The sequence below is a fragment of the Marilutibacter spongiae genome (assembly GCF_014145325.1).
Lineage (GTDB): Bacteria > Pseudomonadota > Gammaproteobacteria > Xanthomonadales > Xanthomonadaceae > Marilutibacter > Marilutibacter spongiae.
Map to the genome: position 1 here is coordinate 1 of NZ_JACHTF010000005.1, position 57,078 is coordinate 57,078.

The following is a 57,078-nucleotide window of genomic DNA, read 5'->3' on the forward strand; positions in this document are numbered from 1 at the left end:
CTCCAGCTCCTTCAAGCGCTTTGCGTCGGGCACGCTCATGCCCCCGAACTTGCTCCGCCACAGGTAGTACGACGCCTCGCTGAAGCCGTGCTTGCGGCACAGCTCCTTGACCGGCAGCCCGGCCTCGGCCTCACGCAGGAAGCCGATGATCTGCTCTTCAGAAAAGCGCTTCTTCACGTCCAATCTCCTTACTCTGGGGAATTGGACTCCAGATCGCCGCGCTACTCAAAACCGGGGGGACGTCGCCTGCATGGTGCGCGATGGCCGACCAGACGGACACTCCCCGGCCGTGCCTCGCTTGCCCGTTCTACCTTGTCGAGCGAACACAAAAAATCCCGGGGCTCCACGAGCACCCGGGATTCCTGTCGGCACGCGACGGCTGGCACGAGGCAAACACCCCACGCCCGCCGGCCGGCTTACTCGTGCACGCCGCCCGCGCCGTGGACGTGGCCGTGCTGTTGCTCGTCGTCGGTCGCCTCGCGCACTTCGGTGACTTCGACGTCGAAATGCAGGGTCTGCCCGGCGAGCGGATGATTGCCGTCGACGGTGACCTCGCTGTCGCCGACCTCGGTCACGGTCACCAGGACGGGGCCGCCGCCGGTCTGGGCCTGGAACTGCATGCCGGGCTGCACGTTCTCCACGCCCTTGAACGCCTCGAGCGGCACCTTCTGCACCAGGCCGTCATGGCGCGCGCCATAGCCTTCCTCGGGCGCGACCGCGACCTTCAGCTTGTCGCCGGCCTTCTTGCCGGCCAGCGCCTTCTCCAGGCCCGGCACGATGTTGCCGGCACCGTGCAGGTAGCTCAGCGCCTGCTCGGACGACTTGTCGATGACATGGCCCTCGTCATTGGTCAGGGTGTAGTGGAACGAAGCAACGCGGCGATCGGCGATCTCCATGGGGGAGCCTCCATATTCGGGGAGAGAGTGGGAATACGCCGACGGCCATCGGACGCGATGTCCGGGCCGGTATCAGGGGCACGTGAAGCGCTTGATAGTGACGACGCAAGGCAAAAACTGCGCAAAGCAGCCCGAGCAGGCTAGAGAAACCGCGCCCGGATCGCAACCCGGCGCCTCTCAACGGCCGACGCCACCGCCCGCCCCGGGATCACCTTCACGCTACGGGCCACCTGCCCAACCCCAATCGTCGGCGGCCTCTGCAGCGAGTGACCCGCCCGACAGGATCTGTCTGTAGGGTGTAATAAGCAAAGCGCATTGCACCAAGCGACGTCGACCTGAAAGCATCGACTCAGGAAGGCGCCCTGTGACACCCGGGATGTCGCGCCGAGGGTCGTAGAAGTCCTCAACATACCCGCTGCCTGCAGGCCCTTCGGACTATCTAGACCCAAAGACGAAAAGGCTTAATTACCTCCGCCCCCTTTGATCGTCGACCCTATTTTAGGGCTTCTAAACGGCTCTGCTCAGAGCGGACAGCTATTACAGGGCTTCACCCATAGACCTAAAAGCATGAAGCCTCGCCAAGATGTAATACCCAAAATCTGCCAGTTCTTTCTCATCGAACTCCATTCGTTCAAATTTCTGCTCGTCGATCTCTTTGACCGTAAACGGCTCACGCTGCTGCCATGTTTTAGACTGCGATTGCAATTCCTCAAGATCGTCCAAATTTAGGAACAGCCCCTTTTCTTGAGCGGTTAAACGCACAAGAACCCCGCGTTTTGATTTCTTTGAGTTCATAACTTCCCCCACGGTGGTAATGGTGCATCTATTCCCTCATCTCGACCGCTGAGGCAATTTCCATATCTCAGCATTGCTTGTTGTTCGCAAACAGCAAAGGCCTTTTTACCAAACCTATTGCCAAGCACCACGCATGTCGCCAAATCGCGCTGCAAATTTTCGCTGCATCGCTTTTCGCGCTCCTCTTCATCATCCGGACACATCGCTTGCCCGGCAAGGTTTCCCAAAATCCCGCCAACAACCGAACCGGCAGCACCACCTAGGGTGCTGCCGCCAGCCGCACCACCAACAGCACAAGCGGCTGCTCCCGGACCCGTTGGACTGCAGAGTGTCGCGCCGCCTACGCCGCCCAATACACCACCGCCGTAAAAGCCGGCAGCGCCGCCGCAAACAGCACCTCCGGCGGTATAGGCGGCGACACACGCTTGATCCTTTGCCAGACCCAAAGGGTCCGTAAAGATCAGCGGATTGGAATCCACATAAGCGTAGGAATTGATGCCGCCACTCAGCCCAATAGGATCGGATTGCGGATAGCGTCCCGTCGCCGCTTCATAGTCACGATGACCGTTCTGATTCGAGCCACTCGTCGCATCATACCGCTGCCCCGGAAAGCGCATATCGAGGGCGAATAGAGCACTATCCCCATCCGGATCTTGGTTCGGATCACTATTACCAAAAGCCTCACTCGCAAGATCCCAGTTCCAGACCGCGACGTCACGCTGCGGCTCAATCACAGCCCGCGGAGTCCCCAGGTGGTCGGGCTCGATGTAATGCAGTCGGTTGCTCGCCGCAGCGGTGCCGGCGAGGACGCCCACGGGCAGGTCGTCCAGCCAGATCGCCTGCTGTAGGGGCGTGCCACTGCTGTCGTAGTCGCCCACCCAGTGGCCGGCTTCGTCGTACAAGGTGTAGGTAGACACGAAGCCCAGATGGCGTCGCACCTGCTCGCCACGGCCGCTGTAGGCGTACCGCATTGCGACGGCGTTGTCGCGCTGGACTTCGCTCATCCGCCCGGCCGCGTTGTAGGCGAACTCACGGGCAGTACCGCCGATGGCGGTGGTGTTACCCGTGGCGTCATAGGTGCGCGGCGTCACGCCGACGGCCGTCAAATGGTGGCTGTCGGCAGGATAGGCATAGACCTGGGTGCCGCTGGCGTTGGTGAAACTGGTGCGGTTCCCGGTGGCGTCGTAGGTATAGCCTTCGATGGCGACGCCCGTCGGGCCATCGCGGAAGTGGGTCAGGCGGTTGAGTGCGTCGTAGTCCAGGGTGATCCTCGGCGGCTGCGCCAGGTCGGCCCCATGCAGACCGACCAGATTGCCTACGGGGTCCCACTCGAACCCGAGGTCGAGGCCGCCCGCGCCGCTCCCCGCGCTCAGGATCGATCGCGGTCGGTAATCCTGGTCCAGCGTTCGCGACAACGTGCGGCCATTGCCATAGGTCCAACCGCTCGCGGGGCCGAAGGGATAGTAGGCCGCGCTGTGCAGGAGCACCTCTCGCGTACCGCCCTGCCCGGTCACCCCGATTTCGGTGGTCCGGCCGAGCCCGTCGCGCACGTAGTCGACCACCGTCCCGTCCGGATAGGTCATGGCGCTCAGCTGGCCGGCCCGGGTGTAGGCGTAGCGCAGGGTGAAGCTCTGGCCGTTGGTGACCTGGAGCTTGCGCGTCATGTGGCCGAACCGGTTGAAGCAGTACTCGGTGTGACCACTGCCATCGTCCATGCGGACGAGCCGGCCCACGGCAAAACTCTCCCCTGCGCCGCAGGAGGCCTGGACAGTGTCATACGTGTAAGCCACGTCCAGCGCGCTGTCGCTGTAAGAGATCCCGGTCAGGCGATTGAGGGCGTCGTAGCTGTAGTCCACCGCTTCGCCGCGCGCGTCGATCTGCCTGGTGCGGTTGCCGGCGGCGTCGTATTCATAGGTCGTCACCCCGGTATCCGGGCTCTCCAACCGGGTGAGATCGCCAAATGCGTTGTGGGTGTAGTCGGTGTCGAGGCCCTTGGGGTCGGTCACCTTCGTCAGGTTGTCCAGCGCGTCGTACTCAAAGCGGGTCTCGGCCTCGATACCGCCTACGTCCTGCAAGGTACGGACGAGACGGCCGAGCGGGTCATGGTCGTTGTCCGTCACCCGTCCAAGGGCATCCGTCACAGTGTCTGTGTTGCCGCCCAGGTCGTATGTGAAGGCCGTGGGATGGCTGCCCGCGTCCTTGGCGACCTGCAGCTGACCCAACTGGTTGTAGACGCGCGACATCGTGCGCAGCAGCGTGTCGGATTCGTCGAACACCTCCTCCGCGGTGCGGTTGCCGGCATTGTCGAGGGTGTAGTGGATGCGATTGCCGTCCGCATCGACGATGTCGGTCAGTCGATGCGCGGCGTCGTAGACATAGGACGTGAAGCTTCCGTCGGGCAGCATGACGCTGCTGACGAGCCCGGTCGGGTAGTAGTCGATTCGGGTGATGGCATCGTCCGACTCCACCGAGTCGTCCGCACCCCGTACCTTGCGCGCCGTCAACCAGCCGCGCGGGTGGTACTCGAGGTCCGTGACCACGCCGTTCGGATCTTTGATGGACAGTGGCCGACCGGCGCCGTCATAGCGCAAGGTCTCCGTTACCTGGCCAAGCGCGTTGGTGACTTTCCAGAGGTCGCCCTTGCGCCACGCACAATCTGAAGGCGACACGGCGCAAGAAGCCTCGTCGTTCGCATAATAGAAATACTGCGATCTAGCGGCCGGAGAAGCCGATGGCCCTTCCGATTCGACCAACAAGCCGGAGATTGGACAGAGGCCCTCTCCAACTTCATCCTCATTGCAGTATCTAAACTCGACTTCCCGTGACACGCCCGCGGATGGATCCACTACAACTCGAGAAACCATTAAGCCGTTCTCATCGAAAGTCTTCGACTCGGACCTGACTAGCGAGCCACTAGCATCAAGGATCTGACTTGAGAGAAGGCCGAAGTGATCCGGAGACCACTCACTAACGAAACTTCTAATGACGGTCTGATTCGAATCACTTTCTACCCTCAGGATCTCGAGACCATCAGGGTTGAAGCCATATCGGGTCACCTTGCCGCTCTTGTCAGTCTCAGACAAAAGCCTTCCAGCAGCATCGTAGCTCCTGGAACTCAACGACCCGCAGTAAAGACAGTCACCCACGACACGGTCAAGCTTGCCAACACCGCCCCGCACAGAAGAATAAATAGTGCTGGACTTGCCATAAGGGTCGGTCACCGTTGTCCTCGTAGACCAACCAGTTCTGACCCTGTAGTTGAAATAGAATCTGTTAACACCGCCCGCAAATGCTTCGGGCGCCAGTCGCGAAGCAATTACCTTACCGTATGAATAGTCATAACTCGCATACAGGCTACCGTTCTCATCGTATAAGGCCGACAAGCCACCATTGTTGTCATAGCCATATCGGCGGCCATGGCCATCTGCGAGTTCTACGCTAACAAGATTGCCTTTCTCATTGAACGCATAAGCCACGGAGCGTCCATCCGGCAGACTCACGGAACCGAGCCTGCCTTCAGCATGGTGAAAGATCAGTCGCCGCCCATGATCGTCTTCAACTGAACTCAGGAGACCTTCGTCGTCATACGCCAGATAAACAGACCTCCCTTCCCTGTCGACGAGCCGCTCCAAGTTACCAAGCGAATCGTAAAACTCCTTTCCTTGAGAAGGGTCTACCAAGGTCCAACCTTCAAGCTGTCCGGACGGACCTTGAGTGCTCTCAAGATGCAGCCTCGGACCATCAAGAGCCTGAAGTTGGCGGCCGTCTTCGCCAAAGAAGATTGTTTGGCCACTCGGGCGGGCAGAAGCGGCTTTGACGTGAACAGTGTCTGCAGGAAAGAAGAGCCGCCTCTCGTAACCATGAGTCCAAAAGGAGCCAAGCGCGCCTACATCCCCTTGACCACCTCGCGGGATATAACGACCGTGAGATACGTATGTTCTCGAAAGCTTGAGGGGGCTGTTGGGGGAGGAAAAATCGACCTCTGTTATCTTCTTGCCACCCGAACCAGGATCCGTAGGATTCCCGACGGGACAAAGCTGACTTTCTACGCGATGACAACCCACCCACTCTTCGTTGACCAGCAACCTTTCCGTGCCCGGCGGGCAAGAGACCGCCCTATCTTTCCTTGCTACGATGGTCTGCGCCCACTGAGCGCTGCAGCCCGGCCCTCCACTATCAAGTGTTTCAGAGCCTGAGAATTCTAAACGCTTGAAAGTTGACGAAAGCAAGGGGCCCTTGAACTGATCTGTGCCTGACCAGCAGAAGTTGCTTTGAACATTCGCTCCCCAACCCGAATCGAAATCCTGGTTAAGACTGCAGAGTTCGCGCCCGGACCGACTGTGTTTTACAACGTTAAACTGCGTCGCCACTGAGATGTGATTCGCTTCAGTCAGAGGCGCCGCATCCTCGCAGTGACTTGCAGCACCATCGACCACCCATACGCCGCCTGAGGCCCCACACCAGTAGACATGGCTCGGTGTCGAAGAGGAACTTTCATCACAAAGCTTATGAACCCAGGCCGTCGCCACGGGCGACGTACATACAGAGGAACCTCCCTCCTCTAAACATTCCTGAGCTTGCAGACTCGTGGGCAGTATGGCTGCAATGAACAGCACAGCAAGTAAGTTACTCATCCTCATCCCTGACTCCAGATTGCGCCTTCCTAACGCGGCAAATAAGAGTTTCGCTCATTCAAGCAGGCTCTCAAGAACGAATTAACGTTAATTTTCTGCTTCATTCCAGACTCGAAAGACTCGATGACGGTCCCATCCTACTGGATTCAACGAACAGCCTGTTCGTCGGCTGACACTGGCCTAATCTTCACTGACCTACAGCGCTGGCTCCGCTGTTCTCAGAAATTTGGTAGGGCGTTAAGAGAAAATCGTCGTCGCTCCAGAACCAAGAAAAAGCCCCCGCAGGCAAGATGCCGGGCGGGGGCTCGTGTGTTTACTGGCCATTCCATGGCGACGGGATGGGGGAGACGCCTACCGCGTTTCCGCCACCTCGACGCCGTCCAGGCCCTGGGCGAGGGTGTGGGCGTCGCCGCCCTGGGCGAGCTTGATGCGCAGGCGGACTTCGTTCTGGGAGTCGGCGTAACGCAGGGCGTCTTCGTAGCTGATCTCGCCGGCCTGGTAGAGCTCGAACAGGGCCTGGTCGAAGGTCCTCATGCCCAGCTGGACCGACTCCTTCATCACTTCCTTGAGCTTGTGGATCTCGCCGTCGCGGATGTAGTCCTGCACCAGCGGGGTGCCGAGCAGGATTTCCATGGCGACGCGGCGGGCCTTGCCGTCGACGGTCGGGACGAGCTGCTGGGCAACGACGCCCTTGAGGTTCAGCGACAGGTCCATCAGCAGCTGGCCGCGGCGGTCTTCCGGGAAGAAGTTGATGATGCGGTCCATCGCCTGGTTGGCGTTGTTGGCGTGCAGCGTGCACAGCACCAGGTGGCCGGTCTCGGCGAAGGCGATGGCGTGGTCCATGCCCTCGCGGGTACGCACCTCGCCGATCATGATCACGTCCGGCGCCTGGCGCAGGGTGTTCTTCAGCGCCGCTTCCCAGCTCTCGGTGTCGATGCCGACCTCGCGCTGGGTGATGATGCAGCCCTCGTGCTTGTGCACGAATTCGATCGGGTCCTCGATGGTGATGATGTGCCCGGTCGAGTTCTGGTTGCGGTAGCCGATCATGGCCGCCAGCGAGGTGGATTTACCGGTACCCGTCGCGCCGACGAAGATGATGATGCCGCGCTTGGTCATCGCCAGCGTCTTGATGATCGGCGGCAGGCTCAGCTCCTCGACCGTCGGGATCTTGGTCTCGATGCGGCGCAGGACCATGCCGACCTGGTTGCGCTGGTAGAAGCAGCTCACGCGGAAGCGGCCGACGCCGGCGACGCCGATCGCAAAGTTGCATTCGTGCGTCTTCTCGAACTCCTCGCGCTGCTGCGGGTTCATGACGTTCAGCACGAGGTCACGGCTCTGCTGCGGCGTCAGCGCGTTCTGGGTGATCGGCGAGATCTTGCCGTGCACCTTGATCGACGGCGGCATGCCCGCCGTGATGAACAGGTCGGACGCCTTCTGGTGCGCCATCAGTTTGAGGAACGAGGTGAAGTCGATGGTGCTCATTGCTTGGCTCCTACGGAGCCGTGATTCGTGATTGGGAAGTGGTGATTTGCAAAAGCGATGGCATCCAGCCTGCGAACCAACCTACACCCCTTTCGAACCCCGGCTTTGACGAATCACGAATCACGAATTTCGAATCACGAATTACCCATCACGCGCATCAATCGAACAGACGCTTGTCCTTGGCGTACTCGCGGGCCTGCTGGCGGGCGATCTGGCCGCGCTTGACCAGGTCCTGCAGGTGCTGGTCGAGGGTCATCATGCCGTGCTGCTGGCCGGTCTGGATCGCCGAGTACATCTGCGCGACCTTGTCCTCGCGGATCAGGTTGCGGATGGCGGGGATGCCGACCATGATTTCCCAGGCGGCGGTACGCCCGCCACCGACCTTCTTGAGCAGGGCCTGCGAGATCACCGCGCGCAGCGACTCGGACAGCATCGAGCGGACCATCGGCTTCTCGCCGGCGGGGAACACGTCGATGATGCGGTCGACGGTCTTGGCCGCCGAGCTGGTGTGCAGGGTGCCGAACACCAGGTGTCCGGTCTCCGCGGCGGTCAGCGCCAGGCGGATGGTCTCCAGGTCGCGCAGCTCGCCGACCAGGATGTAGTCCGGGTCCTCGCGCAGCGCCGAACGCAGGGCCTCGTTGAAGCCGTGGGTGTCGCGGTGCACCTCGCGCTGGTTGATCAGGCACTTCTGCGAGGTATGGACGAATTCGATCGGGTCCTCGACCGAGAGGATGTGGCCGTACTCGTTCTTGTTGATGTGGTCGATCATCGCCGCCAGCGTGGTCGACTTGCCCGAGCCGGTCGGACCGGTCACCAGGATCAGGCCCTGCGGCTGGTCGATGAGCTCGCGGAAGATGCGCGGGCAGCCCAGGTCCTCCAGCGTCAGCACGTCGGAGGGAATGGTACGGAACACCGCGCCGGCGCCACGGTTCTGGTTGAACGCGTTGACGCGGAAGCGGGCCAGGCCCGGGATCTCGAACGAGAAGTCGACCTCGAGGAATTCCTCGAAGTCGCGGCGCTGCTTGTCCGACATGATGTCGTAGACGAGCGCGTGGACCTGCTTGTGCTCCAGCGCCGGGATGTTGATGCGCCGGACGTCGCCATCGACGCGGATCATCGGCGGCAGGCCGGCCGACAGGTGAAGGTCGGAAGCCTTGTTCTTGACCGAGAACGCCAGAAGCTCGGCGATATCCATGCGTGCACCCCTACACTGCTGGACGACGCCGGTTGGCGCCGTCGACTGGAACGATGTTACCCCTGCGGGCAGTATAGCCCCGTACCGGCGACGTAAATCAACGACTCGGGCGCCGGGCACGCCACAACTGTGGCCTCGATCCCAGCCTTGTGGATGCCGGGCCGGCGGAGGCCCGACAATTCCGGTTTCGACAGGATTCCCGCCGTGCCAGCACCCCCTCCAAGCGATGCGCTGCGCGAGACCCTGCACTCCATGCGTAACGCGGCAGACGCGGCGCATCGGCCAGTGCCGCGGTTGCTCGCGGTGGCCAAGACCCAGCCGGCGGAGACCGTGGCCGCACTGGTCGAGGCCTGGCGGCAGCTGGCGCCCGGCACGCGACCGGCGCTGGGGGAGAACTACGTGCAGGAGGCGTCCGCCAAGCATACGGAACTGGCCGCGACGGGGCTGGACGCTCTGGAGTGGCACCTGATCGGCCACCTGCAGTCGAACAAGGCGCGCGAGGCCGCCGCGCTGTTCGACTGGGTGCAGACGGTCGACCGCGCCAAGCTGGTCGAGGCCCTGGCCCGGCACCGGCCGGCCGGCCTGCCGCCGCTGAACGTGCTGGTCCAGGTCAATATCGACGACGAGGCCAGCAAGCACGGCTGCCGACCCGCCGACATCGACGCGCTGGCCGATGCCGTGGCCGCGCATGCGCGCCTGCGCCTGCGCGGGCTGATGGCCATCCCCGCCCCCGACCCCGATCCGGCGCGCCGCCGCGAGGCATTCAGGCGGATGAACGCCTGTTTCGAGGCTTTGCGGGCGCGTCACCCCGGGGTGGATACCCTATCGATGGGCATGAGCGGCGACTACCGCGAAGCGATCGCCGAGGGCGCGACCCTGGTGCGGATCGGTTCGGCCCTGTTCGGGGCACGGGCGCCGAAGGCCTGAGGCGCGCGTCCGCGGACCGGGCTTGACGACGCGGCCGATCGCGCCCATGTCTTGCCGTGTGCCCGAGCGCGCCGTGCCGGCGCCCCTGCACCCCACGCACTTGCATCCAACCAGGAGGATCCCACCCCCATGACGAACCCGACCATTGCCTTCATCGGCGGCGGCAACATGGCCCGCAGCCTCATCGCCGGCCTGATCGGCCAGGGCACCGCGCCCTCGCGCGTCCGCGTGGCCGAGCCGGTCGAGTCCCAGCGCGAGACCCTGCGCCGGGACTACGGCGTACAGGCCTTCGCGACCGCGGCCGAGGCCACCGAAGGCGCATCGGTCTGGATGTTCGCGGTCAAGCCGCAGGTCATGCGAAGCGTCTGCGCGGAGCTGACCGGGCGCGCCCGCGCCGAGCACCCGCTGGCGGTCTCGGTGGCGGCCGGCATCACCTCTTCCCAGCTCGATCGCTGGCTGGGCGGCGACGCCGCGGTGGTCAGGACGATGCCGAACACCCCGGCCCTGCTGGGCGCCGGGATCACCGGCCTGTACGCGAACGCGCGGGTCAGCCCGGCGCAGCGCGACACCGCCCAGGGCGTGCTGGCCACGGCCGGCGAGACGGTGTGGATCGAGGACGAGGCGCAGATGGATGCGGTGACCGCGGTATCGGGCAGCGGCCCGGCCTACATCTTCCTGCTGGCCGAGGCCATGCAAGCCGCGGGCGAAGCCCAGGGCCTGCCGGCCGCGACCGCGCGCCAGCTCGCCGCGCAGACGTTGCTGGGCGCTTCGCGGATGTTGACCGAGTCGGGCGAGCCGGCCGACGTGCTGCGCAAGCGGGTGACCTCCCCGGGCGGCACCACCCAGGCGGCGATCGAGACCTTCGAAGCGGGCGGCCTGCGCGAGCTGGTCGCCAAGGCGGTCGCCGCGGCCGCGCGTCGCGGCGGCGAACTGTCGGCCGCGAACGACTGAGGCCCGCCATGCGCTCGGACACCCGCACTGCGCGATCGATTGCCGCCTGCCTGCTGCTGGTCGCGTTCGCGACCGTCGCCGGCTGCGGGCGCGACGCGTCCACGCCCCCGGCGGCGCGCGCCCATGCCGACGCGACGGGCGAGGAAGCCGTCGCCACGCTCGGCGATGCGCGCGTGCGCGCCAGCGTCGTGCCCACCGCGCGTATCGGCACGGCCGTGGCCCGCCAGTACGGCATCGAGCCGGCGGCGGACACGGTCCTGCTGCTGGTCGGCGTGCGCACCGGGCCGGAGATGGACGAAACGGCGCTGCCGGCGCAGGTCGCCGCCTCGGTGCAGGACCTGCGTGGCGTGTCCCAGTCGCTGGAACTGCGCCGCATCGACAACGGCGAGCTGATCGACTACGTCGGCACCGCGCGCGTCGCGCCGCCCGACAGCCTGCGCTTCGACGTCGACGTGGTCCTCGAGGACGGCCGCCGCACGCGACTGCGCTTCAGCCGCGACATCTTCCCGGAGTAGCACCGCGACGATCAGCCCTGGCGGCGGCCCCAGTCCTGGATGTGGGCGGCGATCGCGCGCACCCCGTCGGTCAGCGCCGCCGGTCCGGGCTGCAGGATCAGCGGCGACTTGATTTCGTGCAGCTCGCCGTCGCGGACGGCCGGGATCGCGTCCCAGCCCGGCCGCGCGGCGACTTTCCCGGGCTGGAACTTCTTCCCGCACCAGGAACCGAACACGATGTCGGGCGCGCGGCGCACCACCTCGCCCGGATCGGCGAGGATGCGCGCCTTGGCCAGCGGGTCGGCGGCGCGCTCTGGGAAGATGTCGTCGCCGCCGGCGATGCGCACCAGCTCGGCCACCCAGCGGATGCCGGTGATCAGCGGTTCGTCCCACTCCTCGAAGTAGACCCGCGGGCGGCGCGGCAGCCGCGCGGCGTCTTCGGCGATGGCGTCGAGCCCGCGTGCGAGCTCGTCCGCCCACGCCTGGGCGCGCGGACCGGCGCCGACCATCGCGCCCAGGCGCCGGATGTAGTCGAGGATGCCGTCGACGCTGCGGTGGTTGCTGATCCACACCTCGACGCCGCGGCCGATGAGCTCGCTGGCGATCCCGGCCTGGATGTCGGAGAAGCCGACGACGAGGTCCGGCGCCAGGGCGAGGATCTCGTCGATCCGGGCACGGGTGAAGGCGCTGACCTTCGGCTTTTCCCGGCGCGCGCGGGGCGGCCTGACGGTGAAGCCGCTGATGCCGACGATGCGGTCCTGTTCGCCGAGCGCATACAGGGTCTCGGTGGGTTCCTCGGTCAGGCAGACGATGCGGCGCGGGCCGAAGCTCACGGATACAGCATCCGCTGCGACCAGTCGCCGACCGGGTCGCATTCGTAGAGCTGGCGTTCGTGCAGGCGGTAGTCCGCGCCGTACCAGAACTCGATCTTCTCCGGCCGCACGCGCAGGCCCGTCCAGCGCGCCGGGCGCGGCACCTCGCGCCCCTCGAACTCCCGCTCGGCCTGCGCCAGGCGCTCCTCGAAGGTCTCGCGCGAATCCAGCGTCTCGGACTGCTTCGAGGCCCAGGCGCCCAGCTGGCTGCCCCGCGGACGGGTGGCGAAATAGGCATCGGCCTCTTCGTCGGAAACGCGCTCCACCGGCCCCTCGATCCGCACCTGCACGCCGTGGCGCACGCGCGGCCAGTGGAACAGCAGCGCGGCGTGCGGATTGCCCTGCAGTTCCAGGCCCTTGCGCCCGTCGAGGTGGGTGTAGAACACGAAGCCGCGGGCGTCGTGCGCCTTCAGCAGCACCGTGCGCGCGGACGGACGCGCATCGCGGTCGGCGGTGGCCACGGTCATCGCGGTGGGGTCGGGCTCGCCGGCCGCGCGCGCCTCCTCGAACAGGGTCTCGAAGGTGGCCAGGGCATGTTCAAGCAGGTTCGACGCGCTCATCGGGGGCACCGGGGTCCAGGGACCCAAGAGCCTAACGCCGCCCCACGATCACGAACAGACCCGGAACCGCGGTCCGGGTTCAATCCACCACGAAGGTGATGCGCAGGTTCACCCGCCACTCGGTGATGGTGCCGTCGCCGGACGTCACGACCTTGACTTCGTTGACCCAGGCGCCCTGGATGTTCTTGACCGATTCGCTGCACTTCTTCAACCCGGTCTTGACCGCGTCCTCGACGCTGACCGGCGAGGCGGCGGTGAGTTCGATGACCTTGGCAACCGACATGGTGGACTCCCTGGGATGGCCGGGCAGGAGCACCCGGACCCCCACGCTACGACGCAGGGCGTTAAACCCGCGCGACCGGGGCGCCGCGCGCGGGCATTGCCCTACAATCGGCGGATGAACCCGGCACGCAATCTGATCCTGGTCGGCCCGACCGGCGCGGGCAAGACCCACCTGGGGCCGCCGCTGGCCGCGCACTTCGGCCTGCGCCTGCTCGACCTCGACGCGGCCGTCGAAGCCGACACCGGGATGCGCGTGGCCGCGCTGTTCGAACGCGAAGGCGAAGCCGGTTTCCGCGCGCGCGAGCACGCCATGCTGCACGCCCTGCTTGAGGACGGCGACATCGTGCTGGTGACCGGGGGCGGCGCGGTGCTGGACCCGCGCAACCGCGAGCGCATGCGCACGCGCGGCTTCGTCGTCCACCTGCAGGCCACGCCGGCGCAGCAACTGGCGCGCCTGCAGGGCGACCGCAGCCGGCCGCTGCTGGCACGCGCCGATCGCGCATCGGTGCTCGAGGCCATGGCGCGCGTGCGCACCCCCCTGTATGCCGAGGTCGCCGACCTCGCCTTCGACACCGGTCGTTTCGACGCCGGCGACGCGGCGACAGGGCTCATCAATGCCCTCGAGCCGCTCTGGAAACGCAATGGAGTCCCCGCATGACGGCGATGCACACGGTCGAGATCGGCGGCGACGCCCCCTACGCGGTGCGAATCGCGCCGGGCCTGCTGGACGACGACGCCACGCTGGTCGCGCCCCTGCGCGGGCGCCATGCGCTGCTGGTCAGCGACGCCAACGTGGCGCCGCTGTACGCCGATCGCGTCGAGGCCGCGCTGCGCCGCGCACGCCCCGGGCTGGGCATCGCGCGCTTCGTCATGCCGGCTGGCGAACATGAAAAGACCCTGGCGCGTTTCGGCGAGTGCCTGGACGCCCTTGCCGGACTGGGCGCGACGCGCGACGCGACGGTCATCGCCCTGGGCGGCGGGGTCATCGGCGACCTGGCCGGCTTCGCGGCGGCCTGCTGGATGCGCGGCATCGACGTGGTGCAACTGCCCACCACCCTGCTGGCGATGGTCGACTCATCCGTCGGCGGCAAGACCGCCGTCGACCTGCCCAGCGGCAAGAACCTGGTGGGCGCGTTCCACCCGCCGCGCGCGGTGATCGCCGATACCACCGCGCTGCGCACCCTGCCCGACCGCGAACTGCGCGCGGGCCTGGCTGAAGTGGTCAAGTACGGCGCGATCTTCGATGCCGGGTTCCTGGACTGGCTGGAGTCGCGCGTCGATGCCCTGCTGGCGCGCGACGACGCGGCCATCGCCGAGGCGGTCGCCCGCAGCTGCCGCTACAAGGCCGACGTGGTCGAACGCGACCCGTTCGAACATGGCGACCGCGCCCTGCTCAACTTCGGCCACACCTTCGGGCACGCGATCGAAACCGAGCAGGGCTATGCCGGCGCGACCGGCGATGGCCTCAACCATGGCGAAGCCGTCGCCGTGGGCATGGTCCTGGCCGCCCGGCTCTCGGCGCGCCAGGGGCTGGCGCCCGCCGCCGATGCCGACCGCCTGCAGGCCTTGTTGGAGCGCTTCGGCCTGCCCGTCGCGCTGCCGGCCGGACTGGACCCGCACGCGCTGCTGGCGCGCATGCGCCTGGACAAGAAGGCCGATGCGCGTGGGCTGCGCTTCATCCTGTGGGACCGTGCCGGCGCCGCGCGCGTGGTCCGCGACGTGCCCGACGCAGCCGTGCTGGACGCGCTGGGCGGCTGATCCGCCGCAACCGCGGTGCCGATCCGGGCGGCATCGCCCGCGGCGGCCTGTCTCGATGGCGGCTTGCGCACTACAATGGGCGGTCATGCGCCTGCTACTGCAACAACGAGCCGACGGCGACGAGGCCCCCCGCTTCGTGCAGCTGTTCCTGCAACCCGACCTGCTCGGGGGCTACACGCTCGTGCGCGAGTCCGGCCACATCGGTGGCCGCAGCAGCGTGCGACGCGAGCAGTTCCTCGACCAGGACAGCGCGATGGCGGCGCTGGAGCGCGTGCGCGACCAGCAGCTCAAGCGCGGCTTCCAGTTGATGTTCACCCAAGGCGCCCCCGCGCCTCGCTAGTTTTCGCCGCGCCCCCGCGCCCCGCTAGTCCCGCCGCCCGCCGCACGCCGGAACCGGCCCCAGCCCACGAGCCCCCCATGTCCGCGACCCCCCTGAAGAACGACCGATTCCTGCGCGCCCTGCGCCGCGAGCCCGTGGACCGGACGCCGGTCTGGCTGATGCGGCAGGCCGGCCGCTACCTGCCCGAGTATCGCGCCACGCGCGCCGAGGCCGGCAGCTTCCTGGCCCTGGCCAAGAACCCCGAGCTGGCCTGCGAAGTGACGCTGCAGCCGCTGCGCCGCTATCCGCTGGACGCGGCGATCCTGTTCTCCGACATCCTCACCGTTCCCGACGCGATGGGCCTGGGCCTGTATTTCGCCGAGGGCGAGGGTCCGAAGTTCACCCATCCCGTCCGCACGCCCGCCGACATCGCGCGTTTGGCGGTGCCCGACATGGATGGCGAGCTGCGCTACGTGATGGACGCGGTCCGCACCATCCGCGCAGCGCTCGACGGCAGCGTGCCGCTGATCGGTTTCTCCGGCAGTCCCTGGACCCTGGCCTGCTACATGGTCGAAGGCGGCGGCAGCAAGGACTTCGCACGGGTCAAGTCGCTCGCCCTCAACCACCCCGAGGCCATGCACAAGCTGCTTTCGGTCACGACCGACGCGGTGATCGCCTACCTGTCGGCGCAGCGCGCGGCCGGTGCGCAGGCGCTGCAGGTCTTCGACACCTGGGGCGGCGTGCTTTCGCCGCGCATGTACCGCGAGTTCTCGCTGCGCTACCTGCAGCGCATCGCCAGCGAGCTCGAGCGGGGCGAAGGCTGCGAACGCACGCCGCTGATCCTGTTCGGCAAGGGCAACGCCGCCTACCTGGAAGACCTGGCGGCCACGGGTGCCGAAGGCGTGGGCGCGGACTGGCTGGTCGACCTCGGCGAGGCGGCCCGTCGCACCGGCGGCAAGGTCGCCGTGCAGGGCAACCTGGACCCGGTGACCCTGTACGCCACGCCCGATGCCATCCGCAGCGAGGTCGGGCGCGCGCTCGACAGCTGGCGCGACGGCAATGGCGGTTCGCGCGAAGGCCACGTGTTCAACCTCGGCCATGGCATGTCGCCCGACATGGACCCCGACCACGTCGGTGTCCTGGTCGAGGCGGTGCACACGCTCAGCGCGCGCTAGCCACGCGATTTCGTGCCGCCGCCCCGTCGGCGGTTCGAGGACGTCCCGGTGCGCATGCGGCGCCGCGCACCCCGCGGCGCCGCACCTGCCTCAATGCCCGGCGTGGTCCATCGCGACGCCATCGCCCATGTCGCCCATGTCGGGCGCGGTCGCGCCCAGGCCCAGCACCTTGAACGCGACCTGGCGTTCGCCTGCATGCTCGAAGACCAGGGTCACGTCGATGGCATCGCCTTCGGCGAACGGCTGCACGGGCTGCATGAACATCAGGTGGTAGCCGCCTGGCTTGAGCACGACCTCGCCGCCCGCGGGGATCACCAGTCCGCCGACGACCGGGCGCATCTGCATCATCCCGTCGGCTTCGCGCATTTCGTGGACATCCACGCTGCCGGCGGCCGAACTGCGCAAGGCGACCAGGCGGTCGTCCTGGTCGCCGTCGTTGCGGATCGTCATGAAGCCGCCGCCCACGCGGGCGCCGGGCGGCATTGCGCGGCTCCAGGCCGCGCTGACGGTGATCCCCTGCTCCGTCGGAGCGGGCGCGGGGCGGGCATCGGCGGCGGCATCGGCCTCGCCGGTGGGTGCCTGGGGCGCGGCGCATGCGGCGAGCAGCATGGCCGAGAGCACGGATGCAGTCAGGATCGGGGTTTTCATCGGACCTCCAGGGTGGCGCACAAGGATAAAGGCTCCCGCACGGGGCGTGGCGCGATGTCCGGACGGCGCATGGCCGCTCAATCCACGCATGCCCTGCTACTGCAGGTCCCGGCGCTCGTTGCCGAGCACCCGCGACAGCGCGCCGGCCAGCATGCGGCCCGTCAGGGGCTTGCGCAGGAACTGGTCGAAGCCCGCCTCCATCGATTCGACCTCGGCCTCGGCATCGGCGCGCGCGGTGATCGCGACCAGGGGCATCCGCGCGCCCTGCTGGCGCAGTTGCCGGGCCAGGGCCAGGCCGTCCAGCCCCGGCAGGTCGAGGTCGAGCAGCGCGACGTCGAACGGGGCCGCCGCGGCCTCGCTCAGGCCCGCGAGGGCATGGCCGACATGCACCACGCGGTGCCCCTGCGCCCGCAACAGGCCGGCCATGACTTCGGCGACCGTCGGATCGTCCTCGACCAGCAATATCCGCAGCGGCGGCAGGGTGTCGGGCCGGGGCATGTCCGGCGCCGCCGGCGCCTCGCAGGCCGGCAGGGGCAGGATGACGTCGAAGCGCGCGCCGCGACCGGGCTCGCTGTCGACCTCGATGTGGCCGGACATCGCCACGGTCAGCTCCTGGCAGATCGCCAGGCCCAGCCCGCTGCCGCCATAGCGCGCGGACGTGCGCACGCCTTCGGCCTGTTCGAACCGGCGGAACAGGCGCGCGGTCTGCTCGCGGTTGAGGCCCGGCCCGGTGTCGTCGACGTGGAAGCAGATCGCCGATTCATCGGTCAGGTCCACCCGCAGGCCGACGCGGCCGACGTCGGTGAACTTGATCGCGTTGCCGAGCAGGTTGAGCAGGATCTGGCAGACCCGCTTGCGATCGCCATGGACCCAGGCGGGCACGTCGGCGGTCACCACCGCGGAGAACGCCAATCCCTTGCGCAAGGCCATCGGCTCGCTGAGCGCGGCCACCTCGTGCACCAGCGCGTGCAGGTCGAAGGGCGCCGGCTCGAGCTCCAGCTTGCCCGACTCGATCCGCGACAGGTCCAGCGCGTCGTTGACCAGGCGCAAGAGGTGCTCGCCGGCGCTGCGGATCGCCTCGGTGTAGGCGCGCTGGCGCTCGTCCAGGCCGGTGTCGAGCAGCAGTTCGCTCATGCCGAGCACGCCGGTCATCGGCGTGCGCACTTCGTGGCCGAGCGTCGCCAGGAAGCGTGTCTTGGCCAGCGAGGCCTGTTGCGCGACCTCGCGTTCGTGCTCGATCCGTTCGCGGCTGTGCTTCTGCCGCAGGCGGGCGCGGTAAAGATCGGTCGACCACCAGGCGAGCAGCGCCAGCAGGCCCGCGAAGCCCGCCCAGGCCGGCGGCGTGTGCCACCACGGCGGCAGGATCGTGAAGCGCAGCAACTTCTCGCCGGAGGCGTTGCCCGCCGCGTCCTCGCCGCGCACGCGCAGCACGTGCTCGCCGGCGGCCAGGCCGGCGAGGATGCGTTCGCCCTGCGCGCCCTGCGCGACCCAGTCGCGGTCGTAGCCGTCCAGGCGGGTGAAGTAGCGGTTGGCGTCGGGGTTCTCGTAGGCCAGCAGCCGGAAGCGCACCCGAAGCTCGCGGTCGCTGGACGGCAAGCCGGCGAGCCTGTCGGCTGCCACCGGCGCCCATTCGCCGTCGCGGCGCACTTCGATCCGGTCCCAGTGCAGCGGCGGCCGCGAGGGCTCGGGATCCTCCGCGCGCGTGTCGACCAGCACCACCCCGCCGTCCTCGACCGCGCCGGCGAACATGCCTTCGCCGGTCAGCACCGTGGAGTGGTCGACGAACTGCTGGCTGGTCAGGCCATCGGCCAAGCCGAAGCGCCGCACCTGGCCGCGGACGGGGTCCCAGCGATACAGGCCACGCGCCGTGGCCAGCCAGACCCGGCCGCGCGCATCGACGTGCAGGCCCATGCCCTCGACCGCCGGGATGCCCTGCGCACTGCCGACGTCAGCGCGCAGGCGCCAGCTTCCGCCCTCGCGCCGGTAGTGGCTGAGGCCGGACAGGCGCTGCAGCCAAAGTTCATCCGGACCGTTGAAATCGAAGCCGTAGACACGTTCGCCAATGCGGTCGGGCAATGCCTTGAAGCGCTCGCGGACCGGATCCCATTGCATCAGCCCATCGTCGCCGGCCACCCACAGCAGGCCGTCGCCGTCGAAGCCGATCGCCTCCAGGTCGCCACCGCCCAGGCCGTTGTCGCCGCCGGCGTGGATATCGGTCAGCACGCGGCCACTGTCGGTGTCGCGCTGCTGCACGCCGCCGCCGGAGCTCACCATCCACAGGCTGCCGTCGGCAGCGAGCGTCATCAGCGGGATCGCACCGCCCAGGGTCGGGTCGTTGCGACTGGCGGGCGACCACTCGCGCATGCGGCCCTCGCCGTCGATCCTCAACAGGCTGGCATGCACGCCGGCCGTGCCCAGCCACAGGCGCCCGCGGCGGTCCTCGACGATCGCCGTGGGCCGCCAGTCCGACAGCGCGGCGCGGATGTCCTCGTCGGTCGGATGCAGCAGGCCGTCGGCGTCGAGGTGGTCGAGTTCGCCGCGCTCGCCCATCAGCCAGAGGCCGCCGTCGGCCGACGGCACCATGCCCAGGTACAGCGAACTGGTCAGGCCGTTCTCGCGCGAGAGCTGGATGGCGGTGCGCCAATCCGGCCGCAGGTAGCCCAGGCCCCGACCGGCGACCGGCATCCACAGCCCGCCGTTGGCCTGGGCATGCAGTTCCTGGACCAGGCGCGTGGGCCCGTGCGGGGCCAATGCCGCCGGTACCGGCACGCGGCCCGGCGCCACGTGCCAGATGCTGCGCTGCGTGCCCAGCCACAGGTGCCCCTGGCGATCGTCGACCACGCTCAGCACCGCGTTGGGTTTGGCGAACATCGGCGCCCATGGCAGGTCGCGCCAGTGCCCGTCGGGCGTGCGCAGGTACACCCCGCTGGCAGCGCCGACCCAGACGCCGTCATCGCGGGCGGTGACCGAATACACCAGGCCCCGCGGCGACTCGCCGGGCAGGTCGATGCGCTCGAAGCGCGCGCCGTCCCAGGCGGCGAGACCCGCGAGCGACCCGATCCACAGCACGCCCCGCTTGTCGAAGGCGAGCGACGTGATGGTTTCCGAGGGCAGGCTGGCGGGGTCGCCTTCGCGCGGCATGAAGCGCTCGATGCTCCCGTCGGCGGACAGCCGGTGCAGGCCGCCGCCGTAGGTGCCGAACCACAGCGCGTCGCCGCGACTGGCGATGGCGAACACGTCGTCGCTGCCCATCGCCGGGGCGTCGGCCATGCGGTAATGGCGGAATCGCGTGCGGCCGGCATCGAGCATGCTCAGCCCACGGGCCTCGACCGCGGCCCAGACCCGGTCCTGCGCATCGACGTGGACCGCGGTGATCAGATTGCCGGGCAACGAGCCGGGGTCCGCCGGATCGTGCCGCCAGACCTGCATCCCGCTGCCGTCGTAGCGCGCCAGGCCGTCGGTGGTCGCCACCCAGATATAGCCCTGGCGGTCCTCGGTGATGCCATTGATGTAGGTCGAGGGCAGGCCGCGTTCGACGCCGATCAGCTGGGGACGCGGGACATCGGGCATCGCCGCGCGGGACGGGGCGGCCAGGCCCGCCCACAGGGCGAGCGCGCCGGCGACGGCGCCGCACGCCCTTCCCCGCCACGTCCACTGTCCCTGGCCCACAGGCTGCCTCCTGGCGCGGGCGACGTTTGCGCCCCGCGGCCCGGAAAATACCGCAATCGCCGCCGCGTTGCCCACGCGGCTGCAACACTGCGTCGCTCCACGATCACGAAGCAGCGCGCCGGGATTGCTATGGTGTGCGCACCCGACCCACCCGCCGGACCCGCCCATGCGCCTTTCGCCCGCCCTCGCCATTGCAGTCCTGCTGGCGCCGCTCGCGGCACATGCGGACGAGCCCGAGGCGTATGCCCTGGACCCCGTACACACGCGCGTACTGGTGGCGGTGGGCCACGCCGGCTTCTCGCAGGCGCTGGGCACGGTCTCGGGCAGCGAAGGCGCGCTGCTGTTCGATCCCGGGGACTGGCGCAGCGCGCGCCTGGAGGTGCGCGTGCCGCTTGCCGGCCTGGACTTCGGCGACGCCGACTGGAATCGCGCCGTCGCCGCCCGCAACCTGCTCGACACGGCCCGCTACCCTGAAGCCCGCTTCAGCAGCGAACGCGTCGAACCGGTCGATGCCACGCATGCGCGCGTCTGCGGCACCCTGCAGTTGCATGGCGTCGCCCGCCCGCAATGCCTGGACGTGACCCTCAATGCCGTCGATCGCCACCCGATGCCGCCGTTCCGCCGCACCGCCGGCTTCTCGGCCACCGCGGAGCTGAGCCGCGCCGACTTCGGCATCGATGCCTGGAAATCGGTCATCGGCGACACCGTGAGCCTGCGGATCGAAGCCGAAGCCGTGCGCGACGGCGACGCCCGCGCGGCGTTCGCACCGGTGCCGGCCGGGGCGGTGGATGTAACCCCCGCGCCCCCGGACGCGAACGAAGCCATGGAAGCCGCTGCCGCGGCCGCACTGGAAGCGGCCGCCACCGACGACCCATCCCGGGACGACGCCGACGACGGCGACGTCCCGCCACCCCGCCCGGAGCCCGTGCCATGAGCCTGAAGAACACCGTCGATCGCTGGGGCCCGGTCAGCCAGTTCCTGCACTGGCTGATCATGTTGCTGATCCTCGGCCTGGCCATCGTCGGCCTCTCGCTCGATTCGCTGCCGCGGTCGCCGAAGTACTTCTGGGTCTACGACCTGCACAAGTCCTTCGGCCTGACGGTACTGGTCCTGGTCGTGCTGCGCCTGGCCTGGCGCCTCTACGCCGGCAGCCCGCGCCCGGTGGCCGGCACGCCGGCCTGGCAGGCGGCGATCGCCGGCGCCACCCACTGGCTGCTGTACGGCCTGATCCTGGCCATGCCCCTCTCGGGATGGCTGTACGACTCGGCCAGCGGCCTGCGTCCACTGCGCTGGTTCGGCGTGGCCGAGGTGCCCAAGCTCAGCGCGCCCGACCCGGGCATCCGCGATTTCGCCCACGAGGCCCACGAATGGCTGTTCTGGGTGCTCGTCGCGCTGGTCGCGCTGCATGTCGGGGCGGCCTTCTATCACCACATCTTCCAGCGCGACGACACGCTCAAGCGCATGCTGCCGCGTCGCCGCGGCGCCTGACCCGACCCGCTCCCACCGAGGCCCACGCCATGTCATTCACCCAACGCTCCGCCCACGCCCTTGCCGGGGTGGCCCTCGCGCTCGCCGCCCTGCCGGCGGTCGCCGCCGACTACGTCCAGGCGCCCGGCTCGGCCCTCACCTTCGCCAGCAAGTACCAGGGCGAGATCTTCGTCGGCCGGTTCCCGGACTTCCGCACCACGCTGTCGTTCGACCCCGCCGACCCGGCCTCGGCCCGGCTCGACGTGGCGATCCCGCTGGCCACCGCCAGCACCCGGAACCCCGAGCGCGACGAGACCCTGCTCGGCGAGGATTTCTTCTTCGCCAGCAAGTTCCCCGAGGCCCGCTTCAAGGCCAGTGGCTTCCGTATGCTCGACGACGGCCGCTACGCCGCCGACGGCACGCTGAGCCTGCGCGGGATCAGCAAGCCGGTGACGCTGACCTTCGAATGGACGCCGGGCGCCGCGCCGGTCCTGGCCGGCAAGGCCACCGTGCCGCGCCTGGCCTTCGGGGTCGGTGCCGGCGACTGGGCCGACGTCGCCGAACTCCCCGACGAAGTGGCGGTCAGTACCCGCGTGGTGTTCCGGCCCGCGCCCTGACCGGGCTCAGCGCGCCTGCCACGTGCGCACGCCGGCGGCGTCGAACGGCCAGTCCAGGTCCGGACGTACGCCGCTGGCGTCGGACAGGACCGGCACGCGCAGGCCGTAGCGCGACTCGAGGGCGTCGTCGTCGTCGATGAAGACGCTCTCGAACTCCGGGAAGCCGGCCGCCGCGAGCACCTCAAGCGCGAGGTCGCACAGGTGGCAGTCGTCGCGCTGGAACAGCACGAAAGCGGGCGAGGACGGGGGCGATCCGGGCATCTTCAATCCGGTGGAGTATTCAACTCCGGAGCGGGCGGGGCCGTAGAATAGCGCCTCGCCCCGCCTGCCATCCCTCGCGGGGACAATCCGGAGTTGTACAACATGGCTGTCAGCTGTTTCGACCTGTTCAAGATCGGCATCGGGCCGAGTTCCTCGCACACCGTCGGCCCCATGCGCGCCGCCGCCCGCTTCATCGAACGTTGGCTCATCGACAACGGCGACCTCGAACGGACCACGCGCCTGCGCGCCGAGGTATTCGGCTCGCTCGCGCTGACCGGCCGCGGCCACGGCACCGACAAGGCGGTGCTGATGGGCCTGGAAGGCCACTGGCCAAACGAGATCGACCCGGACGTCATCCCCGATGCGCTCGAACGCATCCGCGGCAGCAAGCGCATCCGCCTGTTCGGCCGCCACGAGATCGACTTCGACGAGAAGCACGACCTCATCATGAACAAGCGCCAGAAGCTGCCCTTCCACACCAACGGCATGCGCTTCACCGCCTACGACGGCGCCGGCGAAGTGATCGCCACGCGCGACTACTACTCCGTCGGCGGCGGCTTCGTGGTCAACCAGGACGAAGCCGCCGAAGACCGCATCGTCGCCGACACCACGCAGGTGCCCCATCCCTTCGCGTCCGGCGACGAGCTCATCCGGCGCGCCACGGAGAGCGGACTGGGCATCGCCGGACTGATGTACGCCAACGAAGAGGTCTGGCGCAGCCGCGAGGAGATCGACGCCGGCCTGGACGAGATCTGGGACGCCATGCAGTCCTGCGTGCGCCGCGGCATCCGCGAGACCGGGACCCTGCCCGGCGGCCTGCATGTCTCGCGCCGCGCCCCCTGCCTGTACAAGGACCTGTCGTCGCGCCCGGAAGCCGGCATGCGCGACCCCCTGACCACGCTCGACTGGGTCAACCTCTACGCGCTGGCCGTCAACGAGGAAAACGCCGCCGGCGGCCGCGTGGTCACCGCGCCCACCAACGGCGCGGCGGGCATCATCCCCTCGGTGCTGCACTACTACGATCGCTTCATCCCCGGCAGCAACCCGCAGGGGGTGCGCGACTTCCTGCTGACCGCGGCCGCGGTGGGCATCCTCTACAAGGAGAACGCCAGCATTTCCGGCGCCGAGGTCGGCTGCCAGGGCGAGGTCGGCGTGGCCTGTTCGATGGCGGCGGCCGGACTGACCGCGGCGCTCGGCGGTTCGCCGAGCCGGATCGAGAACGCCGCCGAGATCGGCATGGAGCACAACCTGGGCCTGACCTGCGACCCGATCGGCGGCCTGGTGCAGATTCCCTGCATCGAGCGCAACGCGATGGGCGCGGTGAAGGCACTCAACGCCAGCCGGATGGCGATGCGCGGCGACGGCAAGCACAAGGTGAGCCTGGACAAGGTCATCAAGACCATGCGCGACACCGGGCGCGACATGCGCGACAAGTACAAGGAAACCTCGCGCGGCGGCCTCGCCGTCAACGTCATCGAGTGCTGAGGCGACGCCGCCTTCGCCTCCCCGACGCCCGGTCCAGGCCGGGCGTCCGCGCATCCATGCCACGGGACACCGTCCCTGGCGGCGCCGACGGGCGCGCTTGTCTCGCTGCATTGCACAAGAAGACATAAAAATGTCTTGTAATGACATGCATATATGTGAACCAAGGCGCAAAGCCTTGAATACCGGATTGACAACGATATCTTTCCGCGCCCAATCTCGGCGCCACAGGGGCTGAGATTGTGAATGCGTGTCACACACGCGCGGATCTCCACCGGGTGCCGTGACGCGCATGTGCGCAGGCGGTCCCGCGGGCCCCGCATCACGATCGAGGCACCCACACGAGGAGGCCCGAGCCTCCCATGCCGTACCCGAAGGCACCGCCTTCGCTTCAGATGGACCCGAGGGGAGTTGCGCCGGTCTTGCAGCACCGGCACGTCCGCACCGCACCCGTTTCTATGGAGAGAAAAGTCATGAACCCGCTTGAGAAAGCCATGCGCCCCGGGAGCCTGCTGGTCTGCATGCTCGCCGCCCTGGCGCTCGCACCGACGCAGGCCAGCGCCGCGTCCTGCGCCGCCGTCCCCACCTGGAACCCGAGCACGATCTACAACCCGGGCGACCAGTTGCAGTACCAGAACCGCCTGTACAAGGCCAACATCCAGATCTGGAACGCCCCGCCGACCCATTGCACGACCTGCGGCTGGTACGAGGACCTCGGCGAGTGCGGCAGCGGCCCCAACCCGAACCTGCCGCCGTCGGTGTCCCTGACCGCGCCCACCGCGGGTTCCAGCCATCCGGCCGGCAGCAACATCACCGTTTCGGCCAACGCCAGCGACAGCGACGGCGCGATCGCCTCGGTGCAGTTCTTCCGCGGCACGACCTCGCTGGGCACCGACAACAGCGCGCCCTACAGCGTGACCTGGAGCAACGCGGCGGCCGGCAACTACTCGCTCAAGGCCGTGGCCACCGACGACGACGGCGCGACCACCACCTCCAGCGCGATCACGGTCACCGTGACCAGCACCAACCCGCCGACCGACACCACCGCCCCGAGCGTTCCCACGGGCCTGGCGTCGGGCAGCCAGACCACCACCAGCATCAGCCTGGGCTGGAACGCGTCGAGCGACAACGCCGGCGGCAGCGGCGTGGCCGGCTACGACGTCTACCGCAACGGCAGCCTGGTCGGCTCGCCCGCCCAGCCCAGCTACACCGACACCGGCCTGAGCCCGGGGACCAGTTACAGCTATCGCGTGCGTGCCCGCGACAACGCCGGTAACGCCTCGGCCCAGGGCAGCGCGGTCAGCGTGTCGACCCGCAACGGCACCACGCCGCCGGGCGGCGACAAGAACGTGATCGGCTACTTCACCCAGTGGGGCATCTACGGCCGCAACTACCGGGTCAAGGACATCGACACCAGCGGCGCCGCCTCCCACCTGACGCACATCAACTACGCCTTCGGCAACGTGCGCAACAACCGCTGCGAAGTCGGCCGGACCATCCCGTCCAATCCGAACACCGGCGAAGGCGGCGATGCGTTCGCCGACTACACCAAGTCCTTCTCCGCGGCGGAGAGCGTCGACGGCGTCGGCGATACCTGGGACCAGCCGCTGCGCGGCAACTGGAACCAGCTCAAGGAGCTCAAGGCCAAGCATCCCGGCCTGAAGGTCCTGATCTCGCTCGGCGGCTGGACCTGGTCGCGCGGCTTCTCCGAAGCGGCCAGGCCGGCGAACCGCCAGGCCTTCGTGGCGTCCTGCATCGATGCCTACATCAAGGGCAACCTCCCGACGACGGACGGCGCCGGCGGCGCCGGGGCGGCGCTGGGCGTGTTCGACGGCATCGACATCGACTGGGAGTACCCGGTCGCCTGCGGCCTCACCTGCGGCTCGCCGGAAGACAACGCCAACTTCACCGCCCTGCTGGCCGAGTTCCGCCGCCAGCTCGACGCGGTGCGTCCGGGCCTGTTGCTCACCGTCGCCACCGGCGCCGGGATCGACAAGATCCGCGTCACCGATCCGGGCACCTACCACCAGTACCTGGATTTCATCAACGTGATGACCTACGACTTCCACGGCGCGTGGGATCCGCAGACCAACCATCACAGCGCACTGTTCGATTCGCCCAGCGACCCGTCCACCGGCGACCAGACGATGTACAACAGCAATGATGCGATCGAGGCCTACCTGAGCCGTGGCGTGCCCGCTTCCAAGCTCAACCTCGGCATCGGCTACTACGGCCGCGGCTGGACCAACGTACCCAATGCCAACAACGGCCTGTACCAGAGCGGCAGCGCCGCGCCGGGCACCTACGAGGCCGGCATCGAGGACTGGAAGGTGCTCAAGAACAAGCCGGGGACGGTCTACACCGACGCCAGCGCGCGTGCGACGTGGAAGTACGACGGCAACACGTTCTGGAGCTACGACACGCCGGCGATGATCACCGAGAAGATGAACTACGTGAAGGCGCAGTCGCTGGGCGGCGCGTTCTTCTGGGAGTTCAGCGGCGACGATGCCCAGGGCACGCTGACCAAGACCATCAGCGACGGCCTCGACTGACGACTGCTCCACCCCCGGCCGTCGCCATCGCGATGGCCGGGACCTGTTTTCACCGCGCCGGCCTCCCGGTCGGCGCGGCTCTGGAGCGCCGGTTACCCCCTCGGGGCCGGCGCTCCGTTTTGTCCGGGCATGTCGAAGCGATGGCGGTCGATCGCCGCAGCGACGGCGCCACCGGGGCGCGGCCTCAGGACGCGGCGATGCGCAGCACGTCGTCCAGCAGTCCGGCCGCGGTGACCTCCGCGCCCGCGCCAGGCCCCTGGATCACCAGCGGCTGCTCGCGGTACCGGTCGGACCAGATCGCGACGCGGTTGTCCGTGCCCGCGCCGCCGGCGAGCGCATGGTCCGCGGGCAGCGACTCCAGGCCGACCCGGGCCCGCCCCTGTTCCAGTCGCGCGACGAAGCGAAGCACCTCGCCGTTCTTGTAGGCCTCGGCATAGCGCTGCCGCAATGCCGGGTCCAGCTGCGGCAGGACCGCATCGACCTCGCCGCGCTCGAGCGCCGCCATCGTGGCCGGCACCAGCGAGGTCACCTCGACCGCTTCCTGCTCCAGCGCCACGCCGGCGGCGCGCGCGAGGATCAGCAGCTTCCGCCGCACGTCTTCGCCGGAGAGGTCCTCGCGTGGATCGGGCTCGGTGTAGCCGGCATCGCGCGCGCTGCGCACGAACCCCGAGAAGGGGCGCAGGCCATCGTAGTGGTTGAACAGCCATGCCAGCGACCCGGAGAGCACCCCGGCGATGGCATGGATACGGTCGCCGCCGGCGCGAAGTTCGCGGATCGAACGCAGCAGCGGCAGGCCCGCGCCGACCGTCGCGGCATCGCCGTACTGGCTGCTTCCGCGCGCCTTCGCCGTCTCGACCGCCTGCCAGTCGGCCAGCGAGGTACCGCGCGCGAGCTTGCAGGCGGTGACCACGTGGATGCCCTGCGCCAGCCAGGCGGCGTGCCGGGCGGCGACCTCGGCACTGGCGGTGGCGTCGACCACGATCGCCTTGCCGCTCCCCTGCAAGGCCAACGCGACGTCGTCGAGGCGGCTGGTCAGCTCGCTCGCGTCCAGTCGCGCGCGGGCCACGCGGGCGGGCAGGCGGGTGTCGCCGTCCACTGCACGCCGGGAATTCGCGACGCGTGCCAGGTGCAGGCCGGGGGCGAAGCCGCTGTCCTGCCAATCGGCCAGGCGCGCGAGCACCGCGCTGCCGACCGTACCCGTGCCCAGCAAAGCCAGGCGCGCCTGTGCCACTGGACGTGGGGTGGCCCCTCCATGGGCCGGCGAGCTGCGCAAGTCCTCGGCCAATGCACTCATTGGGCCACGCACTCGCCTTCAAGTTTGCCGATCGCGACGACGTTGCCGCCGGCCGCCAGCGCACGATCGAGCGCCGCACGGATATCGGCGACCAGGTCGTCGGCGTGTTCGATGCCCACCGACAGGCGCAGCAGGCCATCGCCGATGCCGGCCGCCGCGCGGGCTTCCGGGCTCATCGCGGCATGCGTCATGGTCGCAGGATGGGCGACCAGGCTTTCCACGCCGCCCAGCGACTCGGCCAGGGTGAAGCACTGCAGTCCGTCCACGAAGGCACGCACCGCGGCCTCGCCGCCCTTGATGTCGACGCTGAGCATGGCGCCGAAGCCGCTCTGCTGGCGCGCGGCGACCGCATGGCCGGGGTGTTCGACGCGGCCGGGGTAGTGGATCGCCTCGACGGCGGCATGCGATTCGAGCAGGTCGACGATCGCAAGCGTGTTTTCCTGGTGCACGCGCAGGCGCGCGTCGAGGGTACGCAGGCCACGCAGGGTCAGGAAGCTGTCGAACGGCGACCCCGTCAGGCCCAGGCAGTTGCCCCACCAGGCCAGCTTCTCGCCCAGTGCCTGCTCGCGCGCCACCACCGCGCCACCGACCACATCGCTGTGCCCGTTGATGTACTTCGTCGTCGAATGCACGACCACGTCTGCCCCGAACCTGATCGGCTGCTGCAGCACCGGCGACAGGAAGGTGTTGTCGACCACCGCGAGCGCGCCGCTGGCATGCGCGGCCTCGATCACGAAGCGCAGGTCGGTGACGCGCAGCAGGGGATTGGACGGGGTCTCGATCCACACCACCGCCGGCTTGGCGGCCAGCGCCTCGGCCAGCGCGCGCGGATCGGTCAGGTCGACGGTCAGCAGGTTGAAGGCGCCCTTCGCGGCCAGCGCGTTGAACAGCCGCCAGCTGCCACCGTAGGCATCGTGCGGCACGACCAGGGTGTCGCCCGGCTGCAGGCAGGCATGCAGGACCAGGGTGATCGCCCCCATGCCGGTGGCGGTGACGACCGCGCTGTCGCCGCCTTCCAGTTCGGCCAGCGCCTCGGCGAGCAGGTCGCGCGTGGGGTTGCCGCTGCGGGTGTAGTCGTAGGTGCGCTTGTCGTCGAAACCGGCGAAGCTGAAGTTCGACGACAGCACGATGGGCGGCGTCACCGCACCGTAGGCGGTGTCCCGGTCGATGCCGGCACGCACTGCGGCGGTACACAGGCTGCGATGGCTCATGCTGCGGTCTCCTTGCAGGCGTCGTGGAGGGGAGATTGGAGGGCGTTGCGGAGGATCGCGTCGATCTCGGCGACCTCCTTGAGGAATGCGTCGTGGCCGTACGGCGAGCGGATGACCTGGAGCCGGGCCGGGACCGGCAGCGCGTCGACGAGGGCATGCGCGTCGGCCAGCGGGACCAGCCGGTCCTCTTCGACCGCGACGACGGTGACCGGGACGCGAACGTCCGCCGGGTCCACCGCCTGCAGGTCGATGGACTCCGACAGGCGCAGGTAGGCGGTCGGCGAGCTGCGGCCGACGAAGCGCGCGGCGCAGTGGTCGAGGTAGTCCTCGGCGCCCACGCGAACGCGCCCGTCGACGACGCGCGCGGGAGCGAAACGGGCGTCGAACTCCCCGGGCGTGCGGTAGCTCAGGATCGCGAACTGGCGCGCCAGCCCGAGTCCGTGCGTCTCGTCGCACTGCAGTGCCCCGAGCGCGACCGCGCGGCGCTGCAGGGCGCGCCACGCACTGGCATAGGGATGGGCGCGATGGAATCCGCTGATCGCGACCAGCCGTCCCAGTCGCCCGCCGTGCAGGGCGGCGAACTGCAGGCCGACCATCGCGCCGTACGAACAGCCGACGAAGGCCTCGAGGCGGGCGATGTCCAGGCGATCGAGCAGCGCGGCGATCGCGTTGGCCTGGTCGGCGGGGTCGAGGGGCACGTCCAGGGCGCCATCGGCGCCCAGCCAGTCGAAGGACACGATGCGGTGGCGGAGCGGGTCGAGGGCCTGGCCCTCGCCGCCCTGCACCTGCCACCAGCCGGCTTCGGGATGGGCGGCGCTGGCCGCGACATGGCGGTCGGCGGAAATGCCGCCGCAGACGAAGACCGCCGGGAGGTCGGCCGCACCCACGCTTTCGTAGCGAAGGGTGACCGCGCGTCGGCCGGCGTGGCGCAGGTCCAGCTCAAGGGAAATCTCGCCACGCACCGCAAGGGGCGCTTGAAGCGCATCGTCGAGGCAGGCGTCGCTGGCCTGGCACGCGGCATCGGGGGCGGAAAGCGGGAACGCGTTCGAACTGTGGGCGAGGCTCATGGCGGACATCCGATATGACGGGGCCATCGAGCCAGACGCACATCGCGCCGGCGAACCGGGCACGCAGCACGACCATCTTCCGGGGTCCGGGCGCATGCAGCTTCGCCGTGGACCACCGCAGGAATTGGCACCTTGTGCGACTTTCGTCGCACCGGTTGCCCCGACGTCCAAGGGCCTGTCCCTCAGTCGGTCTCGATGGATGGAGCACAGTCTGCACCCCGCCCCGCCGGATTGTCAATCGCTTTATTGCGATGAAAGGATTGATTGATTCCGCCCCCCATCCGCGCCCGCGCCGACACCCACCGCGATTTCCCGAATACACTTCCCCACGATGAACAGCCGACTGACCACAGCCGCCACCCTCCTGGCCCTGCTCGCGCTCGCCGCCTGCTCCACCGGGCCGCTCACCCGCGAAAGCTCGGGCAGCAGCCGGAACGCGATGCCGATGGCCGGCACGCATCCGACCCTGAACATCCCGGAGACCTTCGTCTCCGATGCCCTCGAGGGCGAGGAGCTGGACTCACTGGCGACCTGGCCCACGCCCGACGGCGGCACCTGGCTGATCGCCACCGCGAAGGCCAGCCATCGCCTGCGCGTGTTCGACGGCGATTCCGGCGCGCCCCTGCGCGTGTTCGGCGGCAAGGGCGAGGGCGCCGGGCAGTTCAAGCGCCCCAATGGCATCGCGGTGATGGGCGACCTGCTGTTCGTCGTCGAACGCGACAACCATCGCGTGCAGGTGCTGGCCCTCCCCGACTTCACCCCCTTGGGGACCTTTGGCGCCGACGTACTGCGCAGCCCCTACGGGATCTGGCTGCACGAGACCCTGCCGGGCGAGTACGACGCCTATGTCACCGACAGCTTCATGTACGGCGAGGAATACGACCAGGTCCCGGCCTGGGACGAGCTCGACGAACGGGTCAAGCGCTTCCACGTCGCGCGATCGCCGACGGACGGTGGCGTGCTCGCCCGGTTCCAGGGCGCGTTCGGCGACACCTCGCCCGACACCGCGTTGCGCATGGTGGAGTCGCTCGCGGGCGACGCCGCCAACGACCGCCTGATGGTCGCCGACGAGGACCGTCGCCACGTGTCCACGTTGCGCGAGTACACCCTGGACGGCCGCTATACCGGCAACAGCCTGCCCGACGCGACCTTCGGCGCCGAAGCCGAGGGCGTGGCCCTGTGGAACTGCCGCGATGGCCAGGGCTACTGGGTGGCGGTGGACCAGTTGGCGCCGCTGACGGTGTTCCTGCTGTTCGACCGCAACACGCTGGACTACGTCGGCAGCTTCGAGGGCGACACCACCTCCTATACCGACGGCATCACCCTGCATGCCGCGCCCACCCGCGCCTTCACTGGCGGCGTGCTGTATGCGGTGCACGACGACAAGGCCATCACCGCCTTCGACCTTCGCGAAGTCGCCCGCGTGCTCTCGCTGGAGCACAATTGCACCGACTGACCGGCGCTGCCGGCGACACCGTTTCCCGCGTCCACTGACATGCCCTCCCGACGCCCGCCTCCGTTCGCCACGTGCGCCGCACTGCTGGCGCTGTGGCTCGCGACCGGTCCGGCCCCTGTGCAAGCGGGCACCGTCTATCGATGGACGGACCGCAACGGTGTCACCCACTACGGCGACCACCAGCCCGACGCGCCCACCACGCCCGTCAGCGAGATACCGGTCGATGCCGAGCCCGGGGCGATCGCACGTTTGCGGGTGGAAGCCGACGGCGGCCGCTACCTCGCCTGGGCCGACAACACCCTGGACGGCCCGATAGAGGTGATGCTGCATTTCAGCCAGCGCGACAACATCGTCGGCGCGCCGGCCCTGCCCGCACGTGCGACGGTGCCGGCCCACGGCAGCGCGCTGGTGTCGGTGCTCAGCGCCGCGACCCAGGGTCGCGGGGGCAGTTTCGAGTTGCGCATGGACAGCCTGCCCGGCGACCCCAATGCACGGCCGCGCGACGTGGAATACCAGATGCCGCTGGAGACGGCCGCGCTGGACATCGAGCAGGGCTACGGCGGCAGCTTCAGCCACGCCGACCCCGAGAACCGCCATGCGATCGACTTCGGCGCGCCCATCGGCACGCCGGTCCTGGCCGCCCGCGCGGGCCGCGTCATGCAGGTCGAGTCCGGGTTCGATCGCGCCGGCCTCAGCCAGGAGACCTACGGCGGCCGTGCCAACTACATCCGGATCCTGCACGACGACGGCACGATGGCGCTGTATGCCCACCTGAAGGCCAACGGCGTGCACGTGCGCGTCGGCCAGCAGGTCGAGGCCGGCCAGCGGATCGGCCTGTCGGGCAACACCGGCTTCACCACCGGGCCCCACCTCCACTTCGTGGTGCAGGTCAACCGGGGCATGCGCCTGGAGTCCCTGCCCTTCCGCATGCGTGGCCCGGCCGGCGCGCTGCGCTTCAGCGAACCCCGCTAGCGGGCCCCGGGACCGCACAGGCCCTATAATCCACGCCCCTGCTTGCCTTCCGGGCGCCCGCGCGCCCCGCCCGTATGTCCGACGTTTCGCTCCAAGCCGCCCGCCGCCGCACGTTCGCGATCATCTCGCACCCCGACGCCGGCAAGACCACGCTCACCGAAAAGCTGCTGCTGTTCGGCGGCGCCATCCAGATGGCCGGCTCGGTCAAGGGCCGCAAGGCCGCGCGCCATGCGACCTCCGACTGGATGGCGCTGGAAAAGGAACGCGGCATCTCGGTCACCAGTTCGGTGATGCAGTTCCCCTACGGCGACAGCATCGTCAACCTGCTCGACACCCCCGGCCACGCCGACTTCGGCGAGGACACCTACCGCGTGCTGACGGCGGTGGACTCGGCGCTGATGGTGATCGACGTCGCCAAGGGCGTGGAGGAGCGCACGATCAAGCTGATGGAGGTCTGCCGCCTGCGCGACACGCCGATCATGACCTTCATCAACAAGCTCGACCGAGAGGGCAAGAACCCGATCGAACTGCTCGACGAGGTCGAAAGCGTCCTCGGCATCCAGTGCGCGCCGATCACCTGGCCGATCGGCATGGGCAAGCGCCTCAAGGGCGTTGTCCACCTGGTCTCGGGCGAGGTGCACCTGTTCGAACAGGGCCGCAACTTCACCCGCCAGGACTCGACCATCTTCCCCTCGATCGACGACCCCGCGCTCGAAGCGCGCATCGGCGCGGCGGCGATGGCGGAACTGCGCGAGGAGCTCGAGCTCGTCGAGGGCGCCTCGCATCCCTTCGACCTGGGCAAGTACCTTGCCGGCGAAGTGACCCCGGTCTTCTTCGGATCGGCGGTCAACAACTTCGGCGTGCAGCTGCTGCTGGATTTCTTCGTCGAACACGCCCCGGCCCCGCGACCGCGCGAGACGACCACGCGCGAGGTGGGCCCGACCGAGGCGAAGCTCTCGGGCTTCGTGTTCAAGATCCAGGCCAACATGGACCCGCAGCACCGCGACCGCGTCGCCTTCATGCGCGTGTGTTCGGGCCGCTTCAATGCCGGCATGAAGGCCTTCCACGTGCGCAGCGGCAAGGAAATGAAGCTCGCCAATGCGCTGACCTTCATGGCCAGCGACCGCGAGATCGCCGAAACGGCGTATCCGGGCGACGTGATCGGCATCCACAACCACGGCACCATCTCCATCGGCGATACGTTCACCGAAGGCGAGAAGCTGTCCTTCACCGGCATCCCCAACTTCGCTCCCGAGCTGTTCCGCCGCGCGCGCCTGCGCGACCCGCTCAAGCTCAAGCAGTTGCAGAAGGGCCTGGCCCAGCTGTCGGAGGAAGGCGCGACGCAGTTCTTCAAGCCGCTCATGAGCAACGACCTCATCCTCGGCGCGGTGGGCGTGCTGCAGTTCGACGTGGTCGCCTACCGCCTCAAGGACGAGTACGGCGTGGAAGCGAGCTTCGAGCCGGTCAACGTGGCCACCGCCCGCTGGGTCCGCTGCGCCAACGAGAAGAAGTTCGAGGAGTTCCGCGACAAGAACGCGGTGAACCTTTCGGTCGACGCCGCCGGCCAGTACGTGTACCTGGCGCCGACCCGGGTCAACCTGCAACTGGCGCAGGAACGCGCGCCGGACGTGGAGTTCCTCGCCACCCGCGAGCACGCCCACGCGGTCTCGGTGGACTGACGCCTCCGCGCAGGCTCAGGACTCGATCAGGTGGACCCAGTCCGGGTCCGGCTGGTCCAGGTCGAAGTACTCGAAGATCAGGTGGATGCGGTCGGTCGCGCCGGCGTTCTGCACGGCGTGGACGCCCATGTTGTTGACCTCCACCGCCTCGCCCTCGGCGAAATGGTGGCCGACGCCATCCACGTAGAAGGTCACCTGCGGGTTGGTCAACAACGGGACGTGGATCTTGTGCGGCCACTTGGCCGCCGGATTGGCATCGCGATGGGGCTTGATCACCCCGCCCGGCGCCATGCGCGCGAGCATCACCCGCGGGAAGTCCGCCCGGGCGTAGCCGTACGGAGCCACGGCCTGGGCCAGGATCGGCGCCAGCAGGCCGCGCCACGCGTCCCAGAGCGGCCGGTCGTGCGAGCCGCGCCAGTCGCGGAAGTCGTCGACGAAGCGGAACACGATGTGCCGCGTGCGGTCGAGCGCGTCGAAACGGTTGGGCTTGCCGGCGTTCTCGGCGTCCCAGGTCGCCTCGGGTATCGCCATAACCGCCTCGCGCAGCGCCGCCACGTCGAGCGTGCCCAGGCGACGGACCGCCGTGGTCTTGCGCGGGTTGGGGTACACGCCGATGGGGGCCTGGTCGTTCACGTCGGGCTCGGGGGCATCGTCAGAAAGCGTAGTCGAACAGTTCCAGGTCGCGGCGGTAGAGTTCGGCCACGCCATCGACCAGGGTCGGGTCATAGTAGTCCCGGTAGCGGGCGTGGCGCGAGGCGTTGACCTGGCCCAGGGGCGCGCTCGGGATGCCGATGCGCGCGCAGATGGCGTCGTAGGACCCCTGCATGTCCTCCACCCGCCCGACCATGTCGGCCAGCAGTCGCCCATCCTCGCCGACCAGGAAAGAATGCTGCGGCTGGAACAGGACGTGCTGCATGGGCCGCAGCCTGAACAGCACGTGGTGCATGACCTCCCGGGGCTGGCGCTCGAAGCTGCCGTCGGCCCGGGTCATGAAGGCGCAATAGGACACGAAGCGGTCGAAGGGATTCCGCACGAAAGCGAACTTGAGGTAGGAGGCAAAGGCCTCCTCCCCCAGGTAAGGCCGCACCTGCGCCAGCCCCAGGTGCCCGTGCGAGATCGCCGCGAGCTCGGGCCACGGGAAGCGCTTGTTGACGAACAGGCCCACCTGCTCGAGGTCGTCCGGGCCCATGTGCTCGCGCAGGGCCTGGCGCACGGAGTGCGTCCCGGTCTTGGGGATGGCGGCGAACACATAGCGGTGCAGGTGGGAAATGATCATCGAAAGCGGCATGGGGAACCGGGCGCCATCATAGAGGATCGCCACCGCCCGGCCGCGCCCGGCGCTGCTCGCACATTCGGTGGCGCACGGTAGGATACGGGCATGGACGCCCCCGGCCTGACCCCTGGTTCCCCGCTCCCCTCCGCCGCGGAAGTCCGCGAGGAGTGGGCCAACGCCCTGACCCATGGACTGGGTGCCACCGCCGCCCTTGCCGGCGGCTCGGTGCTGATCACCCTGGCCGCGGTCCACGGCGACGGCTGGCAACTGGCCGGCGCGATCGTCTTCGGCATCTGCCTGCTGTTGCTGTACGTGGCCTCGACGCTGTACCACGCCGTCCAGCATCCGGTGGCTAAAGCGCGGCTGAAGGTGTTCGACCATTGCGCGATCTACCTGCTGATCGCCGGGACCTACACGCCCTTCACCCTGATCGGGCTGCGCGGCCCCTGGGGCTGGGGACTGTTCGCGGCGATCTGGGCGCTGGCGGTCGCCGGGGTGGTCTTCAAGCTCATGTTCACCGGCCGTTTCAAGCTGCTCTCGACGCTGATCTACATCGCGATGGGCTGGCTGGTCATCGTCGCGATCAAGCCCTTGCTGGGCGCACTGGACGCCTGGACCTTCGGCTGGCTGCTCGCCGGCGGCGTCTGCTACACGCTGGGCACGGTGTTCTACCACCGCCCCTCGCTGCGCTACTCGCATGCGATCTGGCACCTGTTCGTGGTCGCCGGCAGCGTCTGCCACTTCATCGCCGTCACCGCCCAGGTGCTGCACACCGGCGATTGACGCTTTCGCGGGGGCGCATCCGCGCTTCAACCCAAGCGTTTCATGAACGGCGCGGACGCAGTTTCACCCCTGCTTGATGCCCGCCTGCCGATGGTGGGGCCACGCTTCCATGGCGAGCCCCGATGCCACGACCGCCGCGCCCCTGGTGCATTCAATGAACACCGCGCCCGCCACGCCCCCAGCGGGGCGCGCCAGCCGGTCGGTTCGTCGGTTGCGCGGGCGCCCGCTGTGGTGGGTGTTCGGCGTGCTGGTCGCGGGCATCGTGCTGCTGCTCGTGCTGTGGGACTGGAACTGGTTCAAGGGACCGCTCGAGCGCCGGGTGCACGCCGCCACCGGTCGCGAGCTCGAGATCGCGGGCGACCTCGACGTCGACCTGGGCTGGACGTCTACCGTGCGCGCCGACCGGGTGCGCTTCTCCAACGCGGCGTGGTCCGACGCCCGGGACATGGCGAGCGCCGAACGCGTGGAAGTCGACCTGGCCCTGTGGCCCTTGCTCTCCGGGACCGTGCGCCTGCCCGACATCCGCCTGCAGGGCCCCGAACTGCGGCTGGAGACCGGACCGGAGGGGCGCGGCAACTGGGTCCTGGACACGACCCCCGGCGGGCGCTTCCAGACCGAGTTCCGCCGCGTCGAAATCGACGCGGGCCGATTGCACTTCCTCGACGCCGGGCGCGACACCGACATCGAGGTCGCGGTACGCACCGTCGAAGACGCGGCGTCGCCGTCCCCGCCGATCGTGGTCGAAGGCAAGGGCCGCTGGCAGGGCAATGCGTTCACGCTCGAGGGGCGCGCCGATTCGCCGCTCGACCTGCGCGATGCCGACAGCCCTTATCGCATCGACGCCAGGGCCAAGGCCGGCGCTACGCGGGCCCATGCGCAGGGCACCCTGCTCGACCCCCTTCGCCTGCGCGGCTTCGACCTGCAACTGGCCCTCGCCGGCCGCGACCTCGCCGACCTTTACCCCCTGATCGGGATCGCGATCCCGCCGACGCCGCCCTACACGCTCGACGGTCGCTTTACCCGGCAAGGGACCGTGTGGCGCTACGACGATTTCGAGGGCAAGGTCGGCGACAGCGACCTGTCCGGCGACGCCAACGTCGATACCGCCGGCGAACGCCCCTACCTGCGCGCGAACCTGCAATCCAGGCGGCTGGACTTCGACGACCTCGCCGGGTTCGTCGGCGGCGCCCCGCAGTCCGGTGGCGGTGAAACCGCGAATGCCGAGCAGGCCCGGGAGGCCGCGGCCCAGGCGGCACGCGCCCGGGTGCTGCCCGACACCCCGTATCGGCTGGACAAGCTGCGCACGATGGACGCCGACGTGCGGCTGGAGGCGGCCCGCATCAACGCGCCCCGCCTGCCCCTCGACGACATGGTCGCGCACCTGCTGCTCGAGGACGGCGTGCTTCGGCTGGATCCGCTGGACTTCGGCGTCGCCAACGGCCACCTGCGCACCACCCTGCGCATGGACGCCCGCGAGGACACCCTGCGCACGCGCGCCGACATCCAGGCGCGAGGCCTCGACCTCGCCCAGTTGCTGCCGACGGTCGAACTGGCACGCAACGCGATCGGCAAGGTCGGCGGCCAGTTGCGCATCGATACCACCGGCAACTCCGTCGCCGACATGCTCGGACGGGGCGACGGCAAGGTACTGGTGGGCATGGGCCGGGGATCGATCAGCAACCTGCTCATGGAGATGGCGGGTATCGACCTGGCCGAGATCATCAAGTTCGAACTGACCGAGGACAAGATGATCCCGGTGCGTTGCGCCTTCGGCGACTTCGACCTGGAAGACGGGGTGATGACGGCCAACAGCCTGGCCTTCGACACCACCGACACCCTGCTGCTGGGCGAGGGCAGGATCGACCTGGGCCGCGAGCGGCTGGACCTCACGATCCGCCCGCGACCGAAGGACCGCAGCCTGTTGAGCCTGCGCGCGCCGTTGAAGCTCGACGGCAGCTTCCGCTCGCCTTCGATCCGGCCCGACATCGGCGCCCTGGGCCTGCGCGGCGCCATCGCCCTGGCGCTGGGCAGCATCACGCCGCCGGCGGCGCTGCTCGCGACCATCGAGACCGGACCCGGCGAGGACACCGGTTGCGGGGGCCAGTACGCGAAGTGAAGACCCGGCGCCGGATGGGTGGCGCGGGCGGGCTCAGCTGGCGATGTAGCGCTGGAGCTGGTCGAGCTCCAGTTGCTGGTCCTCGATGACCGCCTTGACCAGGTCGCCGATCGAGACGACGCCTTCCACGTGGCCGTCGCGCACCACCGGCAGGTGGCGGATGCGGCGTTCGGTGACGCTGACCATGCAGCGATCGACCGTGTCGTCGGGACTGACGGTGAACACGTCGGCGGTCATGATCACGCTGACCGGCGTGGTGGACGACGCCCGCCCCTGCAGGACGACCTTGCGTGCGTAATCGCGCTCGGACACGATGCCCGCCAGCCGGGGGCCGTCCATCACCAGCACCGCGCCGATGCCCTTCTGCGCCATCAGCCGGATCGCATCGACCACCGGGGTATCGGGTGCCACCGAATGGATGTCAGGTGACTTCGCTTCGAGCAGTTGTCGAACGGTCCGCATGTCCGCCTCCTTCAACGCCGTGGTCGTGGCCCGAGGATACTCCTGTTGCCGGGTGCCACGCGTCGACGAGGTAGAGCGGCCGCTGCTTGGCCTCTTCGTACAGCCGGCCCAGGTATTCGCCGATCAGGCCGAGGGCGATCAGCTGGATCCCGCCCAGGAACAGGATCACCGCCATCATCGTCGGCCAGCCGGCGACCGGGTCGCTCCAGAGCAGGGCCTTGACGATGATCAGCACGCCGTAGGCGAAGGCCGCCGCCGCGGTCGCCAGGCCCATGTAGGTGGCCAGGCGCAGCGGCGCGGTGGAGAAACTGGTGATGCCTTCCAGGGCGAAGTTCCACAGCCGCCACAGGTTGAACTTGCTCGCGCCGGCGACACGGGCGTCGCGCTCGTACGGGATGGCCACGCGGTTGAACCCCACCCAGCCGAACAGGCCCTTCATGAAGCGGTGGCGCTCGCGCAATTGGCCCAGCGCGGCCAGCGCGCGCGGCGACAACAGGCGGAAATCGCCGGTGTCGGCGGGGATGGGCGTCTTGGACAGGCGCCCGATCACCCGGTAGAAGGCGTGCGCGCTGGAACGCTTGATCCAGCCCTCCCCGGCACGCTGGATGCGCGTGCCGTGCACGTCGTCGAAGCCTTCGCGCCACTTGGCCACGAAACGCGGGATCAGTTCGGGCGGGTCCTGTCCGTCGGCATCGAGGATCAACGCCGCCCCCGCCTCGATCCGGTCCAGGCCCGCGGTGAGCGCGGCCTCCTTGCCGAAGTTGCGCGAGAGCCGCAAGAGGCCGACCCGCGAGTCCGCCGCTGCGAATGCCTGGAGCAGGCCCCAGGTCCCATCGCGGCTGCCATCGTCCACGTACAGCACGCGGGCATCGACGCCATCCTCGCGCGCCAGCGCCCCCAGCACGTCCATCAGGCGCGGATGCAGCACCGGCAGGCTGTCGGCCTCGTTGAAGGCGGCGATGACGACGGTCAGCAGGTCCCGGGCGTGCGATTGGCTCATGCGCGCAATGGTAGCCCGTCGCCGCCCGCCGGGCGCCCCCCGGCAGGCCGGTCAGTCCAGTCGCTCGAGGTAGGCGACACCGCCGATGTTGCGCATCTGTCGCTGGATCGACGCGGTGCGGCGCTGCACGTAGGGCCCCGGCCGCGCCGCGCTGTAGCGCCGCGGGCTGGGCAGCACCGCCGCCAACCGGGCGGCCTGCGCGGGCCCCAGGCGGCCGGCGTCGGTGCCGAAGTACGCCTGGGCCGCGGCCTGCGCGCCGTACACCCCGTCGCCGAACTCGGCCACGTTGACGTACACCTCGACGATCCGTTGCTTGGGCCACATGGCCTCGATGAGGACGGTGTACCAGGCCTCCATCCCCTTGCGAAGCCAGCTGCGGCCGCTCCACAGGAACAGGTTCTTCGCGGTCTGCTGGCTGATCGTGCTGGCCCCGCGCACCCGCCCGCCCCGTTCGTTGCTCGCCATCGCCTTCTCGATGGCCTGCATGTCGAAGCCGCGGTGTTCGGCGAAGCGCTGGTCCTCCGACGCGATCACCGCCAGCGGCAATTGCGGGGAAATCGCCTCCAGGTCCCGCCACTGGTAGGCCACCCGATAGCCCCAATCGCGTTTGCCCCAGGCGTCCAGCTGGCGGTCGAGCATGAAGGCCGAGAACGGCGGGTCGACGAAGCGCAGCACCAGGACCTGGCACACGCTCAGCAGGACCCACAACAGCGGCAGCCGCCAGAGCCAGTGCAGCCAGCGCCGGCGACGGCGCCGCGGTTCAGCGATGTCCCCTTGTCGACGATCCACGGTGCCCTCATCTTGTTCGGCCAGGCATGGGCAGTGGCGTCACCGGCGCGCGCCGCGCCCCGCCCCACTCCCTTCGAGACCATGATGAGCGATACCACTCCTTCCCGCCACGACTGCCAGAGCCGTTTCCTGATCGAGCAGGCCGGCGTCCGGGGCGTGCACGTGCAACTGCGCGACAGCTGGCAGCGCATCGTCGGCCAGGACGCCTACCCCGCCGCGGTCGCCGAACTCCTGGGCGAGGCCACCGCCGCCGCCGCCCTGTTCACCGGCCATGCCAAGGTCGACGGCCGGCTTTCGGTGCAACTGCGCGGCAACGGCGCCCTGCGCACCCTGTTCGCCGAATGCACCGCGGCCGGCACCCTGCGCGGCATCGCCCAGGTGGCCGAGGGTGCCCAGCCCTCGCGCGACCTGCGGGAGCTCGGCCCCGACGCCCTGCTGGCGATCACCATCGAGAACCCGGCCCTGGGCCAGCGCGAGCCGATGCGCTACCAGGGCATGGTCGAGCTGAGCGCCGACAACCTGGCCGGCGCCTTCGAGGACTACTTCATCCAGTCCGAGCAGTTGCCGACCCGGCTCATGCTGGCCGTCGACGGCGAGCGGGCCGCGGGTCTCATGCTGCAGAAGCTGCCCGGCGACGAGGGCGACTCCGATGGCTGGACGCGCGCCGGCGCGCTTTTCGACACGATCGTCACGGACGAACTGCTCACATTGCCGGCAGAGACCTTGCTGACCCGCCTGTTCCACGAGGACGGGGTCCGCATGCTGGGGCAACGCCCGCTGGCCTTCGCCTGTTCCTGTTCGGCCGAGCGGGTCGAGTCGATGCTGGTATCGCTCGGGGAGGATGAGGCACGCGCCGCCGCGGCCGATGGGGAGGCCCACATCCGTTGTGAGTTCTGTGGGCAGCAGTACCGTTTCAGCCGGGACGAGATCGAACACCTCTTCGCCACCCGCGCGGCCTCGATGGAGGCGCCGGACCGGGCGCAATGAGGCGGTCACGTCCCGGTAACCGGAATGTGTCGCACTTCAAACTACCGACCGGCGGCGATTGTTAAAGGAAAATTAACGTTTTATAGTCTGAATCCGGAATAAAGGAACTCTTCCAGCCTTCGCTGGTCACAGCCAACGATGCACGCGCGCCTGCTCCAGCTACCCCTTGCCCTCCTGCTCGCCCTGGGCGCGGCGACGGGCGCGCACGCGCAGGAGAGCCGCTCCGGCGCGTCGACCGATTCCACGGTCCTGCCGGTGCTCAACAATGCCAACGGCAAGCTCGAGGCCGTGCTCCTGCTCGAGCCCACCGGTGGACAGGGCAACACCGCCCGCCTGCGGTTCGGCGGCAACAACACCCTGGACGCCGCCTTCGGCCTGTCCGCCGGCAACACGCTGGGCCTGGTCTGCGACCGCAAGACGGGCCTGGCCAGCGCCATCGGCAATCTCGCCAACCACTGCATGCTGGCCTCCCTGGACCAGGACTCGCGCGCCGGCGCCAGCCAACAGGCCACGCTCGGCGCCTCGTTCGGCAACGCCGACCGGCGGGTGGGCATGCTGCTGGGCGAAGGCCGCGACCAGCTGCCGGCCTGGCTGAGCCCCACGGGCCGCAACAGCAAGTACGACCAGAACACCCTCACGCTCTACGGCCAGAAGAACATCGGCCGGGAGGCCACCGTGTCCATTGGCGGTACCTGGGCCAAGGCCCGGCTGATCCCGGCTTCGGACCTGCCCGTGGGCTTCAGCGAGCGCTGGACCAGCAAGAGCCTCACCCTGGGCGCCGAGGTGGGCAACTTCGGGGCCAATATCGTCGGCCGCGTCATCGACATGCCCGGCCAGCCCGGCCAGTGGGAAGGCCTCGGCATCGGCCTGACCTGGCGTACCCCCTGGAGCGGCCAGCTCAGCGTCGGCGCCGAGAACGTCATCACCCGCGGCAAGAATCCGTTCGCGCCGAATTCGGCCGAACAGGACGAAGGCACCGTCCCCTATGTGCGCTACGAGCAGGATCTGTAGCGGCGAGAATCACGAAAATTCAACATTTGGCTTTAGCAAGCCATTGATCCGACACAAAAAACCGCCCTTAACAGGGCGGTTTTTTTCGTTTGTTAACGACACTTTAATTTTTCGGCCAAGGGGGCTACTATCGGCTCCGACCTTGCCGTATTTGGCGTCTTTCTTGACGCTGGCGGCGGGTTCCCATGGGAAACCAAGACTGACTTGGAGAGAGAGATGACCTTGAAGACCACCCAGCTCCGCGACGCGATTACCTTCGCACTCGCCGTGGGCGCCACGGCTGCTGCCGGAACGGGCGTTGCATTCGCCCAGGACAGCGAAGAGCAGGCCACCACCCTCGATCGCATCGAGGTGACCGGTTCGCGCATCAAGCGCACCGACATCGAAACCTCGCAGCCGATCTTCTCGCTTTCGCGCGAAGACATCTCGGCACAAGGCCTGACCTCGGTCGGCGACGTGATCCAGAACATCAGCGCCAACGGTTCGACGCTGAACACCACCATGAACAACGGTGGTAACGGTGAAACCCGCGTCAACCTGCGCAACCTCGGCTCCAACCGCACCCTGGTGCTGGTCAATGGCCGCCGTTGGGTGGGTGGTACCGGTCTCGGCGGCGCCGTCGACCTGAACACCATCCCGACCGCCGCCGTCGAGCGCATCGAAGTCCTGAAGGACGGTGCCTCCTCGATCTACGGCTCCGACGCCATCGCCGGCGTGGTCAACGTCATCCTGCGCCAGAATTTCGACGGCGCGGAAGCCAACGTCTACCTCGGCCAGTTCGACAAGGGCGACGGCGCGACCGAAGCCTACGACTTCATCGTCGGCAGCACCGGCGACCGCTGGTCGGCCATGATGGGCGTCGGCTACGTCAAGCAGGATCCGGTCTGGGCGGGCGACCGCGAGATCTCGGCGGTGCCGGTCTTCGGTTCCACCCCGGGCCTGGGCGGCAGCTCGACCACCCCGGATGGCCGTTACTGCATCCTGGACACCACCACCTTCGCCTGCGCCAATCCCGATGGCGCCTATGGCCTGTGGCGCGCCAACCCGAACGACCCGCGCGGCTGGACCGAGTGGGCCGGCACCCCGGACAACTTCAACTTCGCTCCGCTGAACTACCTGCTGACCCCGCAGGAGCGCACCTCGGTGTTCGCCAGCGGCTCGCTGGACATCAGCGACAACCTGCGTTTCAAGAGCACCGTCACCTACAACCAGCGCAAGTCCGAGCAGCTGCTCGCGGCCATGCCGGTGGTGGTGGGCTTCCCGGGCGCCCCGCAGGCGGCCGACATCGTCATCAGCGCCGACAGCATCTACAACCCCTACGGCCAGGACATCAACTGGATCCAGCGCCGTGCGGTCGAGACCGGTGGCCGTTCGTTCAAGCAGACCGTCGACACCTTCGCGTTCGACGGCGCTTTCGAAGGCAGCTTCGAGGTCGGCGACAAGTTCTTCGACTGGGAAGCCGGCATGTTCTTCGGTGAGAACCGTTCGAACGACGCGACCAACGGCCTGCTGACCTACACTGCCATCCGCAACGCGCTTGGCCCGTCGATGCTCGTCAATGGCGTCCCGACCTGCGTCGGCACCCCGGGCGATGCCAGCACCGCGATCGCGGGCTGCGTGCCGGCCAACTTCCTGGGCGGTGCGGGCACGATCACCCCGGAAATGCTGAACTACCTGACGTTCGAAGCCCACGAGCAGCTGGGTTACAAGCAGAAGAGCTACTTCGCGAACATCGGCGGCGACCTGTTCGACCTGCCGGGTGGCCCGCTGGCCTTCTCGTTCGGCCTCGAGCACCGCGAAGAGTCCGGCTACGACCGTCCGGACGCGCTGATCGCCGCCGGCGACACCACCGGCAACTCGCGCACGCCGACCTCGGGCAGCTACTCGCTCGACGAGGCCTACCTCGAGCTGGCCATCCCGGTGCTGTCCGACGTCCCGGGTGCCCGCCTGCTGGACTTCAGCGTCGCGACCCGCTACTCGGACTACAGCAACTTCGGCGACACCCTCAACAGCAAGTTCGGTTTCCGCTGGAAGCCGATCGACGACCTGCTGATCCGCGGCAACTGGGCCGAGGGCTTCCGCGCACCGTCGATCAACGAGCTGTTCCAGGGCGTGGGCGACAGCTTCCCGACCATCAGCGATCCGTGTAACAACGTGAACTGGGGCAACCTGAGCGCCGCCGCGCAGAACCGCTGCGTCGCCGATGGCGTCCCGACGGGCGGTTACAACCAGGTCAACTCGCAGATCCGCATCAGCGTCGGCGGCAACCCGAACCTGCTGCCGGAGAAGGCGACCAACCAGACCCTGGGCTTCGTGTACAACCCCAGCTGGCTGGAAGGCTTCGACATCTCGCTGGATTGGTGGAAGATCGAGCTCGAGGACACCATCACCACGTTCTCCGGCGACTTCATCCTCGATGACTGCTACAACAACGGCAACGGGCAGGCCTGCGGCCTGATCACCCGTGGCGGCGGTGGCTTCATCACCGACCTGCTGGCGGCTGGCCTGAACATTGGTAGCCGTGAAGTGGAAGGCTACGACATGACCATCGGTTATCGTCTGCCGGAAACCTCGTGGGGCAAGTTCTCGTTCGTGTGGGATAGCACCTACATGTCCAAGTTCGAGGACAACAACGACGGCGACAACCAGGTCGGCGAGTACTTCGATCGCAGCAACAACTGGCGCATCCGTTCGAACCTGATGACCCGTTGGGAAATGGGCGATTGGGGTGCGACCTGGGCCCTGCGTTACTACGACTCGCAGGTCGAGGACTGCTCGGGCTACAACGCTGCCAACACGCAGCTGCTGTGCTCGGATCCGGACCGTCGTACCGCAGAAGGCCCGGCGCCGCGCAACAAGCTCGACGACACCTTCTACAACGACGTCAGCGCTTACTGGAACGCGCCGTGGAACGGCCAGATCGCTGTGGGTATCAACAACATCTTTGACGAGGATCCGCCGTTCTCGGCTTCGACCTTCGCCAACAGCTTCGATCCCCAGTACGAAGTCCCGGGCCAGTTCTTCTACATGCGCTACACGCAGAAGTTCTGATCGACCCGATCTTGCGTTACCTTGCTACGGCCCCGAAAGGGGCCGTAGTTTTTTCCGACACCCGCCCGCCACCGCCCACGCCGGAAGCCGCCGCCATGACGCTGCAGATCAGTCCGATGTTCGCCGTCCCCATGGCCCAGGACACCCATCCCGAGGCCGATGCGCTCAATGCCCGGATCAAGCCCCTGCTGCTGGCCCGCGAGGCCGAGGGGGCGCGCTACGCGAACCCCAACCCCTCGCTGAAGCAGCAGGCGGGCGTGTTCGAGAGCGACTTCAACCTGTTCGCCTGGCCGGACGAGTGCATCCAGCAACTGCGGCACTTCTGCTGGACCGCCTTGGGGCGCACGATCCAGGACCTCAATGGCTACGGCGCGGAGGAGATGCAGCGGCTGCAGATCTTCTCGCACACCTGGTTCCACGTGACTCGCCATGGCGGATTCACGATCATGCACACGCACCCGATGGCGTCATGGTCGGGCGTCTACTGCGTCGACCCGGGCGAGACCCCGGCCGACCGCGAGGAGTCGGGCGTGCTGCGCTTTCACAGCCCGCACCATTACAGCAACTACTTCACCGATGCCGGCAACATGCGCCAGCGCCCGCCCTACCACCACGGTACCTGGAGCATCCGCTTCAAGGCGGGGCAACTGGTGCTGTTCCCGTCGTGGCTGCAGCATGAGGTCCTGCCCTTCTACGGCAACGACGAGCGCATCACGATCGCCTTCAACTGCTGGTTCGGCATGAAGGACGCCTGAGGCCGCGCGCCTCAGTCCCCGTCCGCCGCGAGCAGCGGCGCAAGGCCTTCCCGCAGCGGCTGCAGGTGGGCCGCGTAGGCACGCCAGGCGCCACCGCGATTGCGCAGGATGCCCTGGCGAACGCTGCCGATGCTGGCCGTGGCCGAATAACCACCGGAGCGGCCGACATCCAGCACCGAGGGCACGAAATCCAGGCCGCAGAACGCCAGCAGGCGACGCGACTGCCCGTCGGGGTCGTCGACGAAGGCCTGGTAGTCGACCTCGAGGATCCGCTCCGGCCAGCGCTCGCGCCAGTGCGCCATCAGCGCCCGGTAGCCCAGGTAGTAGCGCGCCAGCGAGGACTGGTCGTAGCTGTAGCCCGCGGCTCCGGTGAAGAAAGTGCGCAGGTTGGAGAAGCAGGTGTCCATGGGGTCGCGCCGCATGTGCACGATGCGCGCCTCCGGCATCGACGCCAGGATGTAACCGGTGAGCAGGAAGTTGGACGGCAGCTTCTCGGTGAACACGGCGCGCTCGCCTGCCTTCCAGCGCGCGTGCGCGCGGAAGCGCAGGGCCGCCATGCGCAGGCCCTCGGCGTCGATTCGCTCGATCATGCGCTCGTCGACGACCTCGTTGCACAGGTGGTCGGCGGCCGCGCACATCGCCGCCGGCATCACGTAGCTCTCGCCGCCGTCGACGACGTCGGGATGGCCCGACAGCACGCGCTCGACCACGCTGGTGCCGGAGCGGAACATGCCGACGATGAAGACTGGACGAGGCCCCGGACCCGGAGCGGGCGCCTCGTCGGGCAGCGCCTGGGGTAGCGGCGCCGCGGCGAGGGCCTGGAACAGGCGTTGCTGGCGGGCGTCGTCATGCCGGGCGGCCTGCCGCTTCACCCGGCAGCCGCGCTCCAGCGCGGCCCATGCCCCTTCGACGTCGCCCGCCGCATGGCGGAGGTTGTGCAGGGCGAAGGCGAGATAGGCCTCGTCCTCGCTTCCGGGACGCACGCGTGCAAGCTCGCCTTCAATCGCGCGCATGTCGGTTTGTGCATGCGCCGCGTCGTCCTGCAGGGTAAGCATCCAGCGCACGTGCGGCGGTGCCTCGCCACCCATCGCAAGCGCCTCGCGCAACGCCGCCGAGGCGCCGGCCGCGTCGCCCGCGACGAAGGCCATGGTCCCACGCAGCACATGCGTGTCGCGGTCGGGCGGCCCCAGGGCGGATGCGCGCTCCAGCAGGGCCTGCATGGGCGCGTAGAGGCCGATGGGGCCCAACTCGGCGGCGAGCATGGACAGACCCCGGGCGTCGCGGCTGTGCGCCCAGCCGCTTCGCGACACGACCGCGGCCACCTGTTCGTGCAGCTCGAACCGGCGCAGCAGGCGGACCAGGTGCCAGGCGAACTCCAGGTTGGCCGGGGTGCAGTCCGACAGGTCGAGCGCGACCGCCAGCGCATCGCGGTATCGGTCCGCGCCCAACAGGAAATGCGCCTGCTGCAGGCGGGCGGGCAGGCAATCGGGCCGGGCATCGACGATCGCCTGCATGCAGGCCGCTGCCGCGGCCATGTCTCCCTGCCCCGCCATCGCCATGCCGCGCTGCCACTGCGGCCCGAACGCGGTCGGGAGCGGGTAGCCGTGGATGTCGATGGTCGAGCCTGGAGGCATGGGCGCCGGACCGGAGGGGTGGAAATGGCGACGCGACGCGCGTCGGACGCCCGATGGTAGCAGGGCGCCAGATGCCTGCCACCGCGGGCGCGCGCGTGGATGGGCCATCGCGGTGGGCATCTGGTAGCGTGGCCGCATCCTTCGCACGCAGCCCCGCGCACGGACCCATATTGAAGACCGAACTGCCCCCGGCGGCGGACGATCCGCGACACTTCCCGGTGAGCTACGACATCGCCGCGGATGCGTTCTGCTTTGCTTCGATCGACGCATCCATCCTGCTCGCGCCCTTCCTGGACGCGCGCATGGGCGATGCATGGACGCGCAGGACGGCCGCGGCCACGCCGCTCCCCGGGGCATCGCCGGGGCCCGCGCCGGCCTGGCTGTTCCATACCGCGTTCTGTTGTTCGACCCTGCTCGCGCGCGCCCTCCACGCCCCGGACGCGGTCGTCGCCCTGAAGGAACCCCACGTGCTGACGGACCTGGCCACGCTGTCGCTGGCGCACGATCCCCCGGCGCGCGCACGGCTCGACGCACGGACCGGCGATGCCTGCCGGCTGCTCGCGCGTGCCTGGGCACCAGGCGGACGCGTGCTGGTGAAACCCACCAACGCGGTCAACCGGCTGATCCCGCGCCTTCTGGAGGCGACGCCCGGCAGTCGCGCGGTGCTGCTCCACGGCAGCCTGGAGGACTTCCTGTATTCATGCCTGAAGAAGCTGCCCGGCGCGGAAGAACCGCTACGCTGGATGGTCCGCTACCTGCTGCCGGGCACGCGGTTGCAGCAGGCGCTGGGCGTGGACGCCACGCATCCATTCAACCCCGTCGAGTCCAGCGTGCTGGTCTGGCACGCGCAGATGGAGCGCTACGCCGAAGCCCTGGACGCCGATGCCGACGACCGCCTGCGCAGCCTGGACATGGCCCGGCTGCTCGACGATCCGCGAGCCACGGTGGACGCGGTCGCCCGCTGGCTCTGCCTGGACGGCGTTTTCGCCGACGGCGAGGAAACGTTCGGGGCACGGGTGGACGCGGTGTTCACGCGCAACAGCAAGGATGTCGGCCTGCGCTACGGGCCCGACGCCAGGGCCCTGGAACGCGAGGCCTTGCGCCAGCGGCTGGGCCCCATCGTGGCGTCGGCGCTGGAGTGGTCATCGCGCGCCGTCGCGCCGCACACGCGCATGCCGCGCGACTGGAAGGCGCTGGCACCCGGCTGAGGCGGCGTCATCCGACCGCGACGCGCTCGAACTTGATCGCGAAGGTGTAGCGCGGCGTGTAGCAGATGCGGTTTGGCGCCCGGCCGGCGTGCTTGATGGCCCCGTCGAACACGACCAGCCGCCCTGGACGCGGGCGCACGGCGCACATCAGCTCGTCGTTCGCATCGTAGAACACGGTTTCCCCGCCCCACTCCACGTCCCAGCGGTCGCACAGGTACCACAGCGCGGTCAGGTCGCGCTGTTCGGGCAGGCAGTCGGTATGGGTGAACAGCATGTCGCCGTAGCTGGCGACGTTGGTGTAGGCCCGGTACGGGCGGTAACCATGCCCCGGCGACGAGAAGCCCAGCACCGCGCGCCGGGTGACCTCGAAGATCGGCTGGCGGACGAGCGCGTCGATCTTCATCTCGGTCGCCCAGTGGCGGTAGTCGGCCGTGTCCTCGCGCGCCACCTCGGTGCGCGTGAAGGGCGCGCGGCCGAGCGCCTGGACGTATTCGCCGACGTTCGGGAGATGGCCGTCGAACACGCGCAACGGGCGACCGTCGACCAGGACTTCGCGATCGGCGGGCAGCGCCCCCGTTGGCGCATGTGGGCCCGACATGCTCAGTCCGCCAGCAGGGCGGCGATGCGCGACTGTTCGTCCTTGAGCGCCTGCGGCATGCGCGGGCCATACCCGTCGAGATATTCGCCGATGCTGGCGAACTCGGCCTGCCAGCCGGACCGCTCGAAGCCGAAGAGCTTGCCACGCGCCTCGTCGGTGAGCGCCACGCCGTCCAGGTTGAGGTCGGCCGGGGTGGGCAGGTGGCCGATCGGCGTTTCCACCGCGCCGGCGTCGCCCTTGACGCGACCGATCATCCACTCGAGCACGCGCAGGTTGTCGCCGAAGCCCGGCCACAGGAAACGGCCGTCGTCGCCCTTGCGGAACCAGTTGACGTGGAAGACCTTCGGCAACGCCGCGCCGGCGCCGTCGAACGACAGCCAATGGCTGAAATAGTCGGCGAAGTTGTAGCCACAGAAGGGCTTCATCGCCATCGGGTCGCGGCGCATCACGCCGACCGCACCGGTGGCCGCGGCCGTGGTCTCCGAACCCATCGCCGCGCCGACCAGCACGCCGTGCGTCCAGTCGCGGGCCTCGAACACCAGCGGCACCAGCGAGGCGCGGCGACCGCCGAACACGATCGCGCTGATCGGCACGCCCTGCGGGTCCTCGGCCATCGGCGACCAGCTCGGGCACTGCTTCGCGCTGACGGTGAAGCGCGCGTTCGGATGCGCCGCCGGGCCCTTGTCCGGATCATAGGGATTGCCGCGCCAGTCCGTCGCCGGCCGTTCGCCGTTGTCCAGGCCTTCCCACCACGGCTGGTTGTCGGCGGTGAGGCCGACGTTGGTGAAGATGGCGTTGGCGTTGATGGTGGCGAGGGCGTTCGGGTTCGACTTCGCCGAGGTACCCGGGGCGACGCCGAAGTAGCCGGCCTCGGGATTGATCGCATACAGGCGTCCGTCCGCGCCGGGACGCATCCAGCAGATGTCGTCGCCGACGGTCCATACCTTCCAGCCCTCGCGCTGGTAGCCCTCGGGCGGGATCAGCATGGCCAGGTTGGTCTTGCCGCAGGCCGACGGGAACGCCGCCGCGACGTAGTGGGTCTCGCCGCTGGGGTTCTCGATGCCGACGATCAGCATGTGCTCGGCCAGCCAGCCCTCGTGGCGCGCCTGGTAGGAAGCGATGCGCAGGGCGTGGCACTTCTTGCCCAGCAAGGCGTTGCCGCCGTAGCCCGAGCCGTAGGACTTGATCGCCAGCTCTTCGGGGAAGTGCATGATGAAGCGGCGGGCGGGGTCGAGCTCGCCGATGGAGTGCAGGCCCTTGACGAACGCGTCGGCCCGCTCGACGCCCTCGCGCTCGATGCGCGCCAGCGCGGGCGCGCCCATGCGCGTCATCAGGCGCATGTTGGCCACGACGTAGGGGCTGTCGGTGATCTCGACGCCGCAACGCGACAACGGCGAATCGATGGGGCCCATGCAGTACGGGATCACGTACATGGTGCGGCCGGTCATGCAGCCCTTGAACAGCGCGTCCATGCGAGCGTGCGCCTCGGCCGGCGCCAGCCAGTGGTTGTTCGGGCCGGCGTCCTCTTCGCGCGAGGTGCACACGAAGGTCAGGTGTTCGACGCGGGCGACGTCGTCCGGATCCGAGCGATGCAGCCAGCTCCCGGGGTGGGTGGCCGGGTTGAGCGGCAACAGGGTGCCGTCGGCCTGCATCTGCGCGACCAGGGCCGCGTTCTCTTCGTCGCTGCCGTCGCACCAGTGCACCGCCGCGGGCGTGGTGAGCCCGGCGACCTCGGCCACCCAGGCATTCAGCGCGGCCAGGCGGCTGCCGGCGACGGAGGTGGAAGGGGCGGGCTTGGACGCTTCAGAGGACAGGGCATTCACGGCGGGACTCCGGGACATACATCGGATAAGACGGATTGGGCGCGGCGGGCAGGCCGGCACGCGGCCGGCGGCACGCGACCGGGATCAGCTGGACGGGATGAGGGTGTCCATCATGTGTTCGACGTAGGCCTCGAACTCCTCGTGCTGCATCCGGGTCTGGTGCAGCTGCAGGTTCAGCTGGAGGAAGCCCACGTAGGCGGCATACAGCAGCTGCGCGCGATAGCGCGCGTCGGTGCGGCTGAGGCCGACCTGCCGGAACGACGCGGTGAGGTACTCGAGCCGGCGGTCGGACACGCGCCCGATGACCGGCTGCACGGCGGGATGGTCCAGCGCCTTGAGCAACTCGGAATAGACGATATGGGACTTGACCTCGTGCGCGACGACGCTGAATAGCGCACGCAGGCGCTGCCGCGGGTCCGGTATGGGTTCGAGCTGGCCGAAGACTTCTTCCTGCTCGACCTTTTCCCAACGCTCCAGTGCCGCCACCAGGAGCGCGTCGCGGGACGGGAAGTGCCAGTAGAAGCTGCCCTTGGTCACCCCGAGGCGCCGGGCGAGCGGCTCCACCGCCACCGCGGCGACGCCCTGCTCGGCGATCTGGTCCAGGGCGGCCTGGGCCCAGTCTTCCGCGCTCAGGCGGCCGTTTCGCTCGATCTTCGTCATGGCTGAAACGCTCATGGTGTCAAGTGTAACCATACGGGTGCGAGGGGGACAGTATGCAGACATTCCGGCGGCTTGACAGGCCGCCAGGGCTGTAACCATACTCAAGCGTATGTTAACAGCATGCCACCATCGCCGTCCCGGCCGCGACGAACGGGTCACCCCCTCTTCGCGGCCCGGCAGGCAGGATGGAGATCGCCATGGGCGGGCCTGTCTGTCCTTCCGTCACCAACGCCATACCGTCTCTGGAGTGTCGCCATGAGCATCGCGGTTCCCTTCATCGTCCTGCTGGTCGTGGGCGCCATCGCCGCCTACCACCGCATGCGGCTCGCCGTCTGGGTGGCGCTGAGCGCCACGGCCCTGGTGGCCGCCTGGCTGCTGGGCGCGAACGCCATCGCCAGCCTCGTCGCGGGCATCCTGCTGGCCGTGGTCGCCCTGCCGCTGCTGGTCCCGGCGATCCGCCTGCCGCTGATCGCCGCCCCGCTGCTGAAGTTCTACACGAAGATCCTCCCGCCGCTGTCGGAAACCGAACGCGTCGCGCTGGAGGCCGGCACGGTCGGCTTCGAGGGCGAGCTGTTCTCCGGCAAGCCCGACTGGGATGCCCTGCTGTCGCAGCCGCGCCCCACCCTGCGCGAGGACGAGCAGGCCTTCCTCGACGGCCCGGTCGAAGAGCTGTGCAAGATGATCGACGACTGGGACATCACCCACGTCCGCGCCGACCTGCCGCCGGAGATGTGGGACTTCATCAAGAAGAACAAGTTCTTCGGCATGATCGTGCCCAAGGAGTACGGGGGCCTGGGCTTCACCGCGCTGGGCAACCACAAGGTCATCCAGAAGCTGGCATCGATGTCGAGCGTGGTCAGCTCCACCGTCGGCGTGCCCAACTCGCTGGGCCCGGCCGAACTGTTGATGCATTACGGCACCCAGGAGCAGAAAGACCACTACCTGCCGCGCCTGGCCGATGGCCGCGAGGTGCCCTGCTTCGGCCTGACCGGCCCGTGGGCCGGCTCCGACGCCACCTCCATCCCGGACTACGGCATCGTCACGATGGGCGAGTGGAACGGCGCACGCGTGGTCGGCGTCAAGCTCACCTTCGACAAGCGCTACATCACCCTGGCCCCGGTCGCGTCGCTGATCGGCCTGGCGTTCCGCATGTACGATCCGGACGGGATCATCGGCGACAAGCAGGACATCGGCATCACCCTGGCGCTGGTCCCGCGCGACACCGCGGGCATCGACATCGGCCGTCGCCACTTCCCGCTCAACAGCCCCTTCCAGAACGGCCCCATCCATGGCCGCGAGGTGTTCATCCCGCTCAGCAAGCTGATCGGCGGCGAGAAGTACGCCGGCAAGGGCTGGCAGATGCTGGTCGAGTGCCTGTCGATCGGCCGTTCGATCACCCTGCCCTCGACCGCCAGCGGCGGCGCCAAGATGGCGGCCGTGGTCACCGGCGCGTACTCGCGCATCCGCAAGCAGTTCGGGCTGTCGATCGGCCGCTTCGAGGGGGTCGAGGAAGCGCTGGCGCGCATCGCCGGCAATGCCTACGCCGCCAGCGCCCTGTCGGAGGCTTCGGCCGCGGCGGTCGCGCGCGGCGAACTGCCTGCGGTGCCGTCGACGATCTCCAAGTACCACTGCACGGAGATGGGCCGCGAGGCGGCCAAGGACGCCATGGACATCCACGGCGGCAAGGGCATCATCCTGGGACCGAAGAACTACCTCGGCCGCGGCTGGCAGGCCTCGCCGATCGCGATCACGGTGGAAGGCGCGAACATCATGACGCGCTCGCTGATGATCTTCGGCCAGGGCGCGATCCTCTGCCACCCGTGGGTGCTGAAGGAGATGAAGGCCACCACCCTGCCCGACCCGGCCGAGCGCCTGCGCGAGTTCGACCGCAACCTCTTCGGCCATATCGGCTTCGCCATCTCCAACGCGGTCCGCAGCTGGTGGTTCGGCCTCACCGGCGCGCGTTTCGGCAGCGCGCCCGGCGACGCCTACACCCGCCGCTACTACCGCAAGCTCAACCGCTATTCCGCGGCGCTCGCGCTGATGGCGGACACCTCGATGCTGCTGCTGGGCGGCAAGCTCAAGTTCAAGGAATCGCTGTCGGGCCGCCTCGGCGACGTGCTCAGCCACCTCTACATCACCAGCGCGATGCTCAAGCGCTACGAGGACGAGGGCCGGCCGGCGTCCGACCAGCCGCTGCTGGCCTGGTCGTTCCACAACAGCGTGCACAAGATGGAGATCGCCCTGTCGAGCGCGCTCCGCAACTTCCCGGTGCGACCGGTGGGTTGGCTGCTGTGGCTGCTGGTGTTCCCGTGGGGCCGCCGCGCGCAGGCGCCGAGCGACCGCCTCGGCCATAAGCTGGCGGCGTTGCTGATGTCGCCCAACGATGCGCGCGACCGCCTCGCCCAGGGCATCTTCACCACGCCGGGCGCGAACAACCCGGCCGGCCGCATCAACAGCTACCTGCCGCAGGTCGTGCTGGCCGAGCCGGTCGAGCGCAAGTTCCTCAAGGCGCTGAAGAACAGCGACATCGAGGCGCTGGACTTCAGGTCGCAGCTCGACGAGGGCGTGAAGGAAGGCTGGATCACCGCCGAGGAACGCAAGCAGCTCGAGGCGCTCCGCGAGATGACCGTCGACACGATCTCGGTGGACGACTTCGAGTCCTGGGAACTGCGCTCGGCGGGCTACTTCCGCGACCAGATCACGGCCGACGACAAGCGCGACGCCGCCTGACCGGCACGCGCGATGGAACGGCGGGGCGACCCGCCGTTCCCTTTTTCCAGGGTCCTGGTTCCGTCGACGGAGCGTCCATGAGCACTCCCCTGCTGTCCACCTGGCAAGGCCTGTCGCGCTGGCCCGCGGGCCCCTGGTTGTTCTCCCGCGCGGTCTGCTTCAAGGCCCCTTACTTTTCGACCATCGCCCCGCGCTTCGTCGCGCTGGAGGCGGGCCGGTGCGAGGTCCGCATGCGCGACCGCCGCGCGGTGCACAACCATATCGGCAGCGTGCATGCGATCGCGCTGTGCAACCTGGCGGAACTGGCCGGGGGCGTCATGCTCGATGCCAGCCTGCCGCGCGACATGCGCTGGATCCCCAAGGGCATGCAGGTCGAGTACCGCGCCCGCGCGCAGGGGACGATGCACGCGACGGCAACGCCCGACGCCGCGATCGCCTCGCGCGAAAGCGGCTACGAACTCCCGGTGCGGGTCGAGGTGCGCGACGACGCCGGCACCCTGGTCTTCGTCGCCATCATCGCCATGTGGGTATCGCCGCGTCCCGTCCGCGCGCCCGGGGCGTCGCGCGATCCGCGCTAGGGTTCGACCCGGCCGTGCCGCGTCTCGCGGTCCAGGCGACGGTCCTCCTCGCGGAAGCGCGCCAGCAGGTCCCGCGCTTCGCGGTCGATGCGCTTGCGCGCTCCCGCGCACGGGATCGGCGCGTCCATCCCCGCCAGCATGGCGTCCAGGGCCCGGGCCGCGGCCAGCGCATTGTCGCGATGGAGGGCCTCGTGCGCGCGCAAGCGGGCGTACAGGGCGTCCCACTCCCGCCGCAGCGGGCCGCTCGCGGCGGTGCGGCCCGACCACTCGGGCAATCGCACCACCACCTCGACGTGCACCCGGTGCCCGCCCAGCTGGCAGTCGCCGTCCGCCAGGGGATACGTGTCCCAACTCCAGGTGACATGCCAGCGGGTGAAGCCGCTGTAGGTGAGGCCGCTCACCGGATCACGCGGCCCGTGCGCCTGCATGGCGGCCTGCCATTGACGGGCATCGTCGCCCGTGACGACGTAATGCTCGACGCTGTCATCGACGTCGACGCCGGCGTCCGCCGACACGGGCGCGGCGAGGAACCCGACCCCGACCGCCCCCAGCAGGCGCAGCGCGCGCCCGCGCCGCCTCATCCGCTCCGCTGGGCCGCGTGCCAGGCGCGCAGCACGTCGGCTTCGCGCTCCGGCGCCAGCCCAGCCTTGGGCTTGGCCCGCCGCGACTCCGGTTGTCCACGCCACCATTCGAGGGTGTCGCGCACCGTCTCCTCCAGGGACCGGTAGCGCAGGCCCGCCGCCTGGGCGCGGGTGGTGCGGGTCCGACCGAAGCCGGCGTACTCGCCCCGCGCCGGGATCCAGGCCGGCATGTCCTGCCAGGCGCTCACGCCTTGCGCTTCGAGGAAGTCGGCGGGCACCCATGTCACGCTGGACTGCGCTCCAGGGGGTTGCGGGCATGGT

50 protein-coding genes, 1 pseudogene and 1 riboswitch (1 of these 52 only partly in view) are annotated in these 57,078 nt (G+C 68.8%); of the genes and pseudogenes, 24 read left to right on the forward strand and 27 right to left on the reverse strand.

Features of this window, described 5'->3' with window-relative positions:
- From H4F98_RS05585 to H4F98_RS05610, 7 genes and pseudogenes are all read right to left on the reverse strand, one after another.
- Positions 1-177: transposase (locus H4F98_RS05585; RefSeq protein WP_182685711.1), on the reverse strand; the 177-nt coding region annotated here is incomplete at its 3' end.
- Between the two features lie 239 nt (positions 178-416).
- Positions 417-896 carry an FKBP-type peptidyl-prolyl cis-trans isomerase gene (locus H4F98_RS05590; protein WP_182685713.1) on the reverse strand — a complete coding sequence of 160 codons (480 nt, stop codon included), beginning with the start codon at positions 894-896 and terminating at the stop codon, positions 417-419.
- 537 nt (positions 897-1,433) lie between these two features.
- On the reverse strand, positions 1,434-1,691 hold the full coding sequence (locus tag H4F98_RS05595) for a hypothetical protein (protein WP_182685715.1): 258 nt from the start codon (positions 1,689-1,691) through the stop codon (positions 1,434-1,436).
- Positions 1,688-5,371 (reverse strand): RHS repeat protein, encoded by a 3,684-nt coding sequence (locus H4F98_RS05600; RefSeq protein ID WP_182685717.1) that lies wholly within the window; start codon positions 5,369-5,371, stop codon positions 1,688-1,690. The genes H4F98_RS05595 and H4F98_RS05600 overlap by 4 nt, the downstream gene beginning before the upstream one ends.
- 135 nt (positions 5,372-5,506) lie before the next feature.
- Positions 5,507-6,331 (reverse strand): annotated as a pseudogene (locus tag H4F98_RS17020) (DUF6531 domain-containing protein); the annotation flags it as partial.
- Positions 6,332-6,676: 345 nt separating this feature from the next.
- A complete protein-coding gene (locus tag H4F98_RS05605) occupies positions 6,677-7,807 on the reverse strand; it encodes a PilT/PilU family type 4a pilus ATPase (protein ID WP_182685719.1) in 1,131 nt (376 codons plus the stop codon).
- Positions 7,808-7,964: 157 nt separating this feature from the next.
- The gene (locus H4F98_RS05610; protein WP_141517731.1) at positions 7,965-9,002 is read right to left on the reverse strand and encodes a type IV pilus twitching motility protein PilT; all 1,038 of its coding nucleotides are present in this window, start codon (positions 9,000-9,002) and stop codon (positions 7,965-7,967) included.
- A 204-nt stretch (positions 9,003-9,206) separates the two neighbouring features.
- Between H4F98_RS05610 and H4F98_RS05615 the strand changes: the two genes are divergently transcribed.
- From H4F98_RS05615 to H4F98_RS05625, 3 genes are all read left to right on the forward strand, one after another.
- Complete coding sequence (locus tag H4F98_RS05615; protein WP_343064734.1) at positions 9,207-9,929, forward strand: YggS family pyridoxal phosphate-dependent enzyme; 723 nt, start codon at positions 9,207-9,209, stop codon at positions 9,927-9,929.
- Positions 9,930-10,058: 129 nt separating this feature from the next.
- Positions 10,059-10,880, forward strand: coding sequence for a pyrroline-5-carboxylate reductase (gene proC / locus H4F98_RS05620; protein WP_182685721.1), 822 nt, complete (start codon positions 10,059-10,061; stop codon positions 10,878-10,880).
- Positions 10,881-10,888: 8 nt separating this feature from the next.
- The gene (locus H4F98_RS05625) at positions 10,889-11,395 is read left to right on the forward strand and encodes a DUF4426 domain-containing protein (RefSeq protein ID WP_182685723.1); all 507 of its coding nucleotides are present in this window, start codon (positions 10,889-10,891) and stop codon (positions 11,393-11,395) included.
- Positions 11,396-11,406: 11 nt separating this feature from the next.
- Here H4F98_RS05625 and H4F98_RS05630 read toward each other — a convergent pair whose 3' ends face one another.
- The 3 genes from H4F98_RS05630 to H4F98_RS05640 form a co-directional block, all read right to left on the reverse strand.
- A complete protein-coding gene (locus tag H4F98_RS05630; protein ID WP_425487574.1) occupies positions 11,407-12,207 on the reverse strand; it encodes a cobalamin-binding protein in 801 nt (266 codons plus the stop codon).
- Complete coding sequence (pdxH, locus tag H4F98_RS05635) at positions 12,204-12,806, reverse strand: pyridoxamine 5'-phosphate oxidase (RefSeq protein ID WP_182685727.1); 603 nt, start codon at positions 12,804-12,806, stop codon at positions 12,204-12,206. The genes H4F98_RS05630 and pdxH overlap by 4 nt, the downstream gene beginning before the upstream one ends.
- 79 nt (positions 12,807-12,885) lie before the next feature.
- Positions 12,886-13,089 (reverse strand): dodecin family protein, encoded by a 204-nt coding sequence (locus tag H4F98_RS05640; protein ID WP_182685728.1) that lies wholly within the window; start codon positions 13,087-13,089, stop codon positions 12,886-12,888.
- 114 nt (positions 13,090-13,203) lie between these two features.
- On the opposite strand from H4F98_RS05640, the gene H4F98_RS05645 reads away from it, so the two are divergent.
- The 4 genes from H4F98_RS05645 (at position 13,204) to hemE (ending at position 16,340) form a co-directional block, all read left to right on the forward strand.
- A complete protein-coding gene (locus tag H4F98_RS05645; RefSeq protein WP_182685730.1) occupies positions 13,204-13,746 on the forward strand; it encodes a shikimate kinase in 543 nt (180 codons plus the stop codon).
- Positions 13,743-14,846, forward strand: coding sequence for a 3-dehydroquinate synthase (aroB, locus tag H4F98_RS05650; RefSeq protein WP_182685732.1), 1,104 nt, complete (start codon positions 13,743-13,745; stop codon positions 14,844-14,846). Before H4F98_RS05645 ends, aroB begins: the two co-directional genes overlap by 4 nt.
- An 85-nt stretch (positions 14,847-14,931) precedes the next feature.
- A complete protein-coding gene (locus tag H4F98_RS05655; RefSeq protein WP_182685734.1) occupies positions 14,932-15,186 on the forward strand; it encodes a WGR domain-containing protein in 255 nt (84 codons plus the stop codon).
- Positions 15,187-15,263: 77 nt separating this feature from the next.
- Positions 15,264-16,340 (forward strand): uroporphyrinogen decarboxylase, encoded by a 1,077-nt coding sequence (gene hemE, locus H4F98_RS05660; protein ID WP_182685738.1) that lies wholly within the window; start codon positions 15,264-15,266, stop codon positions 16,338-16,340.
- Positions 16,341-16,430: 90 nt separating this feature from the next.
- Here hemE and H4F98_RS05665 read toward each other — a convergent pair whose 3' ends face one another.
- A complete protein-coding gene (locus H4F98_RS05665; protein ID WP_182685740.1) occupies positions 16,431-16,988 on the reverse strand; it encodes a copper chaperone PCu(A)C in 558 nt (185 codons plus the stop codon).
- Between the two features lie 96 nt (positions 16,989-17,084).
- Positions 17,085-20,657 (reverse strand): two-component regulator propeller domain-containing protein, encoded by a 3,573-nt coding sequence (locus tag H4F98_RS05670; protein WP_182685742.1) that lies wholly within the window; start codon positions 20,655-20,657, stop codon positions 17,085-17,087.
- Between the two features lie 166 nt (positions 20,658-20,823).
- Here H4F98_RS05670 and H4F98_RS05675 point away from each other — a divergent pair, with 166 nt between their 5' ends.
- The 3 genes from H4F98_RS05675 to H4F98_RS05685 are packed head-to-tail and all read left to right on the forward strand — an operon-like array spanning position 20,824 to position 22,741.
- Entirely contained in the window at positions 20,824-21,591 is a 768-nt protein-coding gene (locus H4F98_RS05675; protein WP_182685744.1) for a YceI family protein, read from the forward strand.
- The gene (locus H4F98_RS05680) at positions 21,588-22,145 is read left to right on the forward strand and encodes a cytochrome b (protein ID WP_182685746.1); all 558 of its coding nucleotides are present in this window, start codon (positions 21,588-21,590) and stop codon (positions 22,143-22,145) included. The genes H4F98_RS05675 and H4F98_RS05680 overlap by 4 nt, the downstream gene beginning before the upstream one ends.
- A 29-nt stretch (positions 22,146-22,174) precedes the next feature.
- Complete coding sequence (locus H4F98_RS05685) at positions 22,175-22,741, forward strand: YceI family protein (RefSeq protein WP_182685748.1); 567 nt, start codon at positions 22,175-22,177, stop codon at positions 22,739-22,741.
- Positions 22,742-22,747: 6 nt separating this feature from the next.
- Here H4F98_RS05685 and H4F98_RS05690 read toward each other — a convergent pair whose 3' ends face one another.
- Positions 22,748-23,002, reverse strand: coding sequence for a glutaredoxin family protein (locus H4F98_RS05690; protein ID WP_182685750.1), 255 nt, complete (start codon positions 23,000-23,002; stop codon positions 22,748-22,750).
- Between the two features lie 102 nt (positions 23,003-23,104).
- Between H4F98_RS05690 and H4F98_RS05695 the strand changes: the two genes are divergently transcribed.
- Both H4F98_RS05695 and H4F98_RS16975 read left to right on the forward strand, forming a co-directional pair.
- Positions 23,105-24,487, forward strand: a complete 1,383-nt coding sequence (locus H4F98_RS05695) for an L-serine ammonia-lyase (protein ID WP_182685752.1) — start codon at positions 23,105-23,107, stop codon at positions 24,485-24,487.
- Between the two features lie 455 nt (positions 24,488-24,942).
- Positions 24,943-27,036: a glycosyl hydrolase family 18 protein gene (locus tag H4F98_RS16975; protein ID WP_425487575.1), complete on the forward strand. Its 2,094-nt coding sequence runs from the start codon at positions 24,943-24,945 to the stop codon at positions 27,034-27,036.
- A 184-nt stretch (positions 27,037-27,220) separates the two neighbouring features.
- On the opposite strand, the gene H4F98_RS05705 is transcribed toward H4F98_RS16975, so the two are convergent.
- Genes H4F98_RS05705 through metX form a run of 3 tightly spaced genes read right to left on the reverse strand, consistent with a single transcriptional unit; the run spans position 27,221 to position 30,608 of the window.
- On the reverse strand, positions 27,221-28,330 hold the full coding sequence (locus H4F98_RS05705) for a homoserine dehydrogenase family protein (RefSeq protein ID WP_182685753.1): 1,110 nt from the start codon (positions 28,328-28,330) through the stop codon (positions 27,221-27,223).
- Positions 28,327-29,541 (reverse strand): cystathionine gamma-synthase, encoded by a 1,215-nt coding sequence (gene metB / locus H4F98_RS05710; protein ID WP_182685755.1) that lies wholly within the window; start codon positions 29,539-29,541, stop codon positions 28,327-28,329. The genes H4F98_RS05705 and metB overlap by 4 nt, the downstream gene beginning before the upstream one ends.
- Positions 29,538-30,608, reverse strand: a complete 1,071-nt coding sequence (gene metX / locus H4F98_RS05715) for a homoserine O-succinyltransferase MetX (RefSeq protein ID WP_425487576.1) — start codon at positions 30,606-30,608, stop codon at positions 29,538-29,540. Before metX ends, metB begins: the two co-directional genes overlap by 4 nt.
- A 69-nt stretch (positions 30,609-30,677) precedes the next feature.
- Positions 30,678-30,810, reverse strand: a riboswitch (SAM riboswitch).
- A gap of 129 nt (positions 30,811-30,939) precedes the next feature.
- On the opposite strand from metX, the gene H4F98_RS05720 reads away from it, so the two are divergent.
- The 3 genes from H4F98_RS05720 to H4F98_RS05730 all read left to right on the forward strand — a co-directional run bounded on the left by H4F98_RS05720 (position 30,940) and on the right by H4F98_RS05730 (position 34,715).
- Complete coding sequence (locus H4F98_RS05720) at positions 30,940-32,064, forward strand: NHL repeat-containing protein (protein ID WP_182685759.1); 1,125 nt, start codon at positions 30,940-30,942, stop codon at positions 32,062-32,064.
- 39 nt (positions 32,065-32,103) lie between these two features.
- Complete coding sequence (locus tag H4F98_RS05725; protein WP_182685761.1) at positions 32,104-33,036, forward strand: peptidoglycan DD-metalloendopeptidase family protein; 933 nt, start codon at positions 32,104-32,106, stop codon at positions 33,034-33,036.
- 74 nt (positions 33,037-33,110) lie between these two features.
- Positions 33,111-34,715: a peptide chain release factor 3 gene (locus H4F98_RS05730; RefSeq protein WP_182685763.1), complete on the forward strand. Its 1,605-nt coding sequence runs from the start codon at positions 33,111-33,113 to the stop codon at positions 34,713-34,715.
- Between the two features lie 15 nt (positions 34,716-34,730).
- Here H4F98_RS05730 and H4F98_RS16915 read toward each other — a convergent pair whose 3' ends face one another.
- Together H4F98_RS16915 and H4F98_RS05740 are read right to left on the reverse strand one after the other, a co-directional pair.
- Positions 34,731-35,348 carry an aspartyl/asparaginyl beta-hydroxylase domain-containing protein gene (locus tag H4F98_RS16915; RefSeq protein WP_220479107.1) on the reverse strand — a complete coding sequence of 206 codons (618 nt, stop codon included), beginning with the start codon at positions 35,346-35,348 and terminating at the stop codon, positions 34,731-34,733.
- 19 nt (positions 35,349-35,367) lie between these two features.
- Positions 35,368-35,991, reverse strand: coding sequence for a sulfotransferase family 2 domain-containing protein (locus H4F98_RS05740; protein ID WP_182685766.1), 624 nt, complete (start codon positions 35,989-35,991; stop codon positions 35,368-35,370).
- Between the two features lie 102 nt (positions 35,992-36,093).
- On the opposite strand from H4F98_RS05740, the gene trhA reads away from it, so the two are divergent.
- Entirely contained in the window at positions 36,094-36,771 is a 678-nt protein-coding gene (gene trhA, locus H4F98_RS05745; RefSeq protein WP_182685768.1) for a PAQR family membrane homeostasis protein TrhA, read from the forward strand.
- Positions 36,772-36,925: 154 nt separating this feature from the next.
- Complete coding sequence (locus H4F98_RS05750; protein WP_182685770.1) at positions 36,926-38,887, forward strand: AsmA family protein; 1,962 nt, start codon at positions 36,926-36,928, stop codon at positions 38,885-38,887.
- Between the two features lie 33 nt (positions 38,888-38,920).
- Here the strand turns inward: H4F98_RS05750 and H4F98_RS05755 are convergent, their stop codons facing one another.
- The 3 genes from H4F98_RS05755 to mtgA are packed head-to-tail and all read right to left on the reverse strand — an operon-like array spanning position 38,921 to position 41,138.
- Positions 38,921-39,349: a CBS domain-containing protein gene (locus tag H4F98_RS05755; RefSeq protein WP_182685772.1), complete on the reverse strand. Its 429-nt coding sequence runs from the start codon at positions 39,347-39,349 to the stop codon at positions 38,921-38,923.
- Positions 39,309-40,349 carry a glycosyltransferase family 2 protein gene (locus H4F98_RS05760; protein ID WP_182685774.1) on the reverse strand — a complete coding sequence of 347 codons (1,041 nt, stop codon included), beginning with the start codon at positions 40,347-40,349 and terminating at the stop codon, positions 39,309-39,311. Before H4F98_RS05760 ends, H4F98_RS05755 begins: the two co-directional genes overlap by 41 nt.
- Before the next feature lie 51 nt (positions 40,350-40,400).
- Positions 40,401-41,138 carry a monofunctional biosynthetic peptidoglycan transglycosylase gene (gene mtgA, locus H4F98_RS05765; protein WP_182685776.1) on the reverse strand — a complete coding sequence of 246 codons (738 nt, stop codon included), beginning with the start codon at positions 41,136-41,138 and terminating at the stop codon, positions 40,401-40,403.
- A gap of 84 nt (positions 41,139-41,222) precedes the next feature.
- Between mtgA and hslO the strand changes: the two genes are divergently transcribed.
- The 4 genes from hslO (at position 41,223) to H4F98_RS05785 (ending at position 46,942) form a co-directional block, all read left to right on the forward strand.
- Positions 41,223-42,125 (forward strand): Hsp33 family molecular chaperone HslO, encoded by a 903-nt coding sequence (gene hslO / locus H4F98_RS05770; RefSeq protein ID WP_182685786.1) that lies wholly within the window; start codon positions 41,223-41,225, stop codon positions 42,123-42,125.
- 138 nt (positions 42,126-42,263) lie between these two features.
- Complete coding sequence (locus tag H4F98_RS05775) at positions 42,264-43,136, forward strand: XOO1806 family protein (RefSeq protein ID WP_182685788.1); 873 nt, start codon at positions 42,264-42,266, stop codon at positions 43,134-43,136.
- Between the two features lie 216 nt (positions 43,137-43,352).
- Entirely contained in the window at positions 43,353-46,187 is a 2,835-nt protein-coding gene (locus tag H4F98_RS05780) for a TonB-dependent receptor plug domain-containing protein (RefSeq protein WP_182685791.1), read from the forward strand.
- Between the two features lie 95 nt (positions 46,188-46,282).
- Entirely contained in the window at positions 46,283-46,942 is a 660-nt protein-coding gene (locus H4F98_RS05785; RefSeq protein ID WP_182685792.1) for a TIGR02466 family protein, read from the forward strand.
- An 11-nt stretch (positions 46,943-46,953) separates the two neighbouring features.
- Here the strand turns inward: H4F98_RS05785 and H4F98_RS05790 are convergent, their stop codons facing one another.
- Positions 46,954-48,576, reverse strand: coding sequence for a sulfotransferase family protein (locus H4F98_RS05790; protein WP_182685793.1), 1,623 nt, complete (start codon positions 48,574-48,576; stop codon positions 46,954-46,956).
- Between the two features lie 170 nt (positions 48,577-48,746).
- Between H4F98_RS05790 and H4F98_RS05795 the strand changes: the two genes are divergently transcribed.
- Positions 48,747-49,784: a hypothetical protein gene (locus H4F98_RS05795; RefSeq protein WP_182685794.1), complete on the forward strand. Its 1,038-nt coding sequence runs from the start codon at positions 48,747-48,749 to the stop codon at positions 49,782-49,784.
- Positions 49,785-49,791: 7 nt separating this feature from the next.
- Here H4F98_RS05795 and H4F98_RS05800 read toward each other — a convergent pair whose 3' ends face one another.
- From H4F98_RS05800 to H4F98_RS05810, 3 genes are all read right to left on the reverse strand, one after another.
- Complete coding sequence (locus H4F98_RS05800) at positions 49,792-50,382, reverse strand: 2OG-Fe(II) oxygenase (RefSeq protein ID WP_182685795.1); 591 nt, start codon at positions 50,380-50,382, stop codon at positions 49,792-49,794.
- A 2-nt stretch (positions 50,383-50,384) separates the two neighbouring features.
- The gene (locus H4F98_RS05805) at positions 50,385-52,205 is read right to left on the reverse strand and encodes a phosphoenolpyruvate carboxykinase (GTP) (RefSeq protein WP_343064735.1); all 1,821 of its coding nucleotides are present in this window, start codon (positions 52,203-52,205) and stop codon (positions 50,385-50,387) included.
- A gap of 84 nt (positions 52,206-52,289) precedes the next feature.
- The gene (locus tag H4F98_RS05810; protein WP_246372925.1) at positions 52,290-52,865 is read right to left on the reverse strand and encodes a TetR/AcrR family transcriptional regulator; all 576 of its coding nucleotides are present in this window, start codon (positions 52,863-52,865) and stop codon (positions 52,290-52,292) included.
- Positions 52,866-53,120: 255 nt separating this feature from the next.
- On the opposite strand from H4F98_RS05810, the gene H4F98_RS05815 reads away from it, so the two are divergent.
- Both H4F98_RS05815 and H4F98_RS05820 read left to right on the forward strand, forming a co-directional pair.
- Positions 53,121-55,598: an acyl-CoA dehydrogenase gene (locus H4F98_RS05815; RefSeq protein WP_182685799.1), complete on the forward strand. Its 2,478-nt coding sequence runs from the start codon at positions 53,121-53,123 to the stop codon at positions 55,596-55,598.
- Positions 55,599-55,675: 77 nt separating this feature from the next.
- The gene (locus tag H4F98_RS05820) at positions 55,676-56,176 is read left to right on the forward strand and encodes a hotdog fold domain-containing protein (protein WP_182685800.1); all 501 of its coding nucleotides are present in this window, start codon (positions 55,676-55,678) and stop codon (positions 56,174-56,176) included.
- Here the strand turns inward: H4F98_RS05820 and H4F98_RS05825 are convergent.
- Positions 56,173-56,757 carry a DUF922 domain-containing protein gene (locus H4F98_RS05825; RefSeq protein ID WP_182685802.1) on the reverse strand — a complete coding sequence of 195 codons (585 nt, stop codon included), beginning with the start codon at positions 56,755-56,757 and terminating at the stop codon, positions 56,173-56,175. The two genes, H4F98_RS05820 and H4F98_RS05825, sit on opposite strands and share 4 nt — an antisense overlap.
- Positions 56,754-57,078: the final stretch of an NAD-dependent epimerase/dehydratase family protein gene (locus H4F98_RS05830; protein WP_182685805.1), read on the reverse strand. Its footprint extends 875 nt past the window's final position; 325 of the gene's 1,200 nt are visible here — the last part of the coding sequence; the start codon falls outside the window, past its right edge — the gene reads right to left on this strand; the stop codon is at positions 56,754-56,756. The genes H4F98_RS05825 and H4F98_RS05830 overlap by 4 nt, the downstream gene beginning before the upstream one ends.

Bases quoted from the DNA above. Each gene is read 5' to 3' on its own strand.
- H4F98_RS05740 (WP_182685766.1), bottom strand. From the start codon at position 35,991: ATGATCATTTCCCACCTGCACCGCTATGTGTTCGCCGCCATCCCCAAG.
- hemE (WP_182685738.1), top strand. From the start codon at position 15,264: ATGTCCGCGACCCCCCTGAAGAACGACCGATTCCTGCGCGCCCTGCGC.
- H4F98_RS05590 (WP_182685713.1), bottom strand. From the start codon at position 896: ATGGAGATCGCCGATCGCCGCGTTGCTTCGTTCCACTACACCCTGACC.
- H4F98_RS05640 (WP_182685728.1), bottom strand. From the start codon at position 13,089: ATGTCGGTTGCCAAGGTCATCGAACTCACCGCCGCCTCGCCGGTCAGC.
- H4F98_RS05815 (WP_182685799.1), top strand. From the start codon at position 53,121: ATGAGCATCGCGGTTCCCTTCATCGTCCTGCTGGTCGTGGGCGCCATC.
- H4F98_RS05780 (WP_182685791.1), top strand. From the start codon at position 43,353: ATGACCTTGAAGACCACCCAGCTCCGCGACGCGATTACCTTCGCACTC.
- H4F98_RS05655 (WP_182685734.1), top strand. From the start codon at position 14,932: ATGCGCCTGCTACTGCAACAACGAGCCGACGGCGACGAGGCCCCCCGC.
- aroB (WP_182685732.1), top strand. From the start codon at position 13,743: ATGACGGCGATGCACACGGTCGAGATCGGCGGCGACGCCCCCTACGCG.
- metB (WP_182685755.1), bottom strand. From the start codon at position 29,541: ATGAGCCATCGCAGCCTGTGTACCGCCGCAGTGCGTGCCGGCATCGAC.
- H4F98_RS05760 (WP_182685774.1), bottom strand. From the start codon at position 40,349: ATGAGCCAATCGCACGCCCGGGACCTGCTGACCGTCGTCATCGCCGCC.
- H4F98_RS05810 (WP_246372925.1), bottom strand. From the start codon at position 52,865: ATGACGAAGATCGAGCGAAACGGCCGCCTGAGCGCGGAAGACTGGGCC.
- H4F98_RS05705 (WP_182685753.1), bottom strand. From the start codon at position 28,330: ATGAGTGCATTGGCCGAGGACTTGCGCAGCTCGCCGGCCCATGGAGGG.
- H4F98_RS05680 (WP_182685746.1), top strand. From the start codon at position 21,588: ATGAGCCTGAAGAACACCGTCGATCGCTGGGGCCCGGTCAGCCAGTTC.
- H4F98_RS05665 (WP_182685740.1), bottom strand. From the start codon at position 16,988: ATGAAAACCCCGATCCTGACTGCATCCGTGCTCTCGGCCATGCTGCTC.
- H4F98_RS05825 (WP_182685802.1), bottom strand. From the start codon at position 56,757: ATGAGGCGGCGCGGGCGCGCGCTGCGCCTGCTGGGGGCGGTCGGGGTC.
- H4F98_RS05750 (WP_182685770.1), top strand. From the start codon at position 36,926: ATGAACACCGCGCCCGCCACGCCCCCAGCGGGGCGCGCCAGCCGGTCG.
- H4F98_RS05755 (WP_182685772.1), bottom strand. From the start codon at position 39,349: ATGCGGACCGTTCGACAACTGCTCGAAGCGAAGTCACCTGACATCCAT.
- metX (WP_425487576.1), bottom strand. From the start codon at position 30,608: ATGAGCCTCGCCCACAGTTCGAACGCGTTCCCGCTTTCCGCCCCCGAT.
- trhA (WP_182685768.1), top strand. From the start codon at position 36,094: ATGGACGCCCCCGGCCTGACCCCTGGTTCCCCGCTCCCCTCCGCCGCG.
- H4F98_RS05725 (WP_182685761.1), top strand. From the start codon at position 32,104: ATGCCCTCCCGACGCCCGCCTCCGTTCGCCACGTGCGCCGCACTGCTG.
- H4F98_RS05775 (WP_182685788.1), top strand. From the start codon at position 42,264: ATGCACGCGCGCCTGCTCCAGCTACCCCTTGCCCTCCTGCTCGCCCTG.
- H4F98_RS05595 (WP_182685715.1), bottom strand. From the start codon at position 1,691: ATGAACTCAAAGAAATCAAAACGCGGGGTTCTTGTGCGTTTAACCGCT.
- H4F98_RS05625 (WP_182685723.1), top strand. From the start codon at position 10,889: ATGCGCTCGGACACCCGCACTGCGCGATCGATTGCCGCCTGCCTGCTG.
- H4F98_RS05695 (WP_182685752.1), top strand. From the start codon at position 23,105: ATGGCTGTCAGCTGTTTCGACCTGTTCAAGATCGGCATCGGGCCGAGT.
- H4F98_RS05790 (WP_182685793.1), bottom strand. From the start codon at position 48,576: ATGCCTCCAGGCTCGACCATCGACATCCACGGCTACCCGCTCCCGACC.
- H4F98_RS05820 (WP_182685800.1), top strand. From the start codon at position 55,676: ATGAGCACTCCCCTGCTGTCCACCTGGCAAGGCCTGTCGCGCTGGCCC.
- H4F98_RS05785 (WP_182685792.1), top strand. From the start codon at position 46,283: ATGACGCTGCAGATCAGTCCGATGTTCGCCGTCCCCATGGCCCAGGAC.
- H4F98_RS05720 (WP_182685759.1), top strand. From the start codon at position 30,940: ATGAACAGCCGACTGACCACAGCCGCCACCCTCCTGGCCCTGCTCGCG.
- pdxH (WP_182685727.1), bottom strand. From the start codon at position 12,806: ATGAGCGCGTCGAACCTGCTTGAACATGCCCTGGCCACCTTCGAGACC.
- H4F98_RS05730 (WP_182685763.1), top strand. From the start codon at position 33,111: ATGTCCGACGTTTCGCTCCAAGCCGCCCGCCGCCGCACGTTCGCGATC.
- H4F98_RS05685 (WP_182685748.1), top strand. From the start codon at position 22,175: ATGTCATTCACCCAACGCTCCGCCCACGCCCTTGCCGGGGTGGCCCTC.
- H4F98_RS05645 (WP_182685730.1), top strand. From the start codon at position 13,204: ATGAACCCGGCACGCAATCTGATCCTGGTCGGCCCGACCGGCGCGGGC.
- H4F98_RS05675 (WP_182685744.1), top strand. From the start codon at position 20,824: ATGCGCCTTTCGCCCGCCCTCGCCATTGCAGTCCTGCTGGCGCCGCTC.
- H4F98_RS05610 (WP_141517731.1), bottom strand. From the start codon at position 9,002: ATGGATATCGCCGAGCTTCTGGCGTTCTCGGTCAAGAACAAGGCTTCC.
- H4F98_RS16975 (WP_425487575.1), top strand. From the start codon at position 24,943: ATGGAGAGAAAAGTCATGAACCCGCTTGAGAAAGCCATGCGCCCCGGG.
- hslO (WP_182685786.1), top strand. From the start codon at position 41,223: ATGAGCGATACCACTCCTTCCCGCCACGACTGCCAGAGCCGTTTCCTG.
- H4F98_RS05605 (WP_182685719.1), bottom strand. From the start codon at position 7,807: ATGAGCACCATCGACTTCACCTCGTTCCTCAAACTGATGGCGCACCAG.
- H4F98_RS05690 (WP_182685750.1), bottom strand. From the start codon at position 23,002: ATGCCCGGATCGCCCCCGTCCTCGCCCGCTTTCGTGCTGTTCCAGCGC.
- proC (WP_182685721.1), top strand. From the start codon at position 10,059: ATGACGAACCCGACCATTGCCTTCATCGGCGGCGGCAACATGGCCCGC.
- H4F98_RS05800 (WP_182685795.1), bottom strand. From the start codon at position 50,382: ATGTCGGGCCCACATGCGCCAACGGGGGCGCTGCCCGCCGATCGCGAA.